At 61.1% G+C, this 56,262-nt stretch carries 51 protein-coding genes and 1 tRNA gene (2 of these 52 running past the window's edge); 27 read left to right on the top strand and 25 right to left on the bottom strand.

The features are described 5' to 3' along the window. The 5 genes in view from PSAKL28_RS09535 to PSAKL28_RS09515 are tightly spaced (at most 14 nt apart) and all read left to right on the top strand, a layout consistent with a single transcriptional unit that may run on beyond the window. Positions 1 to 304, top strand: partial view of a DUF6162 family protein gene (locus tag PSAKL28_RS09535; RefSeq protein ID WP_038609412.1) — the 3' portion only. 266 nt of this gene lie to the left of the window's left edge; the window shows 304 of its 570 coding nt (coding positions 267–570); its start codon lies off the left edge, out of view; its stop codon occupies positions 302 to 304. 14 nt (positions 305 to 318) lie between these two features. Beyond that, the gene (locus PSAKL28_RS09530; protein ID WP_038609409.1) at positions 319 to 1,239 is read left to right on the top strand and encodes a metal ABC transporter substrate-binding protein; all 921 of its coding nucleotides are present in this window, start codon (positions 319 to 321) and stop codon (positions 1,237 to 1,239) included. Then, the gene (locus PSAKL28_RS09525; protein WP_038609406.1) at positions 1,236 to 1,985 is read left to right on the top strand and encodes a metal ABC transporter ATP-binding protein; all 750 of its coding nucleotides are present in this window, start codon (positions 1,236 to 1,238) and stop codon (positions 1,983 to 1,985) included. Before PSAKL28_RS09530 ends, PSAKL28_RS09525 begins: the two co-directional genes overlap by 4 nt. Further along, the gene (locus PSAKL28_RS09520) at positions 1,985 to 2,884 is read left to right on the top strand and encodes a metal ABC transporter permease (protein WP_038609404.1); all 900 of its coding nucleotides are present in this window, start codon (positions 1,985 to 1,987) and stop codon (positions 2,882 to 2,884) included. The genes PSAKL28_RS09525 and PSAKL28_RS09520 overlap by 1 nt, the downstream gene beginning before the upstream one ends. After that, complete coding sequence (locus tag PSAKL28_RS09515) at positions 2,881 to 3,792, top strand: metal ABC transporter substrate-binding protein (protein ID WP_038609401.1); 912 nt, start codon at positions 2,881 to 2,883, stop codon at positions 3,790 to 3,792. The genes PSAKL28_RS09520 and PSAKL28_RS09515 overlap by 4 nt, the downstream gene beginning before the upstream one ends. 122 nt (positions 3,793 to 3,914) lie before the next feature. On the opposite strand, the gene PSAKL28_RS09510 is transcribed toward PSAKL28_RS09515, so the two are convergent. From PSAKL28_RS09510 to PSAKL28_RS09485, 6 genes are all read right to left on the bottom strand, one after another. Then, positions 3,915 to 4,994 carry a DUF1615 domain-containing protein gene (locus tag PSAKL28_RS09510; RefSeq protein ID WP_038609398.1) on the bottom strand — a complete coding sequence of 360 codons (1,080 nt, stop codon included), beginning with the start codon at positions 4,992 to 4,994 and terminating at the stop codon, positions 3,915 to 3,917. A 73-nt stretch (positions 4,995 to 5,067) separates the two neighbouring features. Next, entirely contained in the window at positions 5,068 to 5,736 is a 669-nt protein-coding gene (locus PSAKL28_RS09505; RefSeq protein WP_038609395.1) for a hypothetical protein, read from the bottom strand. 77 nt (positions 5,737 to 5,813) lie between these two features. Continuing rightward, complete coding sequence (locus PSAKL28_RS09500; RefSeq protein ID WP_038609392.1) at positions 5,814 to 6,365, bottom strand: hydrolase; 552 nt, start codon at positions 6,363 to 6,365, stop codon at positions 5,814 to 5,816. A gap of 71 nt (positions 6,366 to 6,436) precedes the next feature. Continuing rightward, positions 6,437 to 7,156, bottom strand: a complete 720-nt coding sequence (locus PSAKL28_RS09495) for a thioesterase II family protein (RefSeq protein WP_038609389.1) — start codon at positions 7,154 to 7,156, stop codon at positions 6,437 to 6,439. Between the two features lie 10 nt (positions 7,157 to 7,166). Further along, positions 7,167 to 7,391, bottom strand: a complete 225-nt coding sequence (locus PSAKL28_RS09490; RefSeq protein ID WP_038609386.1) for an MbtH family protein — start codon at positions 7,389 to 7,391, stop codon at positions 7,167 to 7,169. Positions 7,392 to 7,491: 100 nt separating this feature from the next. After that, positions 7,492 to 7,725 carry a Pathogenicity locus gene (locus PSAKL28_RS09485; protein WP_038609383.1) on the bottom strand — a complete coding sequence of 78 codons (234 nt, stop codon included), beginning with the start codon at positions 7,723 to 7,725 and terminating at the stop codon, positions 7,492 to 7,494. A gap of 171 nt (positions 7,726 to 7,896) precedes the next feature. On the opposite strand from PSAKL28_RS09485, the gene PSAKL28_RS09480 reads away from it, so the two are divergent. Next, complete coding sequence (locus PSAKL28_RS09480) at positions 7,897 to 8,451, top strand: UPF0149 family protein (protein ID WP_038609380.1); 555 nt, start codon at positions 7,897 to 7,899, stop codon at positions 8,449 to 8,451. A gap of 174 nt (positions 8,452 to 8,625) precedes the next feature. On the opposite strand, the gene PSAKL28_RS09475 is transcribed toward PSAKL28_RS09480, so the two are convergent. Then, a complete protein-coding gene (locus PSAKL28_RS09475) occupies positions 8,626 to 9,486 on the bottom strand; it encodes an IS3 family transposase (protein ID WP_051939191.1) in 861 nt (286 codons plus the stop codon). Beyond that, positions 9,483 to 9,776, bottom strand: coding sequence for a transposase (locus tag PSAKL28_RS09470; RefSeq protein WP_038608001.1), 294 nt, complete (start codon positions 9,774 to 9,776; stop codon positions 9,483 to 9,485). Before PSAKL28_RS09470 ends, PSAKL28_RS09475 begins: the two co-directional genes overlap by 4 nt. Positions 9,777 to 10,229: 453 nt before the next feature. Between PSAKL28_RS09470 and PSAKL28_RS09465 the strand changes: the two genes are divergently transcribed. Both PSAKL28_RS09465 and PSAKL28_RS09460 read left to right on the top strand, forming a co-directional pair. After that, positions 10,230 to 10,619: a hypothetical protein gene (locus PSAKL28_RS09465; protein WP_038609377.1), complete on the top strand. Its 390-nt coding sequence runs from the start codon at positions 10,230 to 10,232 to the stop codon at positions 10,617 to 10,619. A gap of 220 nt (positions 10,620 to 10,839) precedes the next feature. Continuing rightward, a complete protein-coding gene (locus PSAKL28_RS09460; RefSeq protein WP_084589077.1) occupies positions 10,840 to 11,304 on the top strand; it encodes an NUDIX hydrolase in 465 nt (154 codons plus the stop codon). On the opposite strand, the gene PSAKL28_RS09455 is transcribed toward PSAKL28_RS09460, so the two are convergent. Both PSAKL28_RS09455 and PSAKL28_RS28095 read right to left on the bottom strand, forming a co-directional pair. Further along, on the bottom strand, positions 11,288 to 13,147 hold the full coding sequence (locus PSAKL28_RS09455) for an ABC transporter ATP-binding protein (protein ID WP_038609374.1): 1,860 nt from the start codon (positions 13,145 to 13,147) through the stop codon (positions 11,288 to 11,290). The genes PSAKL28_RS09460 and PSAKL28_RS09455 overlap by 17 nt on opposite strands. A 339-nt stretch (positions 13,148 to 13,486) precedes the next feature. Continuing rightward, positions 13,487 to 13,891, bottom strand: a complete 405-nt coding sequence (locus tag PSAKL28_RS28095) for a DUF6632 domain-containing protein (protein ID WP_038609371.1) — start codon at positions 13,889 to 13,891, stop codon at positions 13,487 to 13,489. 444 nt (positions 13,892 to 14,335) lie between these two features. Here PSAKL28_RS28095 and PSAKL28_RS09445 point away from each other — a divergent pair, with 444 nt between their 5' ends. After that, positions 14,336 to 14,647 (top strand): DUF6124 family protein, encoded by a 312-nt coding sequence (locus PSAKL28_RS09445; RefSeq protein WP_038609369.1) that lies wholly within the window; start codon positions 14,336 to 14,338, stop codon positions 14,645 to 14,647. Positions 14,648 to 14,741: 94 nt separating this feature from the next. On the opposite strand, the gene PSAKL28_RS09440 is transcribed toward PSAKL28_RS09445, so the two are convergent. After that, entirely contained in the window at positions 14,742 to 15,152 is a 411-nt protein-coding gene (locus PSAKL28_RS09440) for a hypothetical protein (RefSeq protein ID WP_038609366.1), read from the bottom strand. Between the two features lie 47 nt (positions 15,153 to 15,199). Beyond that, a complete protein-coding gene (locus PSAKL28_RS09435; protein WP_038609364.1) occupies positions 15,200 to 15,556 on the bottom strand; it encodes a VOC family protein in 357 nt (118 codons plus the stop codon). Between the two features lie 210 nt (positions 15,557 to 15,766). Here PSAKL28_RS09435 and PSAKL28_RS09430 point away from each other — a divergent pair, with 210 nt between their 5' ends. From PSAKL28_RS09430 to PSAKL28_RS09395, 8 genes are all read left to right on the top strand, one after another. Further along, complete coding sequence (locus PSAKL28_RS09430; protein ID WP_038609362.1) at positions 15,767 to 16,444, top strand: thermostable hemolysin; 678 nt, start codon at positions 15,767 to 15,769, stop codon at positions 16,442 to 16,444. Beyond that, complete coding sequence (locus PSAKL28_RS09425) at positions 16,434 to 17,915, top strand: AMP-binding protein (protein ID WP_038609359.1); 1,482 nt, start codon at positions 16,434 to 16,436, stop codon at positions 17,913 to 17,915. Before PSAKL28_RS09430 ends, PSAKL28_RS09425 begins: the two co-directional genes overlap by 11 nt. Then, a complete protein-coding gene (locus PSAKL28_RS09420; protein ID WP_038609356.1) occupies positions 17,912 to 18,586 on the top strand; it encodes an iron-containing redox enzyme family protein in 675 nt (224 codons plus the stop codon). The genes PSAKL28_RS09425 and PSAKL28_RS09420 overlap by 4 nt, the downstream gene beginning before the upstream one ends. Further along, positions 18,573 to 19,382, top strand: a complete 810-nt coding sequence (locus PSAKL28_RS09415) for an SDR family oxidoreductase (protein ID WP_038609353.1) — start codon at positions 18,573 to 18,575, stop codon at positions 19,380 to 19,382. The genes PSAKL28_RS09420 and PSAKL28_RS09415 overlap by 14 nt, the downstream gene beginning before the upstream one ends. Then, a complete protein-coding gene (locus PSAKL28_RS09410; protein ID WP_038609350.1) occupies positions 19,379 to 20,026 on the top strand; it encodes a tetratricopeptide repeat protein in 648 nt (215 codons plus the stop codon). The genes PSAKL28_RS09415 and PSAKL28_RS09410 overlap by 4 nt, the downstream gene beginning before the upstream one ends. A gap of 11 nt (positions 20,027 to 20,037) precedes the next feature. After that, on the top strand, positions 20,038 to 20,700 hold the full coding sequence (locus PSAKL28_RS09405; protein ID WP_038609348.1) for a response regulator: 663 nt from the start codon (positions 20,038 to 20,040) through the stop codon (positions 20,698 to 20,700). Then, entirely contained in the window at positions 20,697 to 22,064 is a 1,368-nt protein-coding gene (locus PSAKL28_RS09400) for an ATP-binding protein (RefSeq protein ID WP_038609345.1), read from the top strand. Before PSAKL28_RS09405 ends, PSAKL28_RS09400 begins: the two co-directional genes overlap by 4 nt. A gap of 293 nt (positions 22,065 to 22,357) precedes the next feature. Further along, positions 22,358 to 23,446 (top strand): YkvI family membrane protein, encoded by a 1,089-nt coding sequence (locus PSAKL28_RS09395; protein WP_038609343.1) that lies wholly within the window; start codon positions 22,358 to 22,360, stop codon positions 23,444 to 23,446. A 68-nt stretch (positions 23,447 to 23,514) separates the two neighbouring features. On the opposite strand, the gene PSAKL28_RS09390 is transcribed toward PSAKL28_RS09395, so the two are convergent. The 4 genes from PSAKL28_RS09390 to PSAKL28_RS09375 form a co-directional block, all read right to left on the bottom strand. Next, positions 23,515 to 24,552, bottom strand: coding sequence for an ABC transporter substrate-binding protein (locus tag PSAKL28_RS09390; RefSeq protein WP_038609340.1), 1,038 nt, complete (start codon positions 24,550 to 24,552; stop codon positions 23,515 to 23,517). Between the two features lie 241 nt (positions 24,553 to 24,793). Next, entirely contained in the window at positions 24,794 to 25,705 is a 912-nt protein-coding gene (locus tag PSAKL28_RS09385; RefSeq protein WP_257011871.1) for an alpha/beta fold hydrolase, read from the bottom strand. After that, complete coding sequence (locus PSAKL28_RS09380) at positions 25,705 to 28,281, bottom strand: autotransporter family protein (RefSeq protein WP_038609337.1); 2,577 nt, start codon at positions 28,279 to 28,281, stop codon at positions 25,705 to 25,707. Before PSAKL28_RS09380 ends, PSAKL28_RS09385 begins: the two co-directional genes overlap by 1 nt. A gap of 1,113 nt (positions 28,282 to 29,394) precedes the next feature. Continuing rightward, a complete protein-coding gene (locus tag PSAKL28_RS09375; RefSeq protein ID WP_038609334.1) occupies positions 29,395 to 31,590 on the bottom strand; it encodes an OsmC domain/YcaO domain-containing protein in 2,196 nt (731 codons plus the stop codon). Positions 31,591 to 32,164: 574 nt separating this feature from the next. Here PSAKL28_RS09375 and PSAKL28_RS09370 point away from each other — a divergent pair. Continuing rightward, complete coding sequence (locus tag PSAKL28_RS09370) at positions 32,165 to 33,040, top strand: universal stress protein (protein ID WP_038609331.1); 876 nt, start codon at positions 32,165 to 32,167, stop codon at positions 33,038 to 33,040. 126 nt (positions 33,041 to 33,166) lie between these two features. Continuing rightward, positions 33,167 to 33,613 (top strand): NUDIX hydrolase, encoded by a 447-nt coding sequence (locus PSAKL28_RS09365; RefSeq protein ID WP_038609328.1) that lies wholly within the window; start codon positions 33,167 to 33,169, stop codon positions 33,611 to 33,613. 100 nt (positions 33,614 to 33,713) lie between these two features. On the opposite strand, the gene PSAKL28_RS09360 is transcribed toward PSAKL28_RS09365, so the two are convergent. From PSAKL28_RS09360 to PSAKL28_RS09345, 4 genes are all read right to left on the bottom strand, one after another. Further along, on the bottom strand, positions 33,714 to 34,778 hold the full coding sequence (locus tag PSAKL28_RS09360) for a lipocalin-like domain-containing protein (protein WP_038609325.1): 1,065 nt from the start codon (positions 34,776 to 34,778) through the stop codon (positions 33,714 to 33,716). Beyond that, positions 34,768 to 37,230: an ABC transporter permease gene (locus PSAKL28_RS09355; protein ID WP_038609322.1), complete on the bottom strand. Its 2,463-nt coding sequence runs from the start codon at positions 37,228 to 37,230 to the stop codon at positions 34,768 to 34,770. The genes PSAKL28_RS09360 and PSAKL28_RS09355 overlap by 11 nt, the downstream gene beginning before the upstream one ends. After that, the gene (locus PSAKL28_RS09350; RefSeq protein WP_038609319.1) at positions 37,230 to 37,895 is read right to left on the bottom strand and encodes an ABC transporter ATP-binding protein; all 666 of its coding nucleotides are present in this window, start codon (positions 37,893 to 37,895) and stop codon (positions 37,230 to 37,232) included. The genes PSAKL28_RS09355 and PSAKL28_RS09350 overlap by 1 nt, the downstream gene beginning before the upstream one ends. A gap of 70 nt (positions 37,896 to 37,965) precedes the next feature. After that, on the bottom strand, positions 37,966 to 38,607 hold the full coding sequence (locus PSAKL28_RS09345) for a LysE family translocator (protein WP_038609316.1): 642 nt from the start codon (positions 38,605 to 38,607) through the stop codon (positions 37,966 to 37,968). Positions 38,608 to 39,023: 416 nt separating this feature from the next. On the opposite strand from PSAKL28_RS09345, the gene katG reads away from it, so the two are divergent. Together katG and PSAKL28_RS09335 are read left to right on the top strand one after the other, a co-directional pair. Next, positions 39,024 to 41,228, top strand: coding sequence for a catalase/peroxidase HPI (katG, locus tag PSAKL28_RS09340; RefSeq protein ID WP_038609313.1), 2,205 nt, complete (start codon positions 39,024 to 39,026; stop codon positions 41,226 to 41,228). A gap of 505 nt (positions 41,229 to 41,733) precedes the next feature. After that, complete coding sequence (locus PSAKL28_RS09335) at positions 41,734 to 42,669, top strand: Ppx/GppA family phosphatase (RefSeq protein ID WP_038609311.1); 936 nt, start codon at positions 41,734 to 41,736, stop codon at positions 42,667 to 42,669. Positions 42,670 to 42,682: 13 nt separating this feature from the next. Here the strand turns inward: PSAKL28_RS09335 and PSAKL28_RS09330 are convergent, their stop codons facing one another. Continuing rightward, positions 42,683 to 44,179 carry an MltF family protein gene (locus PSAKL28_RS09330; RefSeq protein ID WP_038609308.1) on the bottom strand — a complete coding sequence of 499 codons (1,497 nt, stop codon included), beginning with the start codon at positions 44,177 to 44,179 and terminating at the stop codon, positions 42,683 to 42,685. Positions 44,180 to 44,323: 144 nt separating this feature from the next. Here PSAKL28_RS09330 and PSAKL28_RS09325 point away from each other — a divergent pair, with 144 nt between their 5' ends. The 3 genes from PSAKL28_RS09325 to PSAKL28_RS09315 all read left to right on the top strand — a co-directional run bounded on the left by PSAKL28_RS09325 (position 44,324) and on the right by PSAKL28_RS09315 (position 46,896). After that, the gene (locus PSAKL28_RS09325) at positions 44,324 to 44,995 is read left to right on the top strand and encodes a class I SAM-dependent methyltransferase (RefSeq protein WP_038609306.1); all 672 of its coding nucleotides are present in this window, start codon (positions 44,324 to 44,326) and stop codon (positions 44,993 to 44,995) included. A gap of 271 nt (positions 44,996 to 45,266) precedes the next feature. Beyond that, positions 45,267 to 45,704, top strand: coding sequence for an NADH-quinone oxidoreductase subunit A (gene ndhC, locus PSAKL28_RS09320; RefSeq protein ID WP_038609304.1), 438 nt, complete (start codon positions 45,267 to 45,269; stop codon positions 45,702 to 45,704). Positions 45,705 to 45,708: 4 nt separating this feature from the next. After that, positions 45,709 to 46,896 carry a calcium:cation antiporter gene (locus PSAKL28_RS09315; protein ID WP_051939225.1) on the top strand — a complete coding sequence of 396 codons (1,188 nt, stop codon included), beginning with the start codon at positions 45,709 to 45,711 and terminating at the stop codon, positions 46,894 to 46,896. Positions 46,897 to 46,929: 33 nt separating this feature from the next. Here the strand turns inward: PSAKL28_RS09315 and ydiJ are convergent, their stop codons facing one another. Next, on the bottom strand, positions 46,930 to 49,950 hold the full coding sequence (gene ydiJ / locus PSAKL28_RS09310) for a D-2-hydroxyglutarate dehydrogenase YdiJ (RefSeq protein WP_038609301.1): 3,021 nt from the start codon (positions 49,948 to 49,950) through the stop codon (positions 46,930 to 46,932). Between the two features lie 152 nt (positions 49,951 to 50,102). Here ydiJ and PSAKL28_RS09305 point away from each other — a divergent pair, with 152 nt between their 5' ends. Then, positions 50,103 to 51,005: a LysR substrate-binding domain-containing protein gene (locus tag PSAKL28_RS09305; RefSeq protein ID WP_038609298.1), complete on the top strand. Its 903-nt coding sequence runs from the start codon at positions 50,103 to 50,105 to the stop codon at positions 51,003 to 51,005. 38 nt (positions 51,006 to 51,043) lie between these two features. On the opposite strand, the gene PSAKL28_RS09300 is transcribed toward PSAKL28_RS09305, so the two are convergent. Beyond that, complete coding sequence (locus PSAKL28_RS09300; protein WP_038609296.1) at positions 51,044 to 53,038, bottom strand: peptidase U32 family protein; 1,995 nt, start codon at positions 53,036 to 53,038, stop codon at positions 51,044 to 51,046. A gap of 149 nt (positions 53,039 to 53,187) precedes the next feature. Further along, on the bottom strand, positions 53,188 to 53,568 hold the full coding sequence (locus PSAKL28_RS09295) for a RidA family protein (RefSeq protein ID WP_038609293.1): 381 nt from the start codon (positions 53,566 to 53,568) through the stop codon (positions 53,188 to 53,190). Positions 53,569 to 53,764: 196 nt separating this feature from the next. On the opposite strand from PSAKL28_RS09295, the gene PSAKL28_RS09290 reads away from it, so the two are divergent. Further along, a tRNA-Gln gene (locus PSAKL28_RS09290) sits at positions 53,765 to 53,839 on the top strand. 129 nt (positions 53,840 to 53,968) lie between these two features. On the opposite strand, the gene PSAKL28_RS09285 is transcribed toward PSAKL28_RS09290, so the two are convergent. Then, entirely contained in the window at positions 53,969 to 55,681 is a 1,713-nt protein-coding gene (locus tag PSAKL28_RS09285; protein WP_038609289.1) for an amidase, read from the bottom strand. 274 nt (positions 55,682 to 55,955) lie between these two features. On the opposite strand from PSAKL28_RS09285, the gene PSAKL28_RS09280 reads away from it, so the two are divergent. After that, positions 55,956 to 56,262 carry the 5' portion of a glucose/quinate/shikimate family membrane-bound PQQ-dependent dehydrogenase gene (locus tag PSAKL28_RS09280; RefSeq protein WP_038609287.1) on the top strand. Its footprint extends 2,111 nt past the window's final position, so 307 of the gene's 2,418 nt are visible here — the first part of the coding sequence; its start codon is at positions 55,956 to 55,958; the stop codon falls past the right edge of the window.

Here is a 56,262-nt window from a genome sequence, read left to right as displayed (position 1 = left end):
AGTGTTGGTCGAAGAAGGCTTCCCGCCGTTCATCAAGGATGCCAGCAGCGCCAGCCGCGGCGAGCATCAATGGCAACGGCTCGGCGAACAGGCCTACCTCGGCCTGAGCCAGTCACCAAGCGTGGCCGGCAGTTTCCTCATGCTGGTGCCTGCACAGCACGACGGCGCCGCCGATGTCTGGCTGCAGCGCAAGGCTGACGCCCGTGCGCCTGCCGAGCTGACCCCCGCCGCTCTGATCGCCGCCGGCTGGCAGCAGATCGCCGCCCACTACGACGCTGGCGTCACCCGCCAGCATCGCCACTGACACAAGGACGCCCCATGCTTCGCTCCACCCTCGCCCGTCGTCTTCTGACCGTGCTCATTGCTGTGGCCCTGCCCGGCCTGGCCCAGGCCGCCGTCGATGGCAAGCCGCTGCGTATCGGCATCACCCTGCACCCGTACTACAGCTACGTGACCAACATCGTTGGCGACAAGGCCGAAGTGGTGCCGCTGATTCCGGCCGGTTTCAACCCTCACGCCTACGAGCCACGGGCCGAGGACATCAAGCGCATCGGCAGCCTCGATGTGGTGGTGCTCAACGGCATCGGCCACGATGACTTTGCCGACCGCATGATCGCCGCCAGCGAAAAGCCGCAAATCACCGTGATCGAATCCAACACCAACGTCCCGCTGCTGGCCGCCACCGGTGTTGCCGCGCGCGGCGCAGGCAAGGTAGTCAACCCGCACACCTTCCTGTCGATCAGCGCCAGCATCGCCCAGATCAACAACATCGCCCGCGAGCTGGGCAAGCTCGATCCGGACAACGCCAAGTACTACAGCCAGAACGCCCGTGCCTATGCCAAACGCCTGCGCAAACTGCGCGCCGACGCCCTGGCCCAGGTCACGCAAGCACCGGGCGCGGAGTTCCGCGTTGCCACCATCCACGCCGCCTACGACTACCTGGTGCGTGAATTCGGCCTGGAAGTCACTGCCGTGGTGGAACCGGCCCACGGCATCGAGCCGAGCCCGAGTCAGTTGAAGAAAACCATCGACCAGCTCAAGGCCCTGGATGTGAAAGTGATCTTCTCGGAAATGGATTTCCCCTCGGCCTATGTCGAAACCATCCAGCGCGAGTCCGGGGTGAAGATCTACCCGCTGACGCACATCTCCTATGGCGACTACAGCAAGGAGAAATACGAAGTGGAGATGAAGCGCAACCTCGACACCGTGGTGCGGGCGATCAAGGAGTCGCAGGCATGACCGTCGCCGAAATCGTCATCACCCAGCCATGCGGGCCGGACATCGAGTTCGCTGGCATCGATCTGACCCTGGGGCGCACGCGGATTCTCGACCAGGTCAGCTTCAAGGTCGCCACCGGTAGCGTTCACGCCCTGGTCGGCCCCAACGGCGGCGGCAAGAGTTCGCTGATCAAGACCCTGCTCGGGCAGATGCCGCACCAGGGCCAGCTGACCCTGAGCTGGCCGACGGATGCGCAGGTGATCGGCTATGTGCCGCAGGCGCTGGAGTTCGACCGCGGCCTGCCGATGACCGTCGACGATTTCATGGCGGCCATGTGTCAGCGCCGACCGGCTTTTCTTGGATTGTCGCGCAAGGTTGCCCCGGCTATCGACGCGGCGCTGGAGCGGGTCGGCATGCTCGACAAGCGCAAGCGACGCATGGGCGCCCTCTCCGGTGGTGAACGTCAGCGCGTGCTGCTGGCCCAGGGCCTGATTCCGGCCCCGCAACTGCTGGTGCTGGATGAGCCGATGTCGGCGCTGGACGAAGCCGGCATCCAGGTGTTCGAACGCCTGCTGCTGGACTGGCGCGCCGCCGGCACCACGGTGCTGTGGATCGAACACGACCTGCAAGCGGTGGCGCGCCTGGCCGACAAGGTCACCGGGCTCAGCCGCCGGGTGCTGTTCGACGCCCCGCCGAAACAGGCCCTGACCCCGGATCGCCTGCTCAGCCTGTTCTCCATCCACCCGCGCAGCGAGAGCGTCGCCTGATGAACTACGAAGAATTTCGCCTGCTGATCCAGGGTTGGGCCAGTTCCGGTTATCTGCCTGAGGCCCTGGCCTATGGCTTTGTGGTCAACGCCCTGCTCGCCGGCCTGATGATCGGCCCGGTACTCGGCGGGCTTGGCACCCTGGTGGTGGTCAAGCGCTTTGCCTTCTTCTCAGAGGCCGTCGGCCACGCGGCGCTGACTGGGGTGGCCATCGGCATCCTCCTCGGTGAACCCTACACCGGTCCGTATGGCAGCCTGTTCGGCTACTGCCTGCTGTTCGGCATCCTGCTGAACTTTTTGCGCAACCGCACCGGGTTGTCGCCAGACACCTTGATCGGCGTGTTCCTCTCGGTGTCCCTGGCCCTGGGCGCGAGTCTGCTGCTGATGCTCGCCGGCAAGATCAACGTACACATCCTCGAAAACGTCCTGTTCGGTTCGGTGCTCACCGTCAGCGGCCAGGACCTGCTGGTGCTCGGCGTCGTCGGTACGCTGGTACTGGCGCTGGCCCTGCCGCTGTACAACCGCATCATGCTCGCCAGTTTCAACCCGCAGCTGGCGGCGGTGCGTGGTGTGGCGGTAAAAAGCCTGGATTACCTGTTCGTGGTGCTGGTGACCTTGGTCACGGTGGCGGCAGTGAAGGTTATCGGTGCGATTCTGGTGGGTGCCCTGCTGGTGATTCCGGCCGCTGCCGCACGCCTGATCAGCCAGTCGCTCAAGGGCTTCTTCTGGGCCTCGGTGCTGATCGCCACCCTGAGCACCCTGGTCGGCATCCTGCTGCCGATCGTCTTCGACCTGCCGGTGCCTTCGGGCGCGGCAATCATCCTCGTCGCCGGCTGCTGCTTCGCCCTCGCCGCCCTGGCCCGCGGCCTTGTCCCACGCCTGCAAGGAAATCCGGCATGACCTTCGATCTCAAGCACCTGTGCCTGGCGCTGGCCCTGGCCGGCCTGCCCACCTTGAGCCTGGCGCAGAACGCCCCGGCTGCGGCCCAGCAAGCGGCGGGCATCACCGTGCTCGCCTCGCTGCCGGTCACCCACGCCCTGGCCAGCGCCCTGCTCGATGGCACCGCAGTCAAGCTGCAGCGCGCCGCGCCGGCGAACATTCCGGCGTCGCGCCAGCCGTCCTACTTCAGTGGCCGCGGTGGCGCGAGCTTGCAGAAAGCAGCGAGCCAGGCCGATGCGGTGATCGCCCTGCGTTCGATCTGGAGCGACGACCCGCTGTATCCGGTGGCGCGGCGCAGCAACATCCGCATCGTCGAAATCGACGCCGCCCGCCCGGTGGACGGCGAGTTGCCGGGGATCGCTGTACAAGGCAACAATGCCTTTGCCGCCTACCCGTGGCTCAACCCCAGCAACTTCGGGCGCATGGCCGATGTGCTGGCCAACGACCTGGGCCGCCTGAGCCCAGGCGAGCAACCGAAAATCCAGGCCAACCTGGCCAGTCTCAAGCGTCAGTTGCTGGAACTCAGCGCGGGGAGCGAAGCGCGCCTGGCTGAGGCTGACAACCTTAGTGTGGTGAATCTTTCGGACCGTCTGGACTACCTGATCAGCGGCCTGAACCTGGACCTGATCGACCACCCGCGGGTGGCGGACGACCAGTGGGATGCGGCAGCGCTCAAACGCCTGGGTGACGAGCTCAAGGGGCAGGATGTGGCGCTGGTGTTGCATCACAAGCAGCCAAGCAAGGAAGTGGCGCAGGTGATTGCGGCTTCAGGTGCCAAGCTGCTGGTGGTGGATACTGATCCGCAAGATACGCTGGTGGGGTTGAAGGCCAGTGTCGAGCAAGTCGTAAATGCCTTGATCGCCGGCTGACCCGGCGGGAGCTGTGAACCCGGTGGGAGCGGGCTTGCCCCGCGATAGCGATTTTTCAGTCACATCGCATCGCGGGGCAAGCCCGCTCCCACCGCAAGCAAGCCCTCTGTTTCTGATTAAGCTCAGCGCTTCATGCACCGCTGATAGCGCTCATCCACCCGGTTGGCAAACCAGGCCGTGGTCAGTTTGCGGGTGATCTTCGGGCTCTTCAGTTCAATCCCCGGCAACTGCGCTCGCGGCAACGGTTTACCGGATTTACCTTCCGCCAGGGCATAGACCCCGCTATACAACCGGGTCTGTTCAAACGCCAGGCTGTCACCCTTCTCCAGCTGATCGCGAATGCTCGGGTTACGCAAGCCAAGCTGCTCGCCCAAACGCCGCGCGGCCTTCTCGGTGGTACCCGGCAGGATCGCTCCCGGCGCGATCAGGTCGCCATCCAGCGCCAGCTTCACCCCGCTGGCACGACTCAAGGCGCTCTGGAACGCCGCATTGCGACTGGCATACCAACCGGCGTTGAAGTCGGCAAAACGGTACACCTGGCGCTCATAGTGGCTGGGGTAGCCAAGCAGGTGAGCGATGCCGAAATACATGCCGCCACGGCGGCTGAAGACTTCCTGGCGGATCGTCCCGGTATGGCTGTAGGGGTAGTCGCGGGCATTGCGCTCGGCGAAATCAATGCTGACCTGCATCGGCCCACCGGTACGCACCGGGTTCAAATCACCCAACAACGTGCGACCCAGGGGCACACTGCCGATAAGGTCATCGAAAATCGCACTGAGCTGCTTTTCGCTGCGCACGGCGTCGAGTCGTTCGCTGTAGCTCTTGCCGTTGGGAGAGCGGGTCTGCAATGCAGCGTTAACCAGCATTTGCGGGATATGCAGGCGGGCGGCGCGGCGGTCGATTTCCTCGCGAGCAATACGGCCCAGGCCCGGCACCTGCGGGTCGGACTGGAAGGTCGACTCCTGCTCGGTCACCGCCAGCACCGCACACAGGTTGGAGCGGCTGGGGCTGATTTTCTGCGTGGCGAAGGCGGTCTGGATGTCGCGCGCCCAGCCTTCACGGTCCTTGGTTGCGGCAGGCAGCAAGCGCACGATCTGCGCCCGCACCTTGACAGGTTCCGCCTCAGGCTCTTCGCGCTGAGTAACGCAGCCCTGCACCGTCAACAACACGGCAACGGCTAGAACTAAACCTCGAACTTGCATGCAGCACCCTCGCCTCTTGCGGTAACACCAGCACAGTAGCGAGGGCCATGCCCGGCTGCAATCAGGCTGCTACTCAGCAACCCGGCTTGCTCAGCTGGGTACCGATGGTCACGGCAGTGATCGCCACCGGCTTGAAGCTCTGCAGCGCAATCGGATCGAAGCTGCGCTCGCAGTTGTACTTGTTGTCGATGACGAAATCCTCGCCCTTGTGCTTTTTCATCTCCGTGCTCCACTTGCCCGCGGCGTCGATGGCCGTGTCATCGGTGAGCATGGCCTCGACCAGCACCTGGGTAAAACCGATCGCCCGCGGACCTTCCCACAGTGCATACACCGACGGGTCATAGGCGTTGCCGCACATCTCCAGACAATCGGCGTAGAACTCCAGCGGGCCACCGGTGGACTGGTGCAGCGCAGCGAAAGTCAGCGGCTGGTTGGCGGGCGGCGCGAAGTCGCCGATGAAGGAGCGCAGATCCGCCTTGCAGGTCGGCGACAGGACCAGGCGCAGGTCATTGATGGTGCCACCAGTAGCGTCGGCAGTGATCTCGCAACCCTGCACCTTGTAAGTGTGCTTGTCACCGAGGCTGGTGCGGGCAACGCCGGCAACCGACTCGAAGTACTTGAGGTTGGTACCGAGCATTTCGCCGTTGAACACCTGGGCCAGGCTGGCCTGGGCCTGGGCAACCACAGGCATGGCGGCAACCACCAGAGTGGAAACGAGGGGCAGCAAGGCGCGGGCTTTCATGGGAACATCCTGTCGATATGAATTTGCCGCGCACTCTAATGCACTTGCCGACCCCGAGCCACCTGCCCGTGCATGCTTCAGGGCTGTTCGCCGACCATGTAGGTCTTGCTGATGTGGCGGAACTGTTCGTGGCCCGAGCTTTCCAGCAGTTCGAACAGCACCATCTCGCGGGTGACGATCTGCGCTCCGGCATCACGCATACGGGCAATACCCGCCGCCTGATTGTGGGCGCCACGGCAGTCACAGGCGTCTTCGACCACAAACACCTGCTTGCCCAGCGCGCGCAGGCCGAGCACGGTTTGCAGCACGCAGATATGGGTTTCCATGCCGCAGACAATCACCTGCTCACGGGCCAGCAAGGACGCCGGCAAGCATTGAGCGGCAACGCAGGAGAAATGCAGCTTCTCTACCACCTGGGCCTCCGGTGACGCCTGCTTGAGGGCTGCGACGGTCGGCCCGAGGCCCTTGGGGTACTGCTCGGAAATCACCGTCGGCAGCCCCAGCTCGGCGGTGGCGGCCATCAGCCAGCGCGTGCGCGCCAGGGTACCGGCCGGGTCGCTGACGGCACCAATGAGTTTTTCCTGCACGTCGATGACCAGCAAGCTGGCCTGGTTCGGCTTGATCAACATTCCTTGCACCTGCGTCGTGGTTGAACCGCCAAGGCTCGCCCAGCGCCGGCCGTTGCGTCAATGCTTCAGTGTCAGGCCGACAAGCGATGAGGCTCCAGCGTGGCGCCGAGCACACCCAGCACCCGGTCTTCATGCTCATGAATGAAGAAGTGGCCGCCGGGGAAGGTCTCCAGGGAAAAATCACCCAAGGTTTCGCGACGCCAGGCCAGCAGCTGTTCTTCAGTGGCGCGGTCATCTTCACCACCGAGCACATGCAGCGGGCAATGCAGCGCCGGGCGCTGGCGGTAGCTGTAACGGCCACACAGGAGAAAATCGGCGCGCAGCACCGGCAAGGTCAGGCTCATCAGCTCCTGGTTGGCCAGCACTTCTTCCGGTGTGCCCTGCAGTTTGCGCAGCTCATCGATCAGTACCTCATCGCTTTTCGGCTCGCGCCAGTTTCCGCCGTCGTAATCTTCACGCCGGGTCGGTGCGGCCGTGCCGCAGGCAAACAGCGCGACTGGCGACGGGCAGCCGAGGGCCCGCAACTCGTGGGCCAGCTCGAAGGCGAGCAATGCCCCCAGACTGTGACCGAGCAAGGCATAGGGCTGACTGGCGGCCAGGCGCTGCTCATTGGCCAGCTGCCGCGCCAGAGCCTGCATATCGGTTTGCAGCGACTCGCCCATGCGCGCCCCGCGCCCGGGCAACTCCACCGGGCGCAAGTTCAGCCAGGCCGGCAACTTGCGCCGCCAGCGGCTGTAGACCATGGCGCTGGCTCCGGAATACGGCAGGCACAACAGAGTCAGTGACGACACAAGCCGGCCCTCAGTGCGACGCTGCGGTTTCGGCCATCTTCTGGCGCAGGCTCAGCGGGCGCATGTCGGTCCAGACTTCATCGATGTAGGCCAGGCATTCCTTTTTCAGGCCGCTCTTGCCAACGGTACGCCAGCCGGCGGGCACGGCCTTGTAGTCGGGCCAGATGGAATACTGCTCTTCGTGGTTGACCACTACCTGGAACACGATGTCGTCGCGGTCGAATACGGATGTCATTGCCTGTCTCCTGGATTGAATGGGCCCGCCGCACAGCTGACGTACGGTGGCTACCAAGAGAACGAAAAGCCTGCGCTGGAATTTAGTGTGGTGAGCGGCCTCAACCAAGCCGCGCCCGGGCGATGGCGGCCTGGATCGCCGCGCGCGCCTGCGGGCTGTTTTTCCAGCAACTGGAGCCCACCAGCGATGCCGCCTGGGTGACGATCTCCAGGGCATCGGCCTGGCTCAGCTGGGCCAGGGAGTGATAGCCCAGTTGTTCGAGGCGCTCGACTACGGTGGGGCCTACACCCTTGACCGCCAGCAGTGCTGCGCGCTCGTTCGCAGGGAATGACATGATGACGTCCTTGTACTGTCAAAAGAGTGCCCAGCAAGCCACAGTTACCGGGCAAAGGCCAGTGCCAGAGGGCTTGGGTACGGCTTATAGTGTTGTCCAGACTGGAAAAATTCTTCGCAAAGGGCCATCCTCCCCGCTTTTTTCACGCTCACCTCGCCAAGGACCCTTTTTATGCAAGCCCAACCTCTCAGCCCCAGCGAGTTCGAGTTCATCGAAGACATCCTGCTCAAGTACGGCGACGACCATTCGGTGCTCAACCCGTCCGAGTTGGACGGTTACTTCACTGCGCTGGTGTCGAGCCCGGTGCAGGTGGACATTGCCGAGTGGTTCCCGGCGATCTGGGGCGGGCAGACGCCGGAATGGCAAAAGCCTGAAGAGTGCCGGCGTTTTATCGACCTCTGTGTGCGTCATCTCAATACGCTGGCGAGCCAGCTGGCTAGCGAGCCACAGGCGTTCAAGGCGCGCTTCGAACAGACGGAGCATCGCGGTCAGCCACTGACGCTGGCGGAGGAATGGTGCTTTGGCTATGTGCGTGGGGTTGCTGTCGGTAACTGGCCGGAGCTGCCCGAGGGACTGGCGGGTCGGTTGCAGGTGATCACGGATTGTGCCGAGCAGGATAACTATGAGTTGCCGGTGGATCTGGATGTGGTGCTGCATCGTCAGCGGGTGGCGGCGATCGAGCCGGCTGCGCGGGCGTTGCATGATTATTGGGTAGGTCAGCGCTGATATACCTGCCTCGGTGGGAGCGGGCTTGCCCCGCGATGGCCCTCGGGTTTGAGTACATATCCATCGGCAGTGGTGGCACGGAGTCACCGTTGCGCCCTTATGTATGGACTCGCCCCACCAGGGGCCGGTAGGTCTGGAACTGTCCCTTGGCAGCGGACGCCAAGAAGCTGGGTGTTAAGGTTTCTGCTTCAAGCCCTTTGCATAAGCGTTCGGTGAACGATAACCCAACGCCGAATGCAGCCGACTGCTGTTGTAGAAACCATGGATGTAGCTCGCGATTGCCCCATAAGCTAGCCTCTTGCTCTGATAGACCCCGCTTGCTTCTTCCTTCTTAAGCGTAGCGAAAAAGCTTTCAGCGACGGCATTGTCCCAGCAGTTTCCTTTGCGGCTCATGCTCTGCGTAAAGCCTTTTTCGGCCAATGCTTGGCGAAATTTGCTGCTCGTATATTGGCGTCCCTGGTCGGAATGGAACACAACCCCAGAAGGCCCCAAACTGGCGTTCCAAGCGTTGATAAATGCGCGCTCAACCAAATCATCCGGCATCCTGTCCGCCAAGCTGTAGCCCAGCACCTGGCGGGTCTGGATGCTTAAGACCACCGCCAGGTACAGCCAGCCTTCTCGGGTTGAAATGTAGGTGATGTCGCTCACCCAGGCTGGATTGGCGCTCTGTACCGAAAACTGACGGTCAAGCACATTGCGTGCGACAGGCTGGAAGTGGCGACTGTCCGTGGTCTGGGGCCGGAAGCGAGCCTTGGGTTTGCCATGGATACCTTCCTCGTGCATCAGCCGCGTAACCCGTTTGTGGCCGACTCGATGAGGTATCTGACGCAATGCCTCGACCAACCGTGGCCGCCCATAGGTGCTTCGACTGGCGGCATGGATCCTGCGCAGATCAATTCGAATCTGTTTGTCTGGATCTGGGCGAACCGGGCGGTTTAGGTAATCGTAAAATCCTGAAGCTGACACGCCCAACACCCGGCACAACAAACGCACCGGGAACTGAGCCCGCTCTTTAGCGACGAAGGCGTATCTCACCTGGACTCTTTGGCAAAGAATACCGCCGCCTTTTTTAGGATTTCACGCTCCATTTTGAGTTCAGCATTCTCGGCCCGTAATCGCGCCAGCTCGCTGCTCTCCTTGGTAACAGGTTGACGCTCCGGTGAACTCAACGGAAGACCTTTGCGTGACGCATCGACCCAGTTATCCAGCGTCTTAACAGACATCTCTAGCTGACGAGCGGCTTCGGTTCTGCCGACCGTTTCAGCCAGTGCAACAGCTTGGGCCTTGAATTCGTCGGTGTAGCTACGGCGATTTGGTGGGTACATGGGAACCTCCAAGTTAGCGATGTAAGTATCGCTTCTTGGCGTCCGTTGTCATGGGACAGTTCCAGTCAAAGTCAAAAGCAGATCAAGATCAAGAGCACAGTCCGCTTCGCTCTTGCTGTATGCCACGCCCCCTCTTCTTCGGTAACTCCTGGCGCAAACTTCGCCGGCTTAGGTGTGGATTGCACCTAGGTAGCTATAGTCATTGGCTGACCCTTATGGCCAGCCTAAACGCCACAAAGACCTGGTACTCCCACAAGCACCACAGTACCTGTAGGAGCTGGCGAAGCCGGCGATCGACCGCAAAGCGGTCGCAACCCGGCTCCCAAAAAAACAGCCTGCACCACCGCTCAACATCTTCATTTTTCAACGCTGGACACCAATAATGGCCAATTAGTAGCATCGCACTCTCGAAACCGCCTTACCCCAACAAAAACAACCAGCCAGGGAGGCTGAATGAGCAGCATTGTCCATCGCCCGATCCACCTCGCACTGCGCCCCGCCCTCACCTGGATCGACACCTGGCAAGGCCCGGACAACGGCCTGATTCGCTGCTGGGAAATCGGTCGCGAACGCGCCCTCAAACACCCCGACATCGCCCGGCGCTGCCTCGCCGGAGAACTGCCGGTACTGGGCTGGAAAGGCGGCGTGGAACGCACCCTGAAGAAGCGCGAAAAATTCGGCTCGCTCAAGTACCTCGCCCAATGGCAAGGCCTGCGCGGCGAAGACCTGCAGATCGACACCAGCGCAGAACTGACCCTCAGCTGTAGCCGCACGGGTATGGTGGTGACCTTTACCCCGGATCAGAGCAAGTACTACAACCCGCAGGTTGAAATCGAAGATTGAGGAGCGGCATGACAGCCCCTGATTCGCAGGCACAGCGAACCCTGTAGGAGCGGATTCATCCGCGAAGGACTGCGTAGCAGGCCCATTGTTGGGGCCGCGCTGCGACCCTTCGCGAGACGGTCCGGCGTCCCGGTGAATCCGCGCCTACAACGCCCAGCGTCGCTTTAAACCCGTAATCACGCGCAAAACAGATACGATTGCCAGCTTGCAGGAGATCGCCATGACACCCAACAAAGCCTGCCCGGTCATCCTCTCCCGGTCACCCGCCCCTCGCATTCTATTGTTCCAGCACCCGCTGGCTGGCGTGCAACTGGTCAAAGGCACCATCGAGACCGGTGAAACGCCTGCCCAGGCCGCGCTTCGCGAATTGAAAGAGGAATCCGGAATCGACTCAGCCACGGTTGTCAGCGATTTGGGCTGCTGGGATGCCGGGCATCTGGACCAGATATGGTCGTTTCAACTGTGTGAGCCGCAGGTGGTGTTGCCAGATCAATGGACTCACAACACCCTCGACGACCACGGCCACACTTTCAGGTTTTTTTGGGCCCCACTTGATGACTTGCCGTTTGCCCTGTGTCATCCGGTGTTTTGCCGGGCATTGGTGCACCTGACTGACACATTGGTGGAGCCCCAAAGCAGCCGCCCGCAGATCCCCCGGCAGTTCACCCTCACCCCTGATCCATAACCTCGGCCACACCCCGATCCTCACCCAGAAACCCGCCACTCTGGTGGTGCCACAGTTGCGCATAGATGCCGTTTTTTGCGAGCAATTCGGTGTGGGTACCTTGTTCGATGATGCGTCCGTCATCCATGACAATAAGCCGATCCATGGCCGCAATCGTGGACAGCCGATGGGCGATGGCGATCACGGTTTTGCCTTCCATCATCTCATCGAGGCTTTCCTGAATGGCCACTTCAACTTCGGAATCCAGCGCGCTGGTAGCCTCATCAAGCAGCAGGATCGGAGCGTTCTTGAGCATCACTCGGGCAATCGCGACGCGCTGGCGCTGGCCGCCCGAAAGCTTGATACCGCGCTCGCCGACCAGGGTGTCGTAGCCGGTATGGCCTTGCCGGTCGCTCAGCTGACTGATGAACTCATCGGCCTGGGCACTGGCCGCGGCGCTACGGACTTGTGCGTCGCTCGCATCGGGTCGGCCGTAGGCGATGTTGTCGCGGATGGAGCGGTGCAACAGTGACGTATCCTGGGTGACCATGCCGATGGCGCTACGCAGGCTGTCTTGCGTCACCTGTGCAATGTCTTGTCCGTCAATGCGGATCTGCCCGCTGTCGACGTCATAGAAGCGCAGCAGCAAGTTGATCAGCGTGGATTTGCCCGCACCGGAGCGGCCTACCAGGCCGATTTTTTCACCCGGGCGAATGTGCAGGCTCAGGCCATCGAGCACCTGGCGCTCGCCACTGTAGTTGAAGCTGACATTGTCGAAGGTTACCGCCCCGCCAGTGGTCACCAGCACACCCGCATCCGGCGCGTCCTTCACCTTGGGGCCGCGGGTAAGGGTTGCCATGCCATCCTGCACGGTGCCGATGCTCTCGAACAGCGACGTCATCTGCCACATGATCCAGTGCGACATGCCATTGATACGCAACGCCATCGCGGTGATTGCCGCCACGGCACCTGCGCCGACCTCACCCTGGTGCCATAGCCACAGGGCATAACCACCGGCAGCCATGATCAACGCCACCACCAATGCCTGGTTGACGATCTCGAACTGGCTGACCAGGCGCATCTGGCGAAAGCCGGTGTGCTTGAAGTCCTCCATCGCGGCACGTGCGAAGTGCGCTTCGCGATTGGAGTGGGAGAACAGCTTCACCGTCGTGATGTTGGTGTAGGCGTCCGAGATTCGCCCGGTCATCATCGACCGCGCATTGGCCTGCTCCTGCCCGACTTTTCCCAGACGGGGCACGAAGTACAGCATGGCCAGACCGAACAACACCACCCAGGCAACGAAAGGCAGCATCAGTTTCAGCGCGAAGCCGCCTGCCAAGGCGATGATCGCAATGAAATACACCCCAATCCCGGGGGCGATCTCGATCAAGGTGAACAGCAGGTCGCGCACGGCCAGCGCCGTCTGCATGACCTTGGTGGTGACCCGGCCGGAAAACTCGTCGGAAAAGAACGATAGGCTTTGCCGCAGCATCAAACGGTGGAAGTCCCAACGCAGTCGCAGTGGCAGGTTTATCGCCAATATCTGGTGCTGCACCATGGTGCGCAAGGCTACCAGCCCGATGCTACACACCATGACGATCCCCATGCCCCACAACACCCGGCTTTCCTGCGCCGCCGCCTCCCCCCCTGCTTGCCAGGTGGCGAGCAAATCCACGACCTGACCGAGGAAAGAAAACAGCCAGGCTTCGTAGATCGACACGCTGGCACTGAGCAGCGCAAACACAAGAATATAGCCGCGGGCGCCGCGTGTGCAGGCCCACAGGAACCGAGCCAGACCCTCGGGTGGTGGCGGTACCTCGTCAGGAGGAAAGGGGTCGAGCTTCCGCTCAAATGCACCAAGCATGGTGGTCTCCAAAACGATCAAATTCAGCAGATTCTGCCATCGAACTCTTGCTTTGAGGGATTTGCGAAGGCGAGGTATGGCGCTGTTAACTGCGGGCTCTGAGTGTTGGGTTGCCGGATGCGGGGCTCTCATACCTTGCCAGAGACACGATTGGCAGGGCTAAAAAGGGCCGTTGTCGGGAAGGGCTATGGCCGATTGCTGCCTGTCGCGAAGGGCAGCAACCGACCCAAAGCGGTCAGCCGTGACAGGCAGAAAACGCGCCAGGCTGTGAAGAAACGCCGGCCAAAAATTTGCGTAGAAACGCGATTTTCGTCCCGATCCTTACAGTCAAACCTGCGCTTAGGCCCCATTTCGTGTCCGGGGCCGAGCGGACAATTGCGAGCGAGGCGTCAAGATGGCCAAGGCAACCGCCACGATGAAGAGCGCCGGTACGTCACCTGCCAAGTGCCCCATTTGCCCCGGCTGGGTGACCGCCTGGACGGCCATGATTCCTCCGTGTACGGCGCTAGACCACACGGCGAACCAGATTAGGCTCAGATTGGCTAATGGATCACCTGCGGCCAGGATCAAGAACACGCCAAGTGTTGCGTAGATGCCAACGATCATCATCGGGTAGTCCGAGTGACCGACGTGCCAGGCCCAGCCAGACGGCCAGAACAACATAAGTGGGTAGAGAGCAAGGCACGCGAGGCCAGCCAAAACTAGAACGACGCGCAAATACCTGAGGCGATCGACTACAGTCATGGCGGACTCCTACCCCAAGTGGGGTGATAAGGCCTTCAAGGGCTTGGTGGATAACATTCCTTGTTCTGTCGTCTATCCCTGAGTAGGCCGGGCATTGTGACAGTCGGGTGACCGCTGAAGGGGTTTATACACCGTGGACGGAAAGCCCAATTTGCTCAATCAGTTCCAGCAGTAGACCAAGCATAGCTACTCATTTGCTATCGTTCCGTCCACCGGCTGCTTCTGGCCGTTAGCTGCCTTTCCTAAAGGGCAGTTTCGGTGAGACCTTTCCGGCGCGTCTTTACGCCTGAGGAATCGTTTTATGGTGGCTGTGCGTGGGAGACCTTCGGGTCTGCCGGGTCCTATATCCTCGGTCTTGCACACCTGCGCACAGCTGCCACCCATTCGTGTGCAAGCGGATGCTGGCAGTTTCCTGGCTGATATAGGCGTTGCAGCACGTCCAAGATCGTTCCTGATCCACCGCCAGCCGATGCTCTCCCACACACTGCCAGTACCCCTTTCGGTACCTGTGCCGCAGGTCATCCACCCTTGTTCACCGTGCGCGCCGGTATCGAAGCACATGACGCTTTGGTACATGCGTCGATGTACTTGCGATGCGCCAATGACACGGGGATGCAGGCCTGTGACAAGGTCGACCCGGACACCCGCGGATTGATCTGGTCGACGCTGCATTCCATCGAGATGGCCAAAGGGTTGGTCGATGCGTTGCTCGATGGTATCGAGGAAGAGATGGCGGAACGTCGGGTACCGAAATAACCAATCTGGTCTTAAGTAGCATCGCACTGAGGCCGCAGATGCGGCCCACCACCGGCAATCATTATCACTGCTGCCAATGCGTCAAAAAGCCCGCCTACAGAGCCTCCACCCAAGTCTGCGAAACGCTCAACCTCTCAATCTCCCTGGCGATGGCCTTCGCCCCGAAACACCGAAATTTAACAATGCCCGCATCGGTCTCCACACACACGATCTTAGTGATGTACCCATGTTCGACGCTGACCTTTCGAATCGATGCCAATGGCACTTCAATATCCAGCGTGCCGTGCTGTACAAAGCGGTTCATGGCGTTGGCGCTCAGGCGAATTACGCTTTGGGTAACCACCAGTTTGCCGCCAACCCACAGCCCTCCGGATACCTTTTTGAAGACCTCCATCAAGGCGGACAATGAACTCGCATTGCCAAAGGCGCTGACGCTCCTGTGATTGATCCGGGCGTCAGCCACGAGAAAATTGACCAGTTTGGTCTTCAAGATTTGTTCGGCCACTCGGCGTCTCCCTGTTGAGCTGCATCCATAAAATCAGGCGCCGAAGCCTACTGCTGCGCGGTCCAAACCGCCAGCTCATAGCCATCCGGGTCAATGAAATGAAACCTGCGCCCTCCGGGAAACGCAAAGGTGTCGCGGCTGATCACAGCGCCCAGGCCTTCAAGGCGCTGCTGCACTGCCTCAAGATCATCCGCATACAGGATGATCAATGGCCCACCCGGCCGAACAGCCTCGCCTGTGGTGAAACCACCGGTAAGCCGGCCATCACTGAACTCGGTATAGCTCGGGCCGTAATCGACAAATGTCCAGCCGAACGCAGCGCCATAGAAGGCTTTGCTGCGAGCGATGTCGCTGACGTTGAACTCAATGTTGTCGATCTGACGATCATTCCCTCGAACACTCATGCCTGGCTCCTTGCTGATTGGTGTTTGGCTGCCATGTGTTCATACCCCATGGCTGGCGGTGACTACAACCCACGGAGTGAAATCGACGAACAAACAGGCAAACAGTGACGGCGCCCTGACTTCAATCAGCGACACTTTCGGTATCTTCAGACTTCGTTAAGGATTGCCGCAAATACTCCTCCCAAGACCTTTCCTGGGAGGCATCACGTCATGCCCGATTTCGACTGGAACATTCCTCTGCCCTTGCGCTTCGGTGCAACGCCGGACGCCCCACTGACCCTAGCCAGAGCCATACCCGGCGAACACCAGCGCAACACCTACGAAGCGTTCATCCAGGAGCGCTTTCGCAAGGCGCACGGCGCGCGTATCCAGCAATTCATGCCCGAACTGTTCGGGGTCAGCGATGCCCGCGGAACGCTCTGCGCGGTGGCCGGCGTGCGCCTGGCCAGCGCCGGGCCGTTGTTTCTCGAACGTTACCTGGATGAACCGATCGAGCCGCTGCTCAGCGGCGCAAGCGGTGAACCAGTGGCGCGCACGGCAATCGTCGAAGTCGGCAACCTCGCAGCTGCCGATACCGGCAGCGCACGCCTTAGCATCATTGCCATCACCTACCTGCTGGCCATGGGCGGGCTGGAGTGGGTCGCGTTCACCGGCAGCATCGGTCTGGTGAACAGTTTCCATCGCCTGGGGCTGAAACCGCAGACCCTCTGCGCAGCTGACCCGCTACGCCTCGGTGAGGATCGGCACGACTGGGGCAGCTATTACCAGAGTCAGCCAAAGGTGCATGCCGGCAACATCCGCGCCGGCTTCATCCACTTGCGAAATGCCGGCCTGTTGAGCCGCCTCGGCCTGCCGACCTGCACAGCGGAGGCCAGCAATGTCGCCTGAGTTGAGGCATTTCCAGCAAACACTGCACCAGCACGCCGAACGTAAGCCGCACACCATTGCCTTGTGGGGCGACAACCTGCAGATCGACTACGCCACCCTCTGCGCCGAGGTTGCGGCTCGGCAACAACGGTTACGCGATCAACAGGCGAAGGTGGTCGCCCTGGCGCTGGACAACGGTGTGGACGCGCTGCTCTGGGATCTGGCGCTGTTGTTCGAAGGGCTGACCTGCGTAACCTTGCCCGCTTTTTTCAGCCCGTCGCAGCGCAAGCACTGCCTTGAACGCAGCGGCGCCAGCCTGGTGATCGCCGAACCGGCAATGGCACCGGAGCTACAGGCAGCCGGGTACCTGCAGCGGGGCGATGTCTGGTATCGCCAGGAGTTGGCCGACACCTGCATGCCCGAAGGTACGGCCAAACTGACCTTCACCTCCGGCACCACCGGCACGCCCAAGGGGGTGTGCCTGAGTGCCGCGAGCATCCTGAGTGTCGCCCGCGCGTTGCACCAGGCCAGCAAAGTCACGGATCCGCAGCATCACCTGGCGCTGCTGCCGCTGGCGATACTGCTGGAAAACCTGGGCTGCTATGCCGCGCTACTGGCGGGCGCCACCCTGAGCCTTCCTGGCCCGCAGACCCTGGGTATCCAGGGTGCCACAGGTATCGATACACCACGGTTGCTGGGCTTTCTGGCCGAACGTGCGCCGCACAGTGTGATTCTGGTGCCGCAGTTGCTGTTGCTGCTGGTCAGCGCCGCCGAACAACACGCCTTCAATCCAGGCGCCTTGCGCTTTGCCGCAGTGGGCGGCGCCAGGGTCAGCACAGCACTGCTCGCCCGTGCCCAGCAGGTTGGCATGCCGGTTTACGAAGGCTACGGGCTATCGGAATGTGCTTCGGTGGTGTGCCTGAACCAACCCCAGGCTTGCCGTCCCGGCAGTGTCGGGCGGCCGCTGCCCCACCTGCAGGTACGCCTGGCCGAAGATGGCGAAGTGCTGGTCAAGGGCCCGACCCTGCTCGGCTATCTGGGCGAGCCTGCGCAGACCTGCGAATGGTGGGCCAGCGGCGACCTCGGGGAATTCGATGCCGACGGCTACCTGTACCTCAAAGGGCGCAAGAAGCACCAGTTCGTCACCAGCTTCGGCCGCAACGTGAACCCGGAATGGGTCGAGGCCGAACTCACCCAACGCGGCGTGATCGCACAGGCCTTCGTCTACGGCGAAGCCATGCCCTGCAACCATGCGCTGCTCTGGCCGCAGCGTTCTGACTGCACCGACGAGCAACTGGCGGCCGCCGTGGCACAAGCCAACCAGTCGCTACCCGACTACGCCCGGGCCCATCGCTGGACCCGACTCGAGCAACCCTTCACGCCCGACAATGGCCTGCTGACCGTCAATGGCCGCCCGCGCCGGGATGCCATCGCCGAACGCTACCGCATGCTCCTGAGCGCAGGCGAATTCTCCGAGGACACCGCACGATGAGCTTTTTCGACACCTTGCAACACGCGACCGCCGATGAACGCCAGGCATTGTTCAGCCTGCCGATCATCCGCGATGCCCTTGAAGGCAAAGTCAGTCTGGACAGCTACCGGGCATTTTTGACCCAGGCTTACTATCACGTGCGCCATACCGTACCGCTGATGATGGCCTGCGGTGCGCGTTTACCGTCGCGCCTGGAATGGCTGCGCCAGGCCGTCTGCGACTATATCGAGGACGAGTACGGGCACGAGGCCTGGGTACTCGACGACATCGAGGCCTGTGGTGGCGATAAGGAGGCCGTGCGCAACGGTCGCCCGGCACTGCCGATCGAGCTGATGGTCAGCTTCCTCTACGACCTGATCGCCCGCGATAACCCGGTCGGCCTGTTCGGCATGGTCAATGTGCTGGAGGGCACCAGTATCGCCCTGGCGACGCATGCCGCTGGCAGCATCCAGGCGGGCTTGAAACTGCCGGACACTGCCTTCAGCTACCTCAACTCCCACGGTACGCTGGATATCGGGCACATGCAGACCTACCGCCGCTTGATGGACCAGCTCGACGACCCGCACGACCAGGCCGCTGTAATCCATGCCTCACGGGTGGTGTACCGGCTGTACACCGATATGTTCCGTGGTTTGCCACTGGACGGGGAGCAGACACATGCGCCTGTCTGATGCTCGCGTGGTGTTGACCGGTGCCAGCGGTGGTATCGGCCTGGCAATCGCCCAGGGGCTGTGTGCCGAGGGGGCGCGAGTGATTGCCGTGTCCCGCCACCGGGACGCGCTGGAATCGCTGTTATTGAGCTACCCAGAGAGCATTTCCTGGATCAGTGCAGACCTGACCACCGCCAGCGACCGGAGCAAGGTGCTGCTGGCAGCCCAAGCCATCGGTGGCATCAATCTGCTGATCAACGCAGCGGGCATCAACCGTTTTGCGATGATCGAACAGCTGGATGACAGCGAAATCAACGCCATGCTGGCCGTCAATGTCGGCGCCCCCCTGTGCCTGACAAAAAGCCTGTTGCCACTACTGCGCAAGGCCAAAAGTGCCATGGTGGTGAATGTGGGTTCGACCTACGGCTCGATCGCCTATCCTGGCTATGCCACTTACAGTGCCAGCAAATTCGCCTTGCGCGGATTCTCCGAGGCGTTGCGCCGTGAACTGGCCGACACCAGCGTCAATGTGCTGTACGTAGCCCCTCGTGCGACCCGCACGAGCATGAACAGCGTGGCGGCACAGGCGCTCAACGACGCACTCAAGTCCGGGGTCGACGAGCCACAGCAAGTGGCGGCGGCAGTGCTGCGCGCCATCGCCAATGATCATCGCGACCTGTACCTGGGCTGGCCGGAGCGCTTCTTCGTACGTTTGAACACTCTGCTCCCCAATCTTGTCGACCGTGGCTTGCGCAAGCACCTGCCACTGATCCGTCGTCTGAGCCAGAAACCCGCGAAGGAAGACCTCAAGCCATGAACAAACCTGCCATCTGCATGCTCATCGGTCTGCTCAGCCAGGGCGCCTGGGCGGCGCTGGATGCCGGCGATCAGCAACGCCTTGCCGAGATCCAGCAACGCTGGGCAACCATTCAGTATCAGTTGCCGGCCGCACAACGTCCCGCAGCGTTCGAACAACTCGCCAGCCAGACGGCGGCGCTTACCCATAATCAACCTGCAGCGGCGGAAGCGTGGATCTGGTCGGGCATCGTCACCAGCAGTTGGGCTGGTGCCCAAGGCGGGCTGGGCGCGTTGAGCAAGGTCAAGGCAGCCAAAGCCGACCTTGAGAAAGCCTTGAGCCTGGACCCCAAGGCATTGCAAGGCTCGGCCTACACCAGCCTGGCAGCGCTGTATGACCGGGTACCGGGCTGGCCGATCGGCTTCGGCGATGCCGACAAGGCTGAGCAGTTGCTCCAGCAGGCGTTGCAGGTCAACCCCGACGGCATCGACAGCCTGTACTTCTGGGGCGATCACCTCTACCGTCAGAAGAAATACAGCGAAGCCCGAACAGCCTTGCAGAAGGCCCTGCAAGCAGCACCACGACCGGGTCGGGAAAGCGCGGACGCAGGTCGTCGTGACGAAATCAAAGCGTTGCTGGTCGACATCCACAAGAAAGTTGACTGACAGGAGTTCCGGTGCGGCTATTACTGATCGAAGACGACGTCGCCCTCGGTGAGGGCATTCATCAGGCCTTGGGGCGCGAGGGCTACACGGTCGACTGGCTGCAGGACGGCAGCAGCGCCTTGCACTCGCTGCTCAGCGAAACCTTCGACCTGGCCGTGCTCGACCTTGGCCTGCCGCGCCTGGACGGGCTGGAAGTGCTGCGCCGCCTGCGCCAAAGCGGCTCGGCATTGCCGGTGTTGATCCTGACGGCCAGAGATGCAACCGAAGACCGCATTGCCGGGCTGGACGCCGGTGCAGACGACTACCTGGTCAAACCCTTTGACCTGAATGAACTCAAGGCCCGGCTGCGCGCGCTGCTGCGCCGTTGCGCCGGACGCGCCAGCGCACTGATCCAGCATGCTGGCATCACGCTGGACCCCGGCAACCAGCAGGTCACCTATAACGGTCGGCTCGTGTCCCTGACGCCCAAGGAATATCAGCTGCTGCACGAACTGCTGTCGCCCCCGGGCCGGGTGATGACGCGCGAGCGCCTGACCCAGTTGTTGTACGGCTGGAATGAAGAAGCCGAGAGCAACACCCTGGAAGTCCACATCCACCACTTGCGCAAAAAATTCTCCACCGACCTGATCCGCACGATCCGTGGTGTCGGTTACCGGGTAGAACAGGGCTCATGACTTCGATCCGGCGGCGCACCCTGACCTTGATCATCGGCCTGATGCTGTCCGGCCTGCTGGTGATCAGTCTGCTCAACCTGCACGACAGCAATCACGAAATCGCCGAGGTTTACGACGCCCAGCTGGCGCAGAACGCACGGCTGCTTCAGGGCGTCATGCGCATGCCCGTGGCGACACGCGAACATAACGAGCTTTATCAAGCCTTCAACAAAGCCCTGGGCGAAGCCATGCCCAAGGTCGATGGCCATCCCTATGAAAGCAAGATCGCTTTCCAGGTGTGGAACCCGCAAGGCGATGTGCTGGTACAGACCGCCAGCGCCCCGTCCTTCGAGCGGGCGCCGACGACCGCAGGCTTCAGCGATGTGACCGACCTCAAACAGCGCACCTGGCGTGGGTTTCTGCTCGAAGACAAGGAAAACCATCTGCGCATATGGGTCGGCGAACGCGACGATGTCCGCTCGGACCTGGTAGGCCGCATCGTGCGCCATACCCTCTGGCCCAATGTGCTCGGCAGCCTGATCCTCGTTGCATTGGTGTGGCTGGCGATTGGCTGGGGGCTCAAGCCGCTGGCGGACATGGCGGCGACCTTGCGCGCACGGCATGCAGGCTCGCTTGAACCGCTGAAGATGATGCCGTTGCCCACGGAGCTTGAGCCCATGCAGTCGGCACTCAACCGGATGCTGGCGCAGATCGAGGATGTATTGGGCCGTGAGCGCCGCTTCATCGCCGATGCCGCGCATGAAATGCGCACACCCCTGGCGGTACTGCGGGTACACGCACAGAACCTGCTGGAAGCCGGAACACCGGAGCAGCGTCGCGAGTCGTTGAACTACTTGATCAGTGGCGTGGACCGCACCACCCGGCTGGTCAATCAACTGCTGACCATGGCCCGCCTGGAGCCCCAGGCCAGCACCCGCAAAGCGTTGCAGACTGACCTTCAAAGCACCGTTCGCGACAGCCTTGCGCAACTCACTGCCTGGCTGCTGGACAAAGGCCTGGAGCTGGAGTTCGACGTCGAGCCAGGCGATTATCGGGCGCAGGTAGACAATGCGGCGATCACTATCGCATTGCACAACCTGCTCACCAATGCGGCGAACTTTTCACCGGCCAAGGGCCTGATCACCGTGCGCCTGGCGTGCCGGGACAAGCATTTCGAACTGTCGGTCGAAGATGACGGACCGGGCATCGATGAGGCAGAGCGTGAGCGGCTTTTCGAACGCTTCTACAGCCGTGGCAATGACCAGGGCGCTGGCTTGGGCTTGACCATCGTGCAGGCTATTGCCATGCGACTCGGTGGCCAGGTCAGGCTGGAAAACCGCGCGGTAGGCGGGCTGAAGGCTACGCTGGAAATCCGCCGGACTTAGGCTTGCAATGGGCCAGACTGTAGAGGACTTTTCGGTAAATTTCTGCCGTTTCGCGAAAACAGTATTACAAATCAAGCTTCTACAGCACTTTTCGCCAGATATGACTGCCTATACAGTCAAAACAACTAGCCCACTCTTCCTATACTGCGCCTGGCGTCGGCATGCCTGCACGATCCAGCGAGCCAGGGTGCTTGTTGTGCAGCCATGCAGATCGTCGCTATGCGGAATGGCGCGGGCAGGAGTTACCGCGCTATTCCATGCAACTAATAAGTCTAAGAACGAGATTAAGTGTAATGAATAAACAATCTATCCAGATTGCGCTTGCTTACATGTCAGTGGTGATCGGCGGCGGCTTTGCCTCCGGGCAGGAGGTACTGCAGTTCTTCACCGGCTATGGGCTGATAGGCATCGTCGGCACTCTGGTGAGCGGTGTGCTGTTTGCCTTCCTCGGCATGCAGATCGCCCGGATGAGTTCGCAGATGCAAGCGAACTCGCACAAGGAAGTCCTGTACAGATTGTTCGGTAGCCGAATCGGGCTGCTGGTCGATGTTGTGCTGTCGTTCTTCCTGTACGGCGTCGGCGTGGTGATGCTGGCGGGCAGTGGTTCGATCTTCACCCAGGAGTACAACCTGCCACCGCTGTTCGGCGGTGTACTGATGACCGTGCTGGTGATTGCCACCCTGTGTCTGAACGTCAAGCGCATTATCAACCTGATCAGCGCGGTTATGCCTTTCCTGCTGGCCATGGTACTGCTCATCACCACTTACTCGATCTTCAGCTACAACGCTTCGATCGAGGCCCTCGACGCGGCCGCCCGCGAGAACAACGAGACGGTCACAGGCAACTGGTTCGTTGGCGCCTTGCTGTACGCATCGTTCAATATCGCCGTGGGCTTCCCGATGCTGGCAGTCATCGGCGGCATGACCAAACAGCCCAGGGCTGCAGCAGTCGGCGGTGTACTCGGAGGTCTGGGTCTGGGTGCGTTGATCCTGTTGTTGAACATCGGCCTGTTCGCCAACATCAACCAGTTGCAGGGCATCGAAATGCCGGCCCTGGCACTTTCCGGGCGCATCTCGCCAATCCTGTCGGTGGTGATGTCGATCGCACTGGTTTGCATGATCTACAGCACTGCGGTTGGAATGTTCTTTGCCTTCAGCGCCCGCTTTGCCAAGCCTGATACGCGCCGCTTCAAACTGGTCAGCGCAGCGACTGTATGCGTAGGTCTGGTCTTGAGCCTGGGCGGCTTCAGCAAGCTGGTCGGCACCGTTTATCCACTGCTGGGCTATGTCGGTTTCGCGCTGATACTCGCCATTGCTTTCAGCTGGCTGCGCAGCCGCGCCGCGGCCAAGGCACAACAGGCCGGACTGAACGCCATTTCCTGAGGGCTAACGCCAACCCTTGAAAAAGCCATGGGGTATACACCCCATGGCTGGCATGGCCACTCAAAAAATCAGCGCGAAGCCCAGGCGTTGAAACGCTGCTCCAGGTGTTCGCCATGGTCCGCCCAGAACAGCGCATCTACCGGCACCTGCTGCGCGAGGTTCTCTGGCGCGGTGGGCAGTTCGGCGATGCGCGCCTTGTCGAGCAGGTCCATCGCCTGCAGGTTGGCGGCGCCGTAGTCGATGTGCTCGGCAAAGCTTTTCTGTTGCACAGGCTCCAGCGAGAAGGCGATGAATTCGCGGGTTTTCTCCTGGCGTGAAGCACCGCGCGGGATGGCCCAGGAGTCGAACTCGTAGAGCCCGCCCGACCAGACGATCTTCAGGTCATAGGTTTTGCGTTGCTCAGCCGAAAGGCGGCCGTTGTACACCGAACTCATCACCACATCCCCGGCCGCGAGGTACTGCGGCGGCTGTGCGCCGGCTTCCCACCACTGAATGTGCGGCTTGATCTGGTCGAGTTTGGCAAAGGCGCGATCCTGACCCGCCTCGGTCGCCAGCAAGGTGTAGACCTCCCCAGGCGCTACACCGTCGGCGATCAGGGCGAATTCCAGGGTCGATTTGGCCAGTTTGCGCAGGCCGCGCTTGCCCGGGAAGCGCTCGACATCCCAGAAGTCTTGCCAGCCGGTGGGCGCTTCTTTCAACTTGCTGGCGTTATAGGCCAGTACCGTCGAATACACCAGGAAACCGATGCCGCATGGCTGGATGGCACCGGGTACGAAGTCTTTGCTGTCGAGACCGATCTGCGCCGGGTCGAGGGTTTCGAACATGCCTTCGTCACAACCGCGGGCAAGCTCGGCCGATTCGACTTCCACCGCATCCCAGGAGACGCTGCGGGTGTCGACCATGGCTTTGACCTTGGCCATTTCGCCGTTGTATTCACCGGAAATAATCTTGCTGCCGCTGGCTTGCTGCCAGGGTTTGTAGAAGGCCTTTACCTGGGCCTCTTTGTTGGCGCCACCGAAGGAGACGATGGTGAGATCGGCCGCAAGGCCATGACTGGCAGTCAACAACCCGGTTGCCAGCGCTGCGAATTTCAGAGTCCTGATCATTATTGTTATCTCCTACTGTTCATGGGTGATTGCAAATCACTCAAGACACCGGGATTAACTAAGCCTTCCCAGGCGAGACATCCGGGTCTCGTTCCATTCGATGCCGAACTGGCCACTCGGGCAGCCCTCGCAACGAACAATAACGTTTTCCTGTGGTCAGTTTTTCTTGCCGTGTAAGGTGGCACGGAAGTTAAGGTAGTTAGACTCTGCTTTTCTAACGCTCAGGTTGGTTATTACTAAACTAACGGGACAGGCTACCTGCTACGCCCTCTTCTGCACCCTCAGCAGTTCCCTCTCGTGCAGGCAACGCACATTTGATCGGCTGCTCTCGCCAGCGCTGCCAGGCCTGGTTCCATCCAGTCTCATGGCTGACACCCGGTATCACGAGGGTTTCCAGGCATGCGGCCGGCCCTAATTGACGGCGGTAAAACCCTTCAATAGCGCTCGGAATCACCCGGTCCTCACTGCCGAACAAGTGCCGTTGCGGGATCGAAGCCAGACGTTGGCGGTACTGCAAGGGCTCAAGCGAACCGCGCAAAGGTGTGAGCTGGTGTATCCGGACCCACTCCGTCGGGCTGAGGTTACCCGCCAGCGTTTGTAGCTGGGCAATGTCGTCACGCCTGGTAGCCAACAGCAGTGCCACTGCGGCGCCACCGGAGTAGCCGACCAGTTCGAAGTCCTGATTGCGATAACGCGCTTTGAGCAGATCCAGCGCCTGATCAAGACTGGCAATGACCTCTTCGGAGAAGCGCCGGTTCGTCCACATTTCAGGCGTACAGCTCGAGACGCTGACGAACTGACAGGGGCGGCCCAGATAGAGTGCCGGCGTGGGGTCATCCAGCGCCAATTGCGCCACCAGCAGTTGCCGGGGACTGGGGTCGATACTCGGTTGCGTCGGCGTGGCCCAGGCGTGGCCATCACCTTCCAGATAGATGCGTAATCGCGCGGCATTTTGCTGCTTGTGCGATGCGATCATCGCCAGGGGAAAAGGGGTAGTGGCCAGCACTTCCAGGTGCTGGCCATGGGAGGATGCCAACGCTTGCAGTGCCTGCCGAGGCGACTGGCAACCGCTCAGCGCGGCACTGAACAACAGTGCCGCGCCTTGCAGGCAAACCCCGGCCCACCGTAGCGGGCTGAGACTTGCAGCGGTCATCAGAAGTCGTAACGCACTTTGGCGGTGACCGTATCGGCATCGAAGTCAGACTTGCCTACATAGTCGTAGCTCAAGCCAACCGTCACAGCGCCCAGGTGGTAGTCAGCGCCTACACCCGCTTCATAGCTGTTTCGTACCGCACTGGCACCGCTGGTCACGAACGGCGTGTTACCCGAAATGAAGGTAGAGGTGCTGCTGACTTCATCACCGATAAAGTCGTGATACGCCATGACTTGGGCCTGCGGCTCAAGCGCGCCACTGCCCAGCGGGAAATTGCCGGCAACGCGCAGACCTGCACCCAGTTCAGCCACTTCGAAGCGCTGATCTTCGACTTTAAGTGCTGCGGAGCTGCCTTTTTCACGGTAACCGTCGATATCAACCCTGCTGTAGCGCGCGGCTACGCGAGGCTCAACCAGCACCGATGGCGAGACGTGGTAGGTGTAGCCACCGACCAGGTTCACACCAAACAGGTTGCTGTCGTAATCGCCTTTGGCGGTTGTGTTGGCAATGCTGCGCTTGCTTTCGTTGTTGTTCAGACCATAGGTCAGGCTGCCATCAACAAAGTAGTTACCTTGCTCAAAACCGCCGTACAGCGTGAATGCATGACCATCGACCTTGGTTTTGTCACCGCTCTTGCCGTTGACGTCGGTATTCAGGTAGCTGTACGCCACACCCAAGGTTACCTGATCGTTGAGCTTACCGTCGGCACCCACCGCGATGCCGCGGCTGTAGGCGTTGTAACCCGCGACATTGTCACGCAGGTCCTGGCTGGCATCGCTGTACAGGGTTTGCACCCAGACACCCGCTTCCTTGAAGCCCTCGCCCGAAGACATGCCACGCGCCCCGGAGGTGCGGCCACTGGTGACGTTGCTGATCAGTGTCTGGCCGGTGGTCGCGGCCTGAGTCGCCCCGCCATTGACCTCTGGGGTCAACTGCTCAGCCAGCGCGCGCAGCGCTTGAGCGTCCTGCGATGCATTGACATAGGCCTGGAAGACTTTGTCCTGCGGGTTCAAGCTGGCCAGTTGCGTGGCAACGCTGCTGAATGCCGAAGCGGCGCGCTGGGCGTTGCCCGAACCGCCGATGTCCTTGATCACCTCACCGACTTGCGAAGACGATTTCCCGGTGACGGTCGCAACGACCTGATTGCCTTCGACGACATAGGTATCGACGTTCAACAGCGAGGAACGGCTGCTGACCAGCTTGCCGGACTCGGTCTGGTTATCCAGCGAATCAGCCTTGACCAGCGTGTAGGTGCTGCCAGCGGCGGTAAAATCGTTGCCCTGGGCGGCCAGGGTGATTTGCGAACCCTTCTTGAAGGTTGCATTGCCGTCGACGCTCAAGACTGCCTTGCTGGCATCGGTCGCGCTGCTCAGGTTCAGATCCAGCGATGAGCCGTTGGCTACCACCAGGTCACCCTGCAACGAGGTGTGGGCATTAGCCAGTTGCAGATGCCCTGCACTGCTCTCGGTACCGACATTCAACGGACCGTTGTCGTACATGCGGATGTTGTAGCCATCGACATCGGCACTGGTGCCCTTGAACACTGCATCACCGGTAACATAAATGCGATCCAGATCGATCAGATTGCCGGTGATCGCGCCGCCTTGCCAGTCCAGCACTACCACACCGGATGCGTCGGAGGCATCGATGGCTTCGTCTTCAGAAACCAGGGTGCCACGGTTGACCAGCGTGAGCGGGCCGCCTTCGCCCTCACCATCAATGTCAAAGCCACCGATTTCAATTGCGGCGTCGGTAGCCTGAATCAGGCCATTGTTGACGAACTGGGCAGACGAAGTGGTAAAGCTGACGCCGTCCAGCTCAACGCCAACCGCATCGTCACCCGTTGCGATGATGCGGCCATTGTTTTCAATGCCGCCGATGTCGACAAGATCGGTGTAGCCGAAGTATTCATTGGAAGTGGCATCCAGAGCAGTGGCGCCCTCGCCGCTGACCTGAATCAAGCCATTGTTGATCAGCTTGCCGTCAATCTCGCCGCCTTCGAGCAAGATACCCTTGGCGTTCTTGCCGTTCGCCAGAATCTGGCCCGTGCTGGCGTTGATCAGATTGCCGTGCAATTGCGACTCACCGGAGAATTCCAGCGCACGGATACCGTCACCTTCGAACTCGTCGCCGTTAACGCTCAAGGTGCCTTCGTTGACCAGGTTGCCGTGGATGATAGCCGGGTCAACCAGCATTGCCGACACACCACCACCACTCACCGCAATGCTGCCCTTGTTCACCAGGTTACCGAAGATTTCGGTCGCCGGGCCGAACGACGAAGGGTCTTCGTCCTCACCCGCCATAGACAGGTCCAGGCCATCAGCGTTAGTGCCATTGGCATTAACGTTGGCATTGATGATCAGGTCCTTGTTGAAGGTAACGCTGTTGAACTCGATGGCGTCCAGGTCGCTGTTGGTCGTAGCGAACGCGCCATTGACTTCAACGTGGTCCGCATAAGAGACGTTTTCGATCTGCACGCCCGCGTTGGTCAAAGGCAGGGTTTCAGCGTAAACGGGATGTGCTGCTGCGGTGATAGCAAGCGCGATAAGGGTTTTTTGTAGGTTAACGACAGCCACTTTTTCTTCCTTTGAAATCGAGGTGAGAACGCGTCCTTGCGTGGCTTCGTCTAGGAGTGATGTCAAATTGCCACGCTGGAGGCGCGGCGAGTATAAATACTCTTGTTTGTCAGAGGTATATATTTCTGGCGCCAGTGCAATGGCAGCTAGCGCCTATCGTGCTTTGGCTAGCGCGGTTAACTGGACAACACCGTCACCTTGGCCCGCGCTGCATGCAGTTTCTTTCATCGCCTCGGTTACTAGCAGCCACGCCCTCCTTCACCTCTGCCAAATAAAAAAAGGCTCTTCACGGAATCCCGAGGGCTATGATTCTTGGGTTGGGTTGGGTTGGGTTGGGTTGGGTTGGGTCTGGTTGCTGGGGCTGCGAGTTTATCCATTCGCTGTGGCGCCGCTTCTGGCCCCTTCCGCCTTTACGGCGGCCTACTTTTTTCTTGGAAAAAGTAGGCAAAACCGCCTGCTCCTGCATCCGGCCCTACGCTGCGCTCCGGGTCCCCTCGCTCCTGAAGTCGCAGTCCACGGCGCCTTAACTTGCGTGCATGAAGATCAAGATCAACACGTTGAAGCGGGATTTTCCCGCGATGCGATGTAACTGGCAGGTCGATATCGCGGGGCAAGCCCGCTCCCACCGGGAGATCAATTAACCCGGTGGGAGCGGGCTTGCCCCGCGATGGCATCATCCTGGCGCCGCCAGAATCTGATTTCGAAGATGCGTCAATGCAGGCGCCGCCCGTAACTTTGCGACTTCAGGAGGCTGAGTGTAGGTGTCTGGAGGGGGCTGGTGCGCAGCACCCTTCGGCCTTAGCCGAAGTTCGCGAGCCGTAGACTTGGCGAAGCAAGTCGTAGGCCGCGATGCCCCTGGAAGGCACCGTAGCGAAGGGACCCGGAGCGCAGCGTAGGGCCGTATGTAGGAGCCAGCGGCTTTGCCTACTTTCCCCAAGAGGAAAGTAGGCCGCCGTAAAGGCGGAAGGGGCCATCAGCGGCGCCGCAGGGAATGGATCCCCGCATCCGAAGCCCAGCCCAGCCCAGCCCAGCCTCAAGATCATGCTCCCCGGGATTGCGTGAAGAACCCAAAAAAGCACCCAAGGTGCTTTTTTGTCAGTGCAGTTAGCGGAATCAAACCAATGTTCTGGCCCGCGCCGCGTGCAACTTTTTATAGCTGTCGATCAACCGCAGGTGCCTGTCGAGCCCTTCCAGCTTCATGCTCGTAGGCGTTAAGCCATAGAAGCGCACGCTGCCGTCCACCGAGCCGATCACCGCGTCCATCCGCTCGTTGCCAAACATCCGGCGGAAGTTGAACACGTAGTCGTCCAGCTCCAGGTCGTCGTCGAGCTGCACTTCCAGCACCACGTTCAGGGCCTGATAGAACAGTCCACGCTCGACGGTGTTGTCGTTGAACTGCAGGAAGGTTTCCACCAGTTCCTTGGCCTCTTCGAACTGCTGCAAGGCGAGATGGGTCAGCAGCTTCAACTCCAGAATCGTCAACTGACCCCAGACCGTGTTGTCATCGAACTCGATGCCGATCAGTGTGGTGATGTCGGTGTAGTCATCCAGCTCGCTCTCTTCCAGACGCTCAACCAGCGCGCGCAGCTCGCTCTCGTCAAGGCGGTGCAGGTTGAGAATGTCTTCGCGGAAAAACAGTGCTTTGTTGGTGTTGTCCCAGATCAGGTCGTCGACCGGGTAAATTTCCGAATAGCCCGGCACGAGAATGCGGCAGGCCGTTGCGCCGAGGTGTTCGTACACCGCCATGTACGCTTCTTTGCCCATGCTTTCGAGAATGCCGAACAAGGTCGCGGCTTCTTCGGCGTTGGAGTTTTCACCCTGGCCGGAGAAGTCCCACTCAACGAATTCGAAATCGGCTTTGGCACTGAAGAAACGCCACGACACCACACCGCTGGAATCGATGAAGTGCTCAACAAAGTTGTTCGGCTCGGTCAGCGCGTGGCTTTCGAACGTCGGCTGCGGCAGGTCGTTCAGGCCTTCGAAGCTGCGGCCCTGGAGCAGTTCCGTCAGGCTGCGCTCCAGCGCCACTTCAAAGCTTGGGTGCGCGCCGAACGAGGCAAATACGCCGCCGGTACGGGGGTTCATCAAGGTGACGCACATCACCGGGAATTCTCCGCCCAGCGACGCATCCTTCACCAGCACCGGGAAGCCCTGCTCTTCCAGACCCTGAATGCCGGCGAGGATCGCCGGGTACTTGGCCAGCACCTCCTGCGGCACATCCGGCAGTGCCAGTTCACCTTCCAGAATTTCGCGTTTGACCGCGCGCTCGAAGATTTCCGACAGGCATTGCACCTGCGCTTCGGCCAGCGTGTTACCGGCGCTCATGCCGTTGCTCAGGTACAGGTTTTCGATCAGGTTGGAGGGGAAATACACCACCTCGCCGTCCGACTGGCGCACAAAAGGCAGCGAACAGATGCCACGCGCTTCATTGCCGGAGTTGGTGTCGTACAGATGCGAGCCGCGCAGCTCGCCATCGGGGTTGTAGATTTCCAGGCAGTAGCCGTCGAGGATTTCCGCCGGCAGCGCATCTTTGCGGCCAGGCTTGAACCAGCGCTCGTCCGGGTAATGCACAAACGCCGCGTTGGCGATCTCTTCGCCCCAGAACTGATCGTTGTAGAAGAAGTTGCAGTTCAGTCGTTCGATGAATTCGCCCAGCGCCGAAGCCAGCGCGCTTTCTTTGGTCGCGCCCTTGCCGTTGGTAAAACACATCGGCGACTGCGCATCGCGGATATGCAGCGACCAGACGTTGGGGACAATGTTGCGCCACGAGGCGATTTCAATCTTCATGCCCAGGCCGGCGAGAATCGCCGACATGTTGGCGATGGTCTGCTCGAGCGGCAGATCCTTGCCGACGATATAGGTGCTGGCGTCGGACGCCGGGTCCAGCATCAGCAATGCCTGGGCATTGGCGTCGAGGTTGTCGACTTCCTCGATCACAAACTCAGGCCCGGTCTGCACCACCTTCTTCACCGTACAACGGTCGATGGAACGCAGGATGCCCTGGCGATCCTTGGCGGAGATATCGGCTGGCAGCTCGACCTGGATCTTGAAGATCTGGTTGTAACGGTTTTCCGGATCAACAATATTGTTTTGCGACAGGCGAATATTATCGGTGGGAATATCGCGCGTTTGGCAGTACAACTTCACAAAGTAAGCCGCACACAACGCCGACGACGCCAGAAAATAATCGAACGGACCCGGTGCCGAACCATCGCCTTTATAGCGGATAGGCTGATCGGCGACCACGGTGAAGTCATCAAACTTGGCTTCAAGCCGAAGGTTGTCGAGAAAGTTGACCTTGATTTCCATGCGGGAACACCATAATAACGTGCAAAACGATTTGGCCGCCATTATCCGGTTTTTCAGGCGAAAGTCTTGTGCTTTCAGCAATGGCCGCTGACCGGTTCCAGATCGCCGCAGTACCGCCAGCACTGCTGCTGGCGGCAGATCCACGCCAAAGCCTTTGTTCAGGCGGGTTTCAGGCAGTGGGCATTCAGAGCAATGCGCAGGTACGCCTTGCGTCAGGTGTAAACGCAACAGCTGCCAGCTGATGCGAATATTCAGCTAGCGATTACGATCGGTATGATCGACAGGGTGAATGCATTAGTTGAGTAATTTTGCACTTGCAATCTTTTACTCAACTCAAAGAAATACCAAACTAAAAATAAAACTAGTAACTTTAAACTTCACGATGACAGCGCCAGAGTAGATAGAATCAGGCAGGCTGTCCGCGACCGTGACCAGCGGATGCTATGACCACGGCATTTGACGCAAGTCAAAACGTCGGGCGTGGTTCGCGAGAGGATGGCTGCAAGCAGGGAACGGATCGATAACAGGCCAACGCCTAAGATTCATGTGCACAGCATTGCATAAGGAAACTCATATGACCTCGTTGAACCACGTACTGGTTGCCACCGACCTGTCCACCTCTGCCCGCAACGCGGCACAGCGGGCCGCACTGTTGAGCAAGGAGCAGCATGCATCGCTGGATCTGCTCTACGTTGCCAATCCAGCCCCCTTCGAGCGGCTCAAGCAGGTCGTGGTGCCTGATGAAGACTTGTTGAATCGCGTGCTTGGGAGTGCAAGAGAAAAAATTAACGAACTGGCAGAAGCGCTGTTCCAGCGCTACGACATCGGCGCTGGCGTACAGGTTGCGTCCGGTTCGGTTGTCAGCGAAATCACCCGGGTGGTGCAGGACAAGCACAGCAACCTGTTGGTCTGCGGGGCGAAGGGCCAAAGCCTGGCCCGTCGCCTGCTGCTCGGCTCTACCGTGCAAAGAATGCTGAGCCGCATGCTCTGCCCTTTGCTAGTGGTCAAGCACGCACCTCGCGATGCGTACCGTACCTTGCTCGTCCCGGTTGATTTTTCGCCTGCATCGCTGCGTTCCATCGAACTGGCAAAGGCTGTTGCGCCGCAGGCCGAGATCATCCTCCTGCACGTGTACGAAGCCCCCTTCGAGGGCAGCATGCGCTTCGCCCACATTGACCAGGAGACCCTCAATCACTACCGCAATGTCATCAAGAAAGACGCCGTGCAACAACTCGCGGCATTGAGCGAAGCCGCCGGGCTGAGCAATGCCCGGCAAATCGTGGTGCACGGTGACGCCGCCTGGCGGATCGTTGAGCAGGAGCAGGAGCTGGATTGCGACCTGATCGTGATCGGCAAGCAGGGTGAAAGCGCTCTGGAGGAACTGTTGATCGGCAGCGTTACCAAGCATGTGCTCAACGAATCCCAGTGTGATGTGCTGGTGTCGCTGTAGGCTGCGAGTAGTGTCGAGCGTTTGAATCCGCACACTCAGCCAGCCCGGTGTTTAACACTGGGCTGGCTTAAACACGAGCACAAACGTATCGTCGCGCGCCACTCACTCACAAAAGGAATTTGACTCGTGTCAGAGCACCGCATTCGCGCCCTCGCCCTGTGCGTCTTTCATCACCAGGGAAAGATTCTGGTTAACCAGTTTTACGACGCTGAATCTGATCAGACCCTGTTTCGCCCCATCGGCGGTGGCATCGATTTCGGCGAGCGCAGCGTCGATGCTATTGCCAGAGAAGTGCAGGAAGAACTGAACCAGTCGATCAGCGATGTGCGTCTGCTCGGCACTCTGGAGAGCATCTTCACCTATGCCGGTAAACCGGCGCACGAGATTGTCCAGGTCTATGACGCTAAATTCAGCGACATGAGCCTTTACCAACAATCCTGCTTGATAGGTCACGAAAGCGATGGCGCAGCGTTCAAGGCCACATGGCGTGATAGTTCAAGCTTCACCGATACATCACCGCTGGTTCCGGAAGGACTGCACGATCTGCTCAGGGCAGTTTCGCTGTTGGCGTGAGGTGAGATCCCGGTGGGAGCGGGCTTGTCCCGCGATGCGATGTGGCTAATAGCCTGCAATCGCGGGGCAAGCCCGCTCCCACCGAGAAGGCGCATTACGGCTAGTAGCCGGTCATTTCCAGATAGCCCCTGCCGCCCACACTGCCGCTGATACGCACCGGGCCTTCCCAATAAGGGAAGCTGGTGTGCATCCAGGCTTTCGGCTCCAGCGCCTCAACCTGCACATCGACCCCCTGACTCGGCACCTGTACCCGCCATCGGGTGGGCATCTGAACGTCGTTATCCTGCTTTGACCAAGCCAGGGCCTGAAGCTGGATCTGTTCGCCTTGCAGCGCCTGGGTCTGCCCTTGTGCGCTGATCCAGGTGCCGGCGCGATAGGGCGTGCCCGTAGCCTCACGCACGCGAAACAGCATCAGTTTCGCGCCGCTGTCCAGGTGCAGGGAAAACCAGTCCCACCCCGATTGTCCGGCCGCCAGCGGCTGGCTGCTCCATTCCCGATCAAGCCAGGCGTTGCCGGTGACCGCGATGCGCTGGCCTTCGCGCTCGACTTCGCCACTGACCTGGTAGAACGGCTGGCTGTAGTAGTAAGACGCCTGACCCTTGCCGGATTTTTCGCTGTAGCCCTGTGCGCCATGCAACACCAGCGGCCCCGTGCTCAGCAGGTTCAAGCGGTAAGCAAAGCCTGCGCCGCGGGCGACCATCTGCAATTGCCCGATGTCATCACTGCCCTGCAGCGACCAGTCATTTATCCAGGCCCGGAACGGCTGGCTTGCAACCCCCGCCTGGCCGATGCCGCCGCGCGCCAGGGTTTCGCTGGACTGATGGCCGCCAGGGCCGGTCAGCGCCGCATGGCCCATCCACAGGTTGGGGCTGCTCCAGTCGGCAGTTTCCGCGCCGGTGCGCAGGGCCGAGCGGAACAAGGTCCACTGTGCCCCCCACTCACGCCCCTGAGCGTCCTTGAGATTGGCGGTGACGTACCACCACTCGATGCGAAAGCCATTGTGCGCAGCGTGATCGCGAGGAAACTCCAGCACATGGTTGCGCGTCACCTGCCTGAAGGCGTCCGCCTCCTGACCCAAGCCGGCAAAACTTTTGTCTGCTGGTTCAGGCTGATCGCAACCGCTCAGCAGCAACAAGACAATCAATCCCCAGGCTTCAGGCTTCATCGGCAAACTGCCTCAATAACTCGCCCGGCTGACGCCGTGCCAATTGCCATAGCGGCCAGGCGCTGGCCAGCAGACTGGTCAACAGTCCTAGCATGGCCAGTTGCAGCAGTTGCCCGGGAAACACATGCAGCGGCAAGCGCCAGCCAAACGCCTGGACGTTGACCACCGCCACCAGACACCAGGCGAGCAGCAAGCCCAGGGGTATCGCCAGCAGCACGGTGAAGCAGCTCAACATCAGGGTTTGACCGAGCGACAGCCACACCAGTTGCCCGCGCTGTACACCCAGCGCCCAGAGCGGCGCCAGTTGGCCGAGGCGGCTCTGACTCAGGCTCAGCAGACTGATGAACAGCGCGATGCCAGCGACACCGAGGGTCAGGCTGTTGAGCGCGGACGTGGCGGCAAAGGTGCGACTGAAGACCTCAGTCGACCAGCGCTTCAAGGTGGCTTGCTCGACCACGCGACTGTCGTCCAGGACAAAGCGTTGTTGCAGCTCGGCCTTGAGCGCCGGGACACGCTCGGCAACCAGGTTCAGGCTGATATTGCTCAGGCTCGCCTCAGGCCGATGCCTGCGCAGCCAGTCGGCGTTGACCAGCAGATGGCCTTTGGGATTGCCATAGTCAGCGTAGATGCCGACCACGGTCATGGCTTGCGCAGGCTCCACCGGCAGTTGAAGACTGTCGCCCAACTGCACGCGCAAACGCCGCGCCAACTGTTCACTGAGCATGACGGCGCGACCGCTCGCCAGTTGCTCCCAGGCCTGCGCGCTGTGCTCCAGCAACGGCCAGCGTGTGCGATAGCCGGGGTGATCGATGATGCCCTGGACTTGTACCGGCCACTCCTGCAGGCGTTGCTCAAGGCGCCAGCTGGGCAGCACCGCGCTGATTCCCGGCTGTTCGCCGAGCCATTCGCTGATCTGCGCAGCCTGCGCGTTATCCCGGGGGGTGACATAGAGATCGGCTGCCAGGCGCTGATCGAGCCAGCCGGTAAATGTCTTGCGAAAGCCCTCGGTCATGCTGCCCACGCCGACACTGGCAGCCAGCGCCAGCAGCAAGGCCATCAGCGCCAGACTCAATGCGGGCAATTGCTGGCGGCTGTCGGCGATGAACCACTGCGCCAATGGCCGCCGACAGAAGCGTGCCAGCCAGGCTAACGCGCCATCGAGCAACATCGGCAACAGCAGCGCTGCGGCCAACAACAGCGCCGCAAGCAAGATGAATGCACTGGGCAGGCTGGCCCCGTAGTGCCAACAGCCGAGCGCCACCAGTAGCAACAGCCCTGCTGCAATGGCCTGACGTCGCAGCCACGGGCCCTGGGCCAACCGCCAGGCCTGAGGTTGCGCCAGCACCAGCAGTGGCAGGCGGGCTGCGCGCAAAACACTGCTCAACCCGGCGATCAGCGCGCCGCACACACTCACCAGCACTCCGGCCAACCACCACCAGGCCGGCAGACTCAGTTGCCCGGCGACCTGGGCACCATATAAACCGCGCAAGCTGGCAGCGAAATCGGGCAACAGCAAGGCGGCCAGCACATAGCCGCTGGCGACCCCGGCCAAACCGCCGAGCACCGCGAATACACCCAGCTCCAGCGTCAGGCCGATCAACACCAAGTTCAAGCTGATGCCGCAGGCACGCAGGGTGCGAATCAGGCCACGACGCTGTTCGAGGGCCAGACCAATGGCGGCGTGAGCGATAAACAGCCCGACGACAAAGGCCAGCAGGCCGAGCGCGGTGAGATTGAGGTGAAAGCTCTCGGTCAGGCGTTGCAAGCCGCCATCGTCGCCGGCTTGTTGCAGCTTGAGGCGGGCAGCAATAGTTGCAGGCAATGGCACCTTGTCATTCGCCAGCAGCAACCGCGATAGCTGCCCCGGTACTTGCAGCAGGGTCTGGGCATGGCCGATGTCGACGATGATCACGCCTGGTGCCAACTGCGGCTTGAGGACGAAAGGTGGCAACATCTGCCCATCACTGCTGAGCGCTTGATCCGCCGCTTGCATACCCAATTGCTGCAACGTGTCCGGGCCAACCCAGGCTTGCCCCGGAGTGCCGATGAACGCCTGCAGGTCGAAGTCTTGCATTGGGGTGCCGGCGACGCTCGCTGCCGCTGGCAGGCTCAACGGTTCGATGCCGATCAGGCGCACCGTCAGCGGCCGCTCACCGGCAAAGCGCACGCGCCCTTCCACTACCGGGGATACCGACCAGCCCAGCTGGCGCAGTTGCAGGTACAGCGCCTGCTCGAATCGCTCTGCATCGCGGGCCACCAGTTGTGCTTGCACAGGGCCCGTCAACAGCGCACTGGCACGGGCGTAGTCATTGCGTGCCTGGCTGTTCAAGGCCTGGACGCCGGTCCACAGTGCGGTGGCCAGCCACAATCCGGTAAACAGGCTGAAGCACTGCAAACGATGGCGCCACCAATGGCTCAGCAGCGCCTGCAAGGTCATCAGCAAGGCGTTCATCAGGCCGTCTCGACCTGCACCCGGCCGGCATGCAGGAAGCAACGTTGCTGCAGGCGCGCAGCCAGGCGCTGGCTGTGGGTCACCATCAACACGCTGCTGCCGGCCTCGGAGACCAGTTGCAGCAGCAGACTCAGCACTTGATCGCTACTGGCCTCGTCGAGGCTGCCGGTGGGCTCATCGGCCAGCAGCAACGCAGGTCGCCCCGCCAGCGCCCGGCCAATGGCGACGCGCTGCTGCTGGCCGCCGGACAGTTGCTCCGGGTAGCGCTGCAACACCGCCGTCAGCCCCAGGCGCTCGCAGAGATAGTCCAGCCATTGCTGATCGAAGCGCCCGGCCAGCCTGGCCTGAAACGCCAGGTTGGCTGCCACATCCAGGCTGCTGATCAGGTTGTACTGCTGGAACACCAGACCGATGCCTTCCCGGCGCCAGCGCGCCAGGCCAGACTCCGAACGCGCGTCGAGGGGTTCGGCGTCGATCAGGATGCGCCCGCTGTCAGCGCGGTCGAGTCCTGCGAGCAGGTGCAGCAAAGTACTTTTACCGCTGCCCGACTCGCCCATCAACGCCAGGCTGCTGCCCCGCGCCAGACGCAAGTCGACGCCCTGCAGCACCGGCAGCGTGCCCTGGGCGGTGGTGAACGACTTGTGTAACTGTTCGACGACCAGCATCAACGGCTATCCGAAAGCTCCAAGCAATAGGAATAGCAGTGTTCTCAGGCTTTGCCCATTGATAACCCGACTACGCACCTTGCCTGCGCATGGTAAGAATGGCGGCGCCGAAGAAGATGAACGTCGAGCCTACCGCCCTGCTCACCCACAGCGAAAACCGCGGCCGAGTCAGTACGCCTTTGGCCCGGGAAGCCAGCCCTGCGTAAAGCGTCAGGGACGTCAGCGACAAGCCCATGAAGATCGACGTGAGCAGCAGAAACTGCGGCAGCAATGCAGCGCTCTGATCAATGAACTGTGGGAACAGTGCCGAGAAGAACATCGTCGCCTTGGGGTTGGTAGCTGCAGTCAGGAAGGCCGATTTGAACAGCTTCAGGCGCGATGGTTTGCTGACTTTCTGGGTGCCCGGAGCATCGGCCACAAGCATCGGCGTTTTCCTGAACAACTGCTTGGCTCCCAGATAAAACAGGTAGCCGGCCCCGGCAATTTTCACCACGTTGAACATCCACTCGGAACTGGCGAGCAAAGCACCCAGGCCCAGCATTGCCGCTGCCGACAGGCAGAACAGTCCGCACGCATTGCCCAACGAAGACCACAATGCAGAACGCGGACCATAGGCCAGGCTGTTGTTGATCGCCATCAACGTGGCAGGACCTGGGCTGGCGATGGCAATTGCTGCAACCAGCACATAAGCAAGTATCGAGTGAGCATCCATTTTTCAGACTCGAGGGTGGGGAGGTGGTGCATGGTACATGGGACAAGCGGGAGCATGGCTGCTTTGTTTATTCCGGCAAGATCCACAGCCCTGCTGAAAGAGCCACTCTATTGCGCCCCAATACTCCCGCTATTAGCCCTCGCTCTTCGCCAGGTCTAGCCTATATTTATCGCTGCACTGATCCGGCCGGATGGCTTCTGGGAAGGCGGTAACAAAGCGGCTACAGCTGCCCTTCCCGCAGTGATTCATCTTTCCGATAACGAGATTGCCGCTACGCTGAACTGTCCGTGATGGCCATCACCGATTCGTTGATCGAACCGCTGGCCTTGAACCTATGTCATTGATTTCACTCATCTCTACTCGGTTGATAGAACGGGTCGGATTGTGGGGTGAGTCCATCCAGAGGTGAAACAGTCATGTCAAACGAGTCAAAATGCCCGTTCAATCCTGCCGCTGGCGGGGGTACCAACAACCGCGATTGGTGGCCCGACCAGCTGAACCTGAAAATCCTGCACCAGCACTCGTGCCTCTCCGACCCGATGGACGAGGATTTCGATTACGCCAAGGCCTACAAGAGCCTGGATTTTGCCGCCCTCAAGCAAGACCTGCGGGCACTGATGACCGACTCCCAGGACTGGTGGCCCGCCGACTTCGGCCACTATGGCCCGCTGTTCATCCGCATGGCCTGGCACAGCGCCGGCACCTATCGCATCGGTGATGGTCGTGGTGGTGCCGGTTCCGGCCAGCAGCGCTTCGCCCCGCTCAACAGCTGGCCCGACAACGTCAGCCTGGACAAGGCCCGGCGCCTGCTCTGGCCGATCAAACAGAAGTACGGCAAGAACATCTCCTGGGCCGACCTGATCGTGCTGACCGGCAACGTCGCCCTGGAATCCATGGGCTTCAAGACCTTCGGCTTCTCCGGCGGCCGCGCCGATGTCTGGGAGCCGGATGAAGCGGTGAACTGGGGTGCCGAGACCGTCTGGCTGGGGGGCGATATCCGCTATGGCAAGGAAGCGGGCCGTGCTGCCCCTTCAGAGCGCAACCTCGATAACCCGCTGGCCGCAGTGCAGATGGGCCTGATCTACGTAAACCCCGAAGGCCCCGAAGGCAATCCCGACCCGGTCGCTTCCGCCAAGGACATCCGCGACACCTTCGGCCGCATGGCCATGAACGATGAAGAAACCGTGGCGCTGATCGCCGGTGGTCACGCCTTCGGCAAGACCCACGGTGCCGGCCCGGCCGACAACGTCGGCCCTGAACCCGAGGCCGCCGGCCTTGAAGAACAGGGCCTGGGCTGGCGCAACAAATTCGGCAGCGGCATAGGCGCTGATGCCATCACCAGCGGCCTGGAAGTGACCTGGACTTCGACCCCCACGAAATGGAGCAACGAGTACCTGGAAAACCTCTTCGGCTTCGACTGGGAGCTGACCAAGAGCCCGGCCGGCGCCCACCAGTGGCGGCCCAAAGGCGGCGCGGGTGCAGACCGCATCCCTCACGCTTTCGACCCGGCGAAAAAACAGGAACCGCGGATGCTGACCTCGGACCTGGCGCTGCGCTTCGACCCGATCTACGAGCCGATCGCCCGCCGTTTCAAGGAAAACCCCGAGCAACTGGCCGACGCCTTCGCCCGCGCCTGGTACAAACTCATTCATCGCGACATGGGCCCGCTGTCACGCTACCTCGGCCCGGAAATGCCCGGTGAAGAACTGCTCTGGCAAGACCCGATCCCGGCAGTCGACCACGCCCTGGTCAACGACGCCGACGTCGCCGCGCTCAAGGCCAAGGTACTGGCCTCGGGCCTTTCGGTGTCGCAACTGGTGTCTACCGCCTGGGCCGCCGCCTCGTGCTTCCGCGGTTCGGACAAACGCGGCGGCGCCAACGGTGGCCGTCTGCGTCTGGCGCCGCAGAAAGACTGGGAAGCCAATCAGCCGGCGCAGCTGGCCGCAGTGCTCGGCAAGCTGCAAGGCATCCAGAACGACTTCAACGCCCAGGGCGGCGGCAAGAAAATTTCCCTCGCCGACCTGATCGTTCTGGCGGGTAACGCGGGTGTGGAGCAAGCGGCGAAAAACGCTGGCCACAACCTCACCGTGCCCTTCTCCCCAGGCCGTACCGACGCCTCGCAGGAACAGACCGATGTGGAGTCTTTCGGTTTGCTGGAGCCGGTTGCCGATGGTTTTCGCAACTTCATCAAAGCCGGGGTCAAGGCCAAACCCGAAGCGCTGCTGGTCGACAAGGCGCAACTGCTGAACCTCAGCGCGCCGGAGATGACCGTGTTGATCGGCGGCCTGCGGGTGCTGGGCAACAATGTCGGGCAGAACGCACAAGGTGTGTTCACCAAACGGCCAGGAGCGTTGACCAACGACTTCTTCCAGAACCTGCTGGACATGAGCGTGGAATGGAAACCGACCTCCAGCGCCAACGACAGCTATGAAGCCCGCGACCGCAAAACCGGTGAGCTGAAGTGGACCGGTAGCCGCGTCGATCTGGTGTTCGGCTCGCATGCGCAACTGCGTGCGCTGGCTGAGGTGTACGCCAGCAACGATGGCAAGGACAAGTTCGTCAGGGACTTCATTGCAGCCTGGAGCAAAGTGATGAACCTGGACCGTTTTGACCTGGCGTAAAAGCAACGCCGCAGTCTGACACAGCCACAAAAAACGCCCCGACCTGGATGTTCAGGTCGGGGCGCTTTTAATCTGATCCGTATTTTTCTGCTTCATCTGCATCTGTAATGAAAACCCTGACACTCGGAAAATGAAGGCCCTAGCAGACACCTTTCACAGCGTGTCTGATCAGGTGGCTGGGTTATCTGCAGCGCCTGTTGCCTCTTTCCTGTTCAATTCGGAGTTCATATGGGCAAGCTTGCGCTTTTCGTCGTTGGTTTTCTGGTGCTGGCTATTGGGATTGGCGCGTTAGGGACGATTTCGCCGTTGTAAGGATTACGGTGGGAGCGGCGGTGCGACGACTCGACTTGCCCCGCGATTGCGATCTGTCAGTCACATCGTATCGCGGGGCAAGCCCGCTCCCACAGAAGCCCCACTAGGCTGTCATCTTCGCGTCATCGATCGAGTGGCAAGATCATCGCAAACGCTTTTGCGCGTTGCCTGATGAACCTGCAAGGAACACTCGATGAAAAGCGATACCTCCCTGTTTGCGGCGATTGACCTGGGGTCCAATGCGTTTCGCATGATGATCGGCCAGCCGGTCAAACGGAACCGCCAGTGGGTTATCGAAGAAGTGAGATCCTTGCGCGAGCCGGTTCGCCTGGCCGAAGGTCTGCACGATGGCGCCCTGGACGAACTGGCGCTGGACCGAGGCTGGCAAGCGCTGGCACGCTTTGGCAAAAAGCTGCGCGGCTTCGAGCCTGGACGTGTACGCGCAGTGGCCACCAGTGCTGTGCGTGAAGCCGCCAATGCCAGACTTTTCCTCAGCGACGCCCAGCGCCACCTGGGCTTTCCCATCGATGTCATCTCCGGCCAGGAAGAAGCTCAGCTGGTGTATGCCGGTGTCAGCCATCGCATCCCCGCTGCCGATACCCGACGCCTGGTGGTGGACATTGGCGGCGGCTCCACTGAGTTGATTCTGGGCCGCGGTCAACAGGCACTGCTGACCGAGAGCCTGAACATCGGCAGTAGCATCTGGAGTACGCGCTATTTCCCTGGCGGCGTGGTTCGTGCCCAGGCCCTGCTGGACGCCGAGCGCACCGCCACCTTGCAGTTCGAAAAAGTCGCCCGCCGATATCGCCACCTGGGTTGGCAGCAGGCCATCGGCTCGTCGGGTACTGCGCGAATGCTGGCCAAAGTGCTCAGGGCCAATGCCCTGAACGACTGTGGCGAAGGTGGCATCACCTACCGCGGCATGTTGCGCCTGTCGGTGCTGCTGTTGGAGGCCGGTCACGTTAACTGCACCCGTCTGGGTGGCTTGCAGCCTCATCGCCAAAGCGCATTGCCAGGCGGTCTGGCGATCATGCTGGCGGCGTTCAAGGCGTTCGGGATTACCGAGATGATGCCGTCCGAGCCTGGGCTGAGGTTTGGGGTGCTGCATGGGTTGATGCTCAAAAGCTGATGGCGGCAAACCATCAAGGAGCAGCTTTGTTGACGGCAGCCTTGTTCTTCTCTTCCACAAGCTTGTAAGCCACGTAGTACTTATAAATATTGCCGACATAATCCACGGTTTCGCGTCCGACTATTTGCGCCGTGGCATATTCGACGTTTTCAAACCAGATGTTCTGGTTCAGCCCGGGCTTCTGCGCCAGGGCGCGAAATTTGCGCAAGTTGCCGGGGCCGGCGTTATACGCAGCAAAGGTCATCAGGGTCTTGTCGGTCGGGCTCAAGGCCGGATCGTTCAGGTATTTGTCAGCCAGCAGGCGCATGTACTTGGTACCCGCTTCGATGTTCCGGTCAGCACTTTTGTCGATGCCTTCAATGCCGACGGTCGGGTCGGCGGCGGTGGTAGGCAACAGTTGCATCACCCCCACCGCGCCGCGATGGCTGCGAGCCGCTTGGTCGAGTTGCGATTCCTGAAAGCCCTGGGCCATCAGCATCAGGTGGTCGAACCCGTACTTGTCCGCATGTTTTTCAAAAATAACCACCAGTTCCTTGAACTTCTTCATCTCCTCTTCTGAGGTCGCGTTGAGTACGCGCTTGCTGTTATTGACGTACTTGTTCCTCAAGGTATTGCCGAATGCGGTGCCGACTTTGTGGGTTTTGACGAAACCGGCCAGGGTCTGTTTGAGCAGCGGATTGTTCTTGCGAACAGCCCAGGCGAACGCAGCATTGGAATGAAGGTAAAACTCGTCATGGATGTTCATATCGGTGTACAGCGGGCTCCAGGCTTTGGCGATATAGCGGTCGGCCACGGTAGCCTTGAGCAAACCGGCATTGACCATTTCCAGCAGGTCTTCGGTTTGCAAGTTTTCGTCAGCCTGTTTTATATCGACGGGCGGCAGCCCCTTTTGCTTGAACGATTCGTTGAGCGTCAGCAAATGCTCGTAGTAACTGCTGGACTTGCGCACCGTGACCTCTTCACCGCTGAGATCCTCGAGCTTGGTAAACGCCTTGCTGCCGGGCGCGGTGATCAGCGCTTCGTGTATGCCCGTGGCAAAGGGGTCGGCAAAGTCGACAGTTTTCAAACGCCCCTCGGTGACCGTCAGCCCACCGGCGGCAATGTCACCGACACCCTCGATCAGCTTGGGCATCAGCTCGCTGCGCGTGACCGGGATGAACATCACCCGCCATTTCAGTGACTTGTTCTTGTCCGGGTAGGTCTTGTCGAGCCAGGCCTGCAGGGCCTTGCCGAACTCGTAACTGATGCCCTGTTCACGGCCACGGCTGATCTCGAAAAAAGTCCGGCTGTAGGGCACCAGAATGCGTATCAGGCGCCGCTCGCGCATGTCATCAAAATCTTTGGTCCGACTCGCTGGCACCGGCAACACCAGGCTTTGCACTTCGGCTTCTTCGGCCGGGGTGAGTTCTACACTGGGCAGGTCCGGTACGGTCTGGGCCGTTGCCAGGCATGTCCAGGCCAACACAATGGTGAGCAAGCAGCGGTTGAAACCCGCAATGATGTGGTTCATACACCACCTGTCAGATACAGCGTTACTCCGACCTGTCATCCGGCCATTCATAAGTATAGGCAGCTACCAGCCGGCGCGAGCCGAACACCGCGCAGTGCCTGCATGCCCTATCCTTCTCTGCAGCCCCCAACCGCGGACACGCAAATGAGCAGCCACGAATCCACCCTCCTGCAAAGCTGGCACCACAACGCCCGCACCTGGATCGAAGCCATCCGTAGCGGCGCCATCGAAAGCCGCCTGAAGGTCACCGACCAGGCCATCCTCCTGGCCGTGCTGGGCCGCCAGCCCGAACATGTGCTCGACCTCGGCTGTGGTGAGGGCTGGCTGCTGCGTGCCCTGGCCGAACGGGGCATCAAGGCGGTCGGGGTGGATGGCGACGCAACCCTGGTCGAAGCAGCTCGGGCAGCAGGCAGTTCGCCGGTGCATCAGGCCAGTTACGAAGCGCTGGCAGCGGCCCAGGTAAACATCGGTAGCGATTACGACCTGATCTGCGCCAACTTCGCCCTGCTGCACCAGGACATCATCCCGCTGCTCGCGGCGATGAACGCCCTGCTCGTTCCTGGCGGTGCGTTGCTGATCCAGACCCTTCACCCCTGGACTGCGGCGGCGGGCGACTATCAGGATGGTTGGCGCGTGGAGACCTTTGCCGACTTCCAGGGCCAGTGGCAACCCATGCCGTGGTACATGCGCACCTTGTCCAGTTGGTTCAATGCGCTGGACATGGCCGGTTTTCGCCTGGTCGGCCTGCAGGAGCCGCAACACCCGCAAAGCCTTGTGCCGCAGTCGCTGCTGCTGGTGGCCGAGCGGCGCGACTGAAGGTAAACGGACACGAGCGTTGGCATCGGCGGCAAAAATCAGTACAGTCTCACCCGCTACATGACACGCTCACCTGAGGACGACCTCAGGCTCGAATACCGATCGGGGACGGCCCTGCACTTCCAAGGAAGCAGGCTGTGACCGATTTATCAGCACCCTCCATCTCTCCCCCTTCTCTTTTCGCGCGCGCAGCGTATTCAACACTGCCCGTCAGCGCCGTGCGCCTGTGGTTAGCCAGTTCCCCTCTGGAAATTCATACCGGGGCTGACCAATGACAGACACTGCAGCCACTATCTCGCACAACTGGGCGTTCGGCGTTTTTCTCCTGGGCGTTGTCACCCTTTGCCTGCTGATGCTGGGCGTTTCCAGATTTCTCGGCGGCAAGGCCTGGGGGCGGAGCAAGAACCAACCTTTCGAGTCGGGCATGCTGCCCGTGGGTGATGCCCGCCTTCGGCTATCGGCCAAATTCCATCTGGTTGCGATTCTCTTCGTGATCTTCGAGGCCGAGGCACTGTTCCTGTTTGCCTACGCCGTGTCGGTCAGGGAAACCGGCTGGGCCGGGTTCATCGGGGCCTTTATCTTCGCCGCCATCCTGTTGCTCGGGCTGGTCTATGAAGGCTCGATGGGCGCCCTCAATGGCGGCGTTGCGAAAAAGCGCCAGGTGAACGCCGTAGACGAAAAACATCCATCGTGTTCACGGGGAGACTGACAACATGAACACCGCACCAAGCCAAGACGTCCTGTTGAGCGACGCTATCAAAAAACCTCCACTGATTGCCCTTTCGACCTGGATGAGGCTTGCCGGCGCCTGGCTAGTGGTAGGCCTGTTCATGCTGGTAGGCGCAGAGCTGCTTGGCAGCACCTTGAACTCATTGACCTCGACCTGGGTGTTTCTGCTGCTGTTCTTTACCATCCTGATGGCGTCTTTCGGCGTGGTGCACGAAGCCGACCACCTGGCGCAACAGCTTGGCGAACCCTACGGCACACTGATTCTGACGCTGTCGATTGTGTCGATCGAAGTGATTCTTATCGCCTCGGTCCTGCTGGGACCAGGTGATTTCCCGACCATTGGCAGAGACTCGATATTTGCCGTGATGATGATCATCATGAACCTGGTCATCGGTATCTGCCTGATCGCCGGCGCTGTGCGCAATGGCGAGCAGGCGTTCAATATCCAGGGTGCCAACGCGTACATTTCGATGATCGTGCTACTCACCGCGGTCGCCTTGATACTCCCCAACTACACCTCCAGCACGGGCGAGTTCAGCGTCACCCAGGCGGTTGGCATCTCTGCGCTGACCCTTGTGCTGTACGCAGCGTTCCTGTGGATGCAGATGCGCAGCCACCGACGCTTCTTCATGCAGCCGCCAGCCGGCCAGATGAGCATCGCCCAGCCTGAAGCGCACAGCGATGCACCCGCTAGCACCGAGCAGACGCCGCTCGACAGCAAAGAGATCCTGATACGTTCGCTGGTGTTGCTCGGCTTGATACTGCCGATTGTATTGCTGGCACATTACCTGGCGGTGGTGACCGACTACGGCATCGAGGCGGTCGGCGCACCGACCGCGGTGGGCGGTGTGCTGATTGCGATCATTGTCTTCACCCCCGAATCGATTACTGCGGTGAAGGCGGCGATCAACAACGAAATGCAACGCGCGATCAACCTGTGCCTGGGGGCATTCGTTTCGACCGTCGGCCTAACGGTGCCGGCTGTGCTGGTGATCGGCATGGTCACCAACAAGCAGGTGGTGATGGGCATTTCCAATACCGAAATCCTGCTTTTCGTCGTCACCGTGGTGCTGACCATGCTGAGCTTCAACAGCCAGAAAACCTCACCGATCCAGGGCCTCATGCATCTGGTGGTATTCGCAGTGTTCGGGCTGGTGCTCTTTTACCCTTGACCGCTCCGCCAATCTGCTTGAGGCCCCGATGTTTCAGCGACTGAGCTGCTGCAGCAGCACCTCCAGCGGATGGCGCAAGGTGCGATCCGCCTGGCGCTTGACCTGACTCCGGCATGAGTATCCGGTGGCCAGCGCTTCACCCTCCTTGTCCAGCTTGCCCGCCCAGGATTGCTCGAAGATGACCTTCGAGGTTTCCTGGTTGCGCGCTTCGTGGCCGTAGGTGCCTGACATGCCGCAGCAGCCGGTCGCCTCGGTGGACAGCTTCAGGCCCAGACGGGCGAACACCTGCTCCCACTGGCGGGTACTGGCCGGAACGTTGGTCTTCTCGGTGCAGTGCGCCATCAGGCGGTAAGTGGTGGTTGCCCGGGTCGGCTGCTCGGGCAGCACATCCATCAGCCACTCCTGTGGCAGCAACACTTTCGGGCAATCGCCCAGGCCCGGCACCTTCTGGTACTCCTGGCGGTAGACCAGGGTCATGGCCGGGTCCAGGCCCACCAGCGGCACACCGCAGTCGGCCAGGGCACTGAGCTGACGCGCGTTGCGGATGGCCGCCTTGTTGAAGGCACCTAGGAACCCCTGGACGTGCAGCGGCTTGCCGTTGGCGCTGTAGGGCGCCAGGTAGATGCGGTGGCCGAGGCGGTACGCCAGATCAATGAACGCTGCCAGCACCGGGGTTTCGAAATAGCGGGTGAAGGCATCCTGGACCAGGACAATGCTGCGTTCGCGTTGGGCCGGGGTCAGTTCGCGCAGGGCCGGGATGCTGGCCATGCGCACGTTGCAACGGGTCAAGGTGGCCTGCAGGTTGTAACGGCTGATCAGCGGGCTGTCGAGCATGCCGACATGCCGCTCCAGCAGGTTGCTGACCCACTTCGAACCCATCACCGCGTTGTAAAGCCCAGGCGCATGGGCCAGGTACGGGATGCTGAATTCCAGCGAGCCAATCAGGTAGTCACGCAGCGGCCGCTGGTAGCGCCCGTGGTACAGCTCCAGGAAGCGCGAGCGGAATTCCGGCACGTTGACCTTGATCGGGCACTGGCCCGCGCAGGATTTGCAGGCCAGGCAACCGGCCATGGCGTCGTAGACTTCATGGGAGAAGTCCGCCTCGCCCTTGCTACGCGAAAGATTGTTGCGCAGACGCGCCGGCAGGCCTTTGAGCCAGTTCAGCTTGCCCTGGGCGGTGGCCAGCACATCGATGTTGGCGGCGCCCTGCAAACGCAACCACTCGCGGATCAGCGAGGCACGGCCCTTGGGCGAGTGCTGACGCTCACGGGTGGCTTTCCACGACGGGCACATGGCGTCGTTGGGATCGTAGTTGTAGCAGGCGCCGTTGCCATTGCAGTGCACGGCGCTGCCGAAGCTTTGCCACACGCGCTCGTCGATCTGCCGGTCGAAGTCGCCACGCAGCGGCGCTTCGTTAACCTTGATCAGGCCCTGAGCGCTGTCCGGCGGGGTGCAGATTTTGCCGGGGTTGAGCTGGTTGTGCGGATCGAAGGCGCCCTTGAGCGCTTGCAGCGACGGGTACAGTTCACCGAAGTACTCCGGCACGTATTCCGAGCGCAGGCCCTTGCCGTGCTCACCCCAGAGCAGGCCGCCATAGCGCAGGGTCAGCGCCGCCACCGCATCGGAAATCGGCTTGACCAACGCCGCCTGGGCCGGGTCTTTCATGTCTAGCGCCGGGCGCACATGGAGCACACCGGCATCGACGTGACCGAACATGCCGTAGGCCAGGCCATAGCCGTCGAGCAAGGCGCGGAACTCGGCGATGTAATCCGCCAGTTGCTCCGGCGGCACCGCCGTATCTTCCACGAACGGCTGCGGACGCACTTCGCCCTCGACGTTGCCAAGCAGGCCCACCGAGCGTTTACGCATGGTGTAGACCCGCGTCACCGCCTCGGCGCCTTCGGCCAGGGTGTGACCCAGGCGCTCGACACCCTGGTCGGCCTGCAGGTGGGCGACAAAGGCCTGCACCCGCGCATTCACTTCGGCCGGATCATCACCACAGAATTCCACCAGGTTGATGCCCAGGGTCGGACGCTCGGCATCGGCGGGGAAGTATTCGGCGACGCTGTGCCAGACGATGTCTTTCATCGCCAGCATCAGCACCTTGGAATCGACGGTCTCGATCGACAGCGGCTTGTGCGCCATCAGCGCATTGGCGTCGCGCAGGGCGTCCATGAAGCTGGTGTAGCGGACGTTGACCAATACCGCGTACTTGGGGATCGGCAGCACATTGAGCTTGGCTTCGACCACATAGCCCAGCGAGCCCTCGGCGCCGCACAGCACGCTATTGAGGTTGAAGCGACCCTGCTCGTCGCGCAGGTGCGCCAGGTCGTAACCGGTCAGGCAGCGGTTGAGCTTGGGGAAAATCTGCTCGATCAGCTCGGCCTGGGTTTCCTGGATCTGCCGCGCAGTGCGGTACACCTCGCCGGCACGGCCAGGTTCGGCACAGGCCTGTTCCAGTTCAGCGTCGTCCAGCGGCCGGGTGTGCAGGCGCTGACCGCCCAGCAGCACGCTGTGCAGCTCCAGCACGTGATCACGGGTTTTACCGTAGGTGCAGCTGCCCTGGCCACTGGCGTCGGTGTTGATCATGCCGCCGACGGTAGCGCGGTTGGAGGTGGAGAGCTCAGGGGCGAAAAACAGCCCGTGCGGCTTGAGCGCGGCATTGAGCTGGTCCTTGACCACACCGGCCTGGACCCGCACCCAGCGCTCCTCGACGTTGATTTCGAGGATGCTGTTCATGTGTCGCGACAGGTCGACAACGATGCCGTCGGTCAGCGACTGGCCATTGGTGCCGGTGCCGCCACCGCGCGGGGTCAGCTTGACCGCCTTGAAGCGCGGCTCGGCCATCAGCGCGGCAATGCGCGCAACGTCCTCGGCGTCCTGGGGGAATACCGCCGCCTGCGGCAGGCGCTGGTAGATCGAGTTGTCGGTTGCCAGCACGGTGCGCGTAGCGTAGTCGGCACTGAGCTGGCCACGGAAACCGGCAGCGCGCAGGGCTTCGAGAAAATCAGGGTACAGCGTGGCCGGTGCAGTGCCGGTCAGTCGGGCGATCATCGGGGGATGGCCTCATTTATGTCAGGCTAATCGAGAATACTTGCTGAAACGGTATGGTCAGTACACCGCCAGGTAGTGGATGATGCCAATGATCCCGCAGCCTTGCGCCAGGCACAAACGGATAATCCCGCAGCCTTTGATGACTTTTACGAATGAATTACCGCAACCTCACCCCGTCGATGTCCTTGCTGCTGGCATTTGAAGCCGCGGCGCGCCATGAAAGCTATACCCGCGCGGCGGTGGAACTGGCGCTGACCCAGAGCGCCGTCAGCCGTCAGGTCCAGGCTTTGGAGCAACAGTTGGGGGTGACGTTGTTCCGCCGCGAAGGCCGCACGGTCAAGCTCACCGATGTCGGACGCCTGTACCAGCGTGAAATCAGCGAGGCCCTGGGGCGTGTGCGTAGCGCCACCCTGCACGCCATCGCCCACCAGGCCGGTGGCGGCAGCCTGCGCCTGGCCACCCTGCCGACCTTCGGTTCGAAATGGTTGTTGCCACGCCTGCATGAGTTCTATCGCAGCCATCCCGACGTGCTGGTGCATATCAATTCACGGATCGAACCGGTGGACTTCGCCACCAGCGGCATCGACGCCGCCATCGTGGTCGCCACCAGCGAACTGCCGGGGCTGATCTGCCATCGCCTGCACGCCGAGGAACTGATGCTGATTCTGTCACCGACCCTGGCGGCCACCCGGCCCAGCTGGAGCCCGAAGGACATCAGCCAGCAGGTACTGCTCAGCGTCGCCAACAACGCCAATGCCTGGGGCGAATGGTTCACCCACCACGGCCTGGCACACCAGGCCATGCGCCTGGGGCCGAGCTTCGAATTGACGTCGCATTTGATCCAGGCGGTGCGCGCCGACATCGGCATCGGCCTGGTGCCACGCATCCTGATCAGCGACGAACTGGCCAGCGGCGAACTGAGCAGCCCCGCCCTGCCCTTTGCCAGTGCGCGCAGTTACTACCTGGTGTATCCGCCGCGCAACCAGGCGCTGCCAGCGCTGGAGGCATTCCGCAGCTGGCTGCTGGACAAAGCGGGAATGGAGCTGCGCGGCTGAGGACGAGCGCGACGCCGTAACGTCGCGCCCGTGGTCACTCAGTGCGGGGCGCGGGGGATGGTTTTCAGCAGGTCTTCAGGGCTGATATGGCCGACCACTTGCTGGCTGCCCGGCTGCGGCAAATCAAAGATGTGCCCCTTCATCTTGCCGATAACGTGCATCTCGCAAGGTTTGCAGTCGAACTTCAGGGTCAGCACCTCGTCGCCGTGAATCAGCTGCATCGGCGCAACCTTGGTACGCACGCCGGTGACGCCCTTGGCCTGTTTCGGGCAAAGGTTGAAGGAGAAGCGCAGGCAGTGCTTGGTGATCATCACCGGCACTTCGCCCTTCTCTTCGTGGGCCTCATAGGCCGCGTCGATCAGCTTGACGCCGTGACGGTGGTAGAAGTCGCGCGCTTTCTGGTTGTAGACGTTGGCCAGGAACGACAGGTGCGATTCCGGGTACACCGGTGGCGGATTGCTTTCTGCTTTGCGCCCGCCGCGTGGGTGCGCCTTGATACGCGCTTCAGTCAGCGCTTCGATCACTTCGCGGCGCAATGCCTTGAGCTGCGAGTTGGGGATGAAAAACGCCTGTGGCGCATCCAGTTCGATCTCAGTGGCGTGATACTGGGTGGTACCCAATTGGCCGAGCAGATCGTGCAGTTGCTCCAGCGCCTGCTCCGGCTTGTTGGCCGCACCGAACGGACCGTCCAGGCTGACGCTGGCACTGACGCCCTCTTCGCTGGTGGCAGTCAGTTGCAGACGCTCTTCACGCAGGCATGCCGTCCAGGCCAGGCCAATGCGACGCTCGGCAGAAGTTTTCTGCAGGGCTTGCTGCCAGTTGTGGTCGAGGTTACGGCTCAGCGGATGGTTCGGCCGAAGCTGGTACATCCCTTTAGGCATTTCGTTCGGTTCGACGCGATAGCGGTAGCGCTTTTCGCCGTCTTCATCGAACTCGCCCTTGGGCTCGGCGATGTTGGCGCGAAAACCCACAACTTCACGTTTGACCAGGACATTGAGGCCGTCGCCGTTGGACAGCGGCTCATGGGTGACAACCTGCATGTCACGCTTGCCGACTTTCTCCACCACGCCGACAGCCAGACCGGTAAAGGTTGGCGAGTCGAAAGCGCCGATGTCGATCTTGCGCTCGCTGACGAAGTAATCGGTGCTGCCACGGTGGAAGGTCTTGTCCGGATCGGGCACGAAGAAGTGCGCGGTGCGGCCGCTGGAAGCGCGGGCCAGGTCCGGGCGGTCTTCGAGGACCTCGTCCAGGCGCTGGCGGTAATAGGCGGTGATGTTCTTCACATAGCCCATGTCCTTGTAGCGGCCTTCGATCTTGAACGAACGCACACCGGCCTCGACCAGCGCGCGGATGTTGGCGCTCTGGTTGTTGTCCTTCATCGACAACAGGTGCTTTTCATAGGCGATCACGCCGCCTTTTTCATCCTTCAAGGTGTACGGCAGACGGCACGCCTGGGAGCAGTCGCCGCGGTTGGCGCTACGACCGGTCTGGGCGTGGGAAATGTTGCACTGACCGGAGAAGGCCACACACAGCGCACCGTGAATGAAAAACTCGATCGCCGCATCAGTCTCGTCGGCGATGGCGCGGATTTCCTTGAGGTTCAGCTCGCGAGCGAGGACCAGTTGCGAGAAACCGGCCTGATCGAGGAATTTCGCCCGCGCCAGGGTGCGGATGTCGGTCTGGGTGCTGGCGTGCAGCTCGATCGGCGGAATATCCAGCTCCATCACCCCCAGATCCTGGACGATCAGCGCATCGACACCGGCATCGTACAGCTGGTGGATCAGTTTGCGCGCCGGCTCCAGCTCGTTGTCGTGGAGGATGGTGTTGATGGTGGTGAACACCCGCGCATGGTAACGATGGGCGAACTCCACCAACTGAGCGATATCGCTCACCTCGTTACAGGCGTTGTGGCGGGCGCCGAAGCTTGGGCCACCGAGGTACACGGCGTCGGCGCCATGCAGGATGGCCTCACGGGCGATGGCCACATCGCGAGCGGGGCTGAGCAGTTCCAGGTGATGCTTGGGTAAGGACATGTTTTTTTAGTCAGGCTTGTCACGGTCAAGGCGCGCATTGTAGCGCGAAACGAGTGGTGGGAGCGGGCTTGCCCCGCGATACAATGTGACTGACAGCCCGCAATCGCGGGGCAAGCCCGCTCCCACAGCAAGCTCCACCCATGACCGGGTCAGCCCTTGGCAGCCATCGCCGTCACTTCCACACGCATGCCTTCTACCGCCAGCGAGGCCACGCCGACAGCGGCGCGCACCGGCCAGGGTTTGGCGAAGAAGCGCTGGTAAACCTCGTTGAAGGCGGCGCGGTCTGCCATGTCGGTGAGGTAGATGGTCAGGTGCAGAACCCGGTCCATCGAACTGCCCGCACGTTCCAGCGCAACTTTCAGCGCTTGCAGGGTACATTCGCTCTGCTGGGTGATATCGCCCAGCTCCAGGCTGCCATCGGCACGGGTCGGGATCTGGGTGGAAACCAGCATGCCGCCGAAACCGGCTACGTCGCTGGAGATGGATTCCGGGTCGGGGTCGGGAACGAAGGTGATGTCGTGGTTTGCCATGGCGGATTTCCTGCTGGATGGGATAAAACACTATGATGCCTGACCGGGCACAACAGTAACCGGCTGTTTTAAAAACAATTTATTTGCTCTGGCTCTTCCCAGACGGCAAAAAAGTTGATAAATTTCCGCGCATTCCTGCAACGGCAGTGAATGCTATCTCTTCAAACGGGTGCCAGACACTCGTCGCAACAGCTACAGGGGCGTCGCCAAGCGGTAAGGCAGCAGGTTTTGATCCTGCCATGCGTTGGTTCGAATCCAGCCGCCCCTGCCATTTTCTTCTTCTGATCCAAACCCATCTCACGACATCTCTGTCGTAACCACGCGCGCACTTCCAAGCACAATGCACGGTCAACTCAAGACCGGGATTGACGCTACGTAGCGCCAACCCCGCCCTCTCTATTTAATTGCCAGCAGCCAATGGCGGCGTGCGCGGCGGCACCAGGCGCTTGGACCCTGTCGATTCGAACGCCGACGCCAGACGCAACAACGACGAATCGTCATAGGCGCGCCCAGCAAAGGTCAGCCCGACCGGCATGCCGATATCCGCCATCACGCCCATCGGCACGGTGACCGTCGGCACACCCAGGTGACGAATCGCCAGGTTGCCGTTGGCCACCCAGACGCCGTTGCTCCAGGCGATATCCGCCGACATCGGGTCGACATCGGAATTGGCCGGGGCAACGTCGGCGACCGTCGGGAACAGCACGGCATCGAGCTTGAGACGATCCATCCAGTCTTCCAGATCGATCCGGCGGGTTTTCTCCAGCCCGCGCAGGCCGTCAGGCACAGTGCTGATCTGATCCCAAGGGGTAATGCCACGCTCGGCCATGCGCACGTACTCGTCCATGCCTGCAGCAAGATCGCCTTCGCGGTTTGGCAGCGTGCCCGGGTCGTGAGGGAAGATCTTCGGACCATCGACATCGACCAGACGGTTGAGTTTCGGGTCGCCGTTGGCCTGGAGGAAATCATCGAAGGCCCAGGCGGTCAGGTCCCACAACTCATGGTGGAGAAACTCTTTGGACACCAGGCCACGGTTGAACACCGTCGGCGCGCCTGGACGATCGCCTTCGCAATTGGAGACCAGCGGGAAATCCACTTCGATCACTTCGGCGCCTGCGGCTTCCAGGGCCTTACGCGCCTGTTCCCAGAGATCGATAACCGTCGGGCGGGTGTTGATACGCTGACCAGTCGGACCGCCGATACCCGGTGCTTCACTGGTGCCCGCCTCGGGGTCGGCATTGATGTACATCTTCGGGATACCCAGGCGCTTGCCTGCCAGTGCCGTGGCGTTGACCGCCAGCTCCAGGTACGAAGCCGGACGCACCGAAGCGACACTCGGAATCGGCACCCAGGGTTGCATCCGCCACAGATCGCCGCGGGCGTCAGGGTCTTCGGCGACCACCACGTCGAGCACTTCGAACAGGTCGGCCATGGTCCGGGCAAACGGCACGACCACGTCCATGGTCGGCGTCAGCGGCCAGTTGCCGCGCACCGAGATCACCCCACGCGAAGGGGTGTAAGCGCACAGGCCGTTGTTCGAAGCAGGACCACGCCCGCTCGACCAGGTTTCTTCGGCCAGGCCGAATGCCGAGAAGCTCGCGGCCGTGGCGGTACCTGCGCCATTGGAGGAGCCCGAGGCAAACGGTGCGGTGAGGTATTCAGCGTTGTACGGGCTCTCGGCCCGGCCATACACCCCGCGCTGCATGCCGCCATTGGCCATCGGCGGCATGTTGGTCTTGCCCAGGCAGATGGCGCCGGCAGCACGCAGGCGTTCGATGGTGAACGCATCGCGGTAGGCGACCAGATCGGCAAACGCCGGGCTGCCGGAAGCAGCGGTGAGCCCTTTGACCAGGTAGCTGTCTTTGGCCGTGTAAGGGATGCCATCGAGCGGCCCGAGGGTTTCGCCCCTGGCCCGGCGGGCATCAGAGGCCTCGGCCTCCTTGAGTGCTTCGGGGTTGCGCACTACCACGGCATTGAGTGCAGTGGCCGTAGCGGGACCGTCATAGGCATCGATACGGGCAAGATAGGCCTGAACCAGCTCGACCGCAGTGGTCTGGCCGGATTCGAGCGCCGCGCGCAGCTGGGCAATGGAAACTTCGGTCACTTCGATCATGCGTTTATCACCGATGGCTGAAGGTTGACGCCATGAAGGTTGTCATCACACTGAATACTGAGCACAGGCACAGCACATCTCTCAAAACGGGTTTTCATATCGGGTCTCGTTGCACGCCATTACGCGATTCCGCGCATTGGCCACCATGAAACCCTGACGCTGCCTTGAAAGCAACAGAGCAGCCAATGATCCCATGGTCTAAAATGTACTAACTTGTTAATTAGCTTGCTAAGGGTATAATTCGTCCACTCCCCCACTTCGAGTTTTTTTCGGTATGAAGCACGCACCGCGCACCTCTGGCGCCTCAATATTCATCCTGGTTGGCCTGGGGGTGATCATCGCCCTGCTCGGCCTGGCGCTGGCCGCTGGCGGCGTGAAACTGGTCAGCCTGGGTGGCTCCTGGTACTTCCTGATCGGCGGTCTGCTGATGGCTGTTTCCGGCCTGCTGGTCGCGCGCCGCAAGCCGGCAGGTGCCTGGCTGTACGCCGCGTTCCTGGTCGGCACCGCGATCTGGGCCCTGGCGGATGTCGGGCTGGTGTTCTGGCCGCTGTTCTCGCGCCTGTTCATGTTCGGCGCCATCG

Source organism: Pseudomonas alkylphenolica (assembly GCF_000746525.1).
Lineage (GTDB): Bacteria > Pseudomonadota > Gammaproteobacteria > Pseudomonadales > Pseudomonadaceae > Aquipseudomonas > Aquipseudomonas alkylphenolica.
Note: the sequence above shows the minus strand (reverse complement) of the source record. Positions and strands in the feature narration are given on the sequence as shown.

Excerpts from the sequence above, each read along its gene's own strand:
- PSAKL28_RS09530 (WP_038609409.1), top strand. The coding sequence starts at position 319 with ATGCTTCGCTCCACCCTCGCCCGTCGTCTTCTGACCGTGCTCATTGCT.
- PSAKL28_RS09525 (WP_038609406.1), top strand. The coding sequence starts at position 1,236 with ATGACCGTCGCCGAAATCGTCATCACCCAGCCATGCGGGCCGGACATC.
- PSAKL28_RS09520 (WP_038609404.1), top strand. The coding sequence starts at position 1,985 with ATGAACTACGAAGAATTTCGCCTGCTGATCCAGGGTTGGGCCAGTTCC.
- PSAKL28_RS09515 (WP_038609401.1), top strand. The coding sequence starts at position 2,881 with ATGACCTTCGATCTCAAGCACCTGTGCCTGGCGCTGGCCCTGGCCGGC.
- PSAKL28_RS09510 (WP_038609398.1), bottom strand. The coding sequence starts at position 4,994 with ATGCAAGTTCGAGGTTTAGTTCTAGCCGTTGCCGTGTTGTTGACGGTG.
- PSAKL28_RS09505 (WP_038609395.1), bottom strand. The coding sequence starts at position 5,736 with ATGAAAGCCCGCGCCTTGCTGCCCCTCGTTTCCACTCTGGTGGTTGCC.
- PSAKL28_RS09500 (WP_038609392.1), bottom strand. The coding sequence starts at position 6,365 with ATGTTGATCAAGCCGAACCAGGCCAGCTTGCTGGTCATCGACGTGCAG.
- PSAKL28_RS09490 (WP_038609386.1), bottom strand. The coding sequence starts at position 7,391 with ATGACATCCGTATTCGACCGCGACGACATCGTGTTCCAGGTAGTGGTC.
- PSAKL28_RS09485 (WP_038609383.1), bottom strand. The coding sequence starts at position 7,725 with ATGTCATTCCCTGCGAACGAGCGCGCAGCACTGCTGGCGGTCAAGGGT.
- PSAKL28_RS09480 (WP_038609380.1), top strand. The coding sequence starts at position 7,897 with ATGCAAGCCCAACCTCTCAGCCCCAGCGAGTTCGAGTTCATCGAAGAC.
- PSAKL28_RS09470 (WP_038608001.1), bottom strand. The coding sequence starts at position 9,776 with ATGTACCCACCAAATCGCCGTAGCTACACCGACGAATTCAAGGCCCAA.
- PSAKL28_RS09465 (WP_038609377.1), top strand. The coding sequence starts at position 10,230 with ATGAGCAGCATTGTCCATCGCCCGATCCACCTCGCACTGCGCCCCGCC.
- PSAKL28_RS09460 (WP_084589077.1), top strand. The coding sequence starts at position 10,840 with ATGACACCCAACAAAGCCTGCCCGGTCATCCTCTCCCGGTCACCCGCC.
- PSAKL28_RS09455 (WP_038609374.1), bottom strand. The coding sequence starts at position 13,147 with ATGCTTGGTGCATTTGAGCGGAAGCTCGACCCCTTTCCTCCTGACGAG.
- PSAKL28_RS28095 (WP_038609371.1), bottom strand. The coding sequence starts at position 13,891 with ATGACTGTAGTCGATCGCCTCAGGTATTTGCGCGTCGTTCTAGTTTTG.
- PSAKL28_RS09435 (WP_038609364.1), bottom strand. The coding sequence starts at position 15,556 with ATGAGTGTTCGAGGGAATGATCGTCAGATCGACAACATTGAGTTCAAC.
- PSAKL28_RS09430 (WP_038609362.1), top strand. The coding sequence starts at position 15,767 with ATGCCCGATTTCGACTGGAACATTCCTCTGCCCTTGCGCTTCGGTGCA.
- PSAKL28_RS09425 (WP_038609359.1), top strand. The coding sequence starts at position 16,434 with ATGTCGCCTGAGTTGAGGCATTTCCAGCAAACACTGCACCAGCACGCC.
- PSAKL28_RS09420 (WP_038609356.1), top strand. The coding sequence starts at position 17,912 with ATGAGCTTTTTCGACACCTTGCAACACGCGACCGCCGATGAACGCCAG.
- PSAKL28_RS09415 (WP_038609353.1), top strand. The coding sequence starts at position 18,573 with ATGCGCCTGTCTGATGCTCGCGTGGTGTTGACCGGTGCCAGCGGTGGT.
- PSAKL28_RS09410 (WP_038609350.1), top strand. The coding sequence starts at position 19,379 with ATGAACAAACCTGCCATCTGCATGCTCATCGGTCTGCTCAGCCAGGGC.
- PSAKL28_RS09400 (WP_038609345.1), top strand. The coding sequence starts at position 20,697 with ATGACTTCGATCCGGCGGCGCACCCTGACCTTGATCATCGGCCTGATG.
- PSAKL28_RS09395 (WP_038609343.1), top strand. The coding sequence starts at position 22,358 with ATGAATAAACAATCTATCCAGATTGCGCTTGCTTACATGTCAGTGGTG.
- PSAKL28_RS09390 (WP_038609340.1), bottom strand. The coding sequence starts at position 24,552 with ATGATCAGGACTCTGAAATTCGCAGCGCTGGCAACCGGGTTGTTGACT.
- PSAKL28_RS09385 (WP_257011871.1), bottom strand. The coding sequence starts at position 25,705 with ATGACCGCTGCAAGTCTCAGCCCGCTACGGTGGGCCGGGGTTTGCCTG.
- PSAKL28_RS09375 (WP_038609334.1), bottom strand. The coding sequence starts at position 31,590 with ATGGAAATCAAGGTCAACTTTCTCGACAACCTTCGGCTTGAAGCCAAG.
- PSAKL28_RS09370 (WP_038609331.1), top strand. The coding sequence starts at position 32,165 with ATGACCTCGTTGAACCACGTACTGGTTGCCACCGACCTGTCCACCTCT.
- PSAKL28_RS09360 (WP_038609325.1), bottom strand. The coding sequence starts at position 34,778 with ATGAAGCCTGAAGCCTGGGGATTGATTGTCTTGTTGCTGCTGAGCGGT.
- PSAKL28_RS09355 (WP_038609322.1), bottom strand. The coding sequence starts at position 37,230 with ATGAACGCCTTGCTGATGACCTTGCAGGCGCTGCTGAGCCATTGGTGG.
- PSAKL28_RS09350 (WP_038609319.1), bottom strand. The coding sequence starts at position 37,895 with ATGCTGGTCGTCGAACAGTTACACAAGTCGTTCACCACCGCCCAGGGC.
- PSAKL28_RS09345 (WP_038609316.1), bottom strand. The coding sequence starts at position 38,607 with ATGGATGCTCACTCGATACTTGCTTATGTGCTGGTTGCAGCAATTGCC.
- katG (WP_038609313.1), top strand. The coding sequence starts at position 39,024 with ATGTCAAACGAGTCAAAATGCCCGTTCAATCCTGCCGCTGGCGGGGGT.
- PSAKL28_RS09335 (WP_038609311.1), top strand. The coding sequence starts at position 41,734 with ATGAAAAGCGATACCTCCCTGTTTGCGGCGATTGACCTGGGGTCCAAT.
- PSAKL28_RS09330 (WP_038609308.1), bottom strand. The coding sequence starts at position 44,179 with ATGAACCACATCATTGCGGGTTTCAACCGCTGCTTGCTCACCATTGTG.
- PSAKL28_RS09325 (WP_038609306.1), top strand. The coding sequence starts at position 44,324 with ATGAGCAGCCACGAATCCACCCTCCTGCAAAGCTGGCACCACAACGCC.
- ndhC (WP_038609304.1), top strand. The coding sequence starts at position 45,267 with ATGACAGACACTGCAGCCACTATCTCGCACAACTGGGCGTTCGGCGTT.
- PSAKL28_RS09315 (WP_051939225.1), top strand. The coding sequence starts at position 45,709 with ATGAACACCGCACCAAGCCAAGACGTCCTGTTGAGCGACGCTATCAAA.
- ydiJ (WP_038609301.1), bottom strand. The coding sequence starts at position 49,950 with ATGATCGCCCGACTGACCGGCACTGCACCGGCCACGCTGTACCCTGAT.
- PSAKL28_RS09305 (WP_038609298.1), top strand. The coding sequence starts at position 50,103 with ATGAATTACCGCAACCTCACCCCGTCGATGTCCTTGCTGCTGGCATTT.
- PSAKL28_RS09300 (WP_038609296.1), bottom strand. The coding sequence starts at position 53,038 with ATGTCCTTACCCAAGCATCACCTGGAACTGCTCAGCCCCGCTCGCGAT.
- PSAKL28_RS09295 (WP_038609293.1), bottom strand. The coding sequence starts at position 53,568 with ATGGCAAACCACGACATCACCTTCGTTCCCGACCCCGACCCGGAATCC.
- PSAKL28_RS09285 (WP_038609289.1), bottom strand. The coding sequence starts at position 55,681 with ATGATCGAAGTGACCGAAGTTTCCATTGCCCAGCTGCGCGCGGCGCTC.